Annotated in this window: 53 protein-coding genes and 9 pseudogenes (2 of these 62 cut by a window edge); 25 read left to right on the forward strand and 37 right to left on the reverse strand. The window is 68.0% G+C overall.

From position 1 onward, the window contains the following. A protein-coding gene (locus OG303_RS49300; RefSeq protein WP_405876651.1) for an SDR family oxidoreductase crosses the window boundary here: on the reverse strand, nt 1-222 show its 5' end (the start). Its footprint begins 699 nt before the window's first position; the window shows 222 of its 921 coding nt (coding positions 1-222); it begins with the start codon at nt 220-222; its stop codon lies beyond the left edge, outside the window. A 269-nt stretch (nt 223-491) separates the two neighbouring features. Continuing rightward, complete coding sequence (locus OG303_RS49305) at nt 492-971, reverse strand: MarR family winged helix-turn-helix transcriptional regulator (protein ID WP_405876653.1); 480 nt, start codon at nt 969-971, stop codon at nt 492-494. 237 nt (nt 972-1,208) lie between these two features. Between OG303_RS49305 and OG303_RS49310 the strand changes: the two are divergent. Further along, nucleotides 1,209-1,343 (forward strand): annotated as a pseudogene (locus OG303_RS49310) (IS5/IS1182 family transposase); the annotation flags it as partial. Nucleotides 1,344-1,353: 10 nt separating this feature from the next. Here OG303_RS49310 and OG303_RS49315 read toward each other — a convergent pair. From OG303_RS49315 to OG303_RS49340, 6 genes and pseudogenes are all read right to left on the reverse strand, one after another. Continuing rightward, complete coding sequence (locus OG303_RS49315; protein WP_329252382.1) at nt 1,354-1,773, reverse strand: hypothetical protein; 420 nt, start codon at nt 1,771-1,773, stop codon at nt 1,354-1,356. A gap of 297 nt (nt 1,774-2,070) precedes the next feature. Then, nucleotides 2,071-3,138, reverse strand: a complete 1,068-nt coding sequence (locus OG303_RS49320; protein WP_405876655.1) for a hypothetical protein — start codon at nt 3,136-3,138, stop codon at nt 2,071-2,073. Nucleotides 3,139-4,386: 1,248 nt separating this feature from the next. Then, entirely contained in the window at nt 4,387-4,734 is a 348-nt protein-coding gene (locus OG303_RS49325; RefSeq protein ID WP_405876657.1) for a helix-turn-helix domain-containing protein, read from the reverse strand. 4 nt (nt 4,735-4,738) lie between these two features. Beyond that, nucleotides 4,739-5,905 carry a tyrosine-type recombinase/integrase gene (locus tag OG303_RS49330; protein ID WP_405876659.1) on the reverse strand — a complete coding sequence of 389 codons (1,167 nt, stop codon included), beginning with the start codon at nt 5,903-5,905 and terminating at the stop codon, nt 4,739-4,741. 624 nt (nt 5,906-6,529) lie between these two features. Further along, nucleotides 6,530-6,958, reverse strand: a complete 429-nt coding sequence (locus tag OG303_RS49335) for a VOC family protein (protein ID WP_405876661.1) — start codon at nt 6,956-6,958, stop codon at nt 6,530-6,532. A 73-nt stretch (nt 6,959-7,031) separates the two neighbouring features. After that, nucleotides 7,032-7,304: pseudogene (locus OG303_RS49340) on the reverse strand (transposase); the annotation flags it as partial. Nucleotides 7,305-7,973: 669 nt separating this feature from the next. On the opposite strand from OG303_RS49340, the gene OG303_RS49345 reads away from it, so the two are divergent. Then, nucleotides 7,974-9,299 carry an MFS transporter gene (locus OG303_RS49345; protein WP_405876663.1) on the forward strand — a complete coding sequence of 442 codons (1,326 nt, stop codon included), beginning with the start codon at nt 7,974-7,976 and terminating at the stop codon, nt 9,297-9,299. Nucleotides 9,300-9,336: 37 nt separating this feature from the next. Here the strand turns inward: OG303_RS49345 and OG303_RS49350 are convergent, their stop codons facing one another. Continuing rightward, on the reverse strand, nt 9,337-9,477 hold the full coding sequence (locus OG303_RS49350) for a hypothetical protein (protein WP_405876665.1): 141 nt from the start codon (nt 9,475-9,477) through the stop codon (nt 9,337-9,339). 240 nt (nt 9,478-9,717) lie between these two features. On the opposite strand from OG303_RS49350, the gene OG303_RS49355 reads away from it, so the two are divergent. Then, on the forward strand, nt 9,718-10,545 hold the full coding sequence (locus OG303_RS49355) for a hypothetical protein (protein ID WP_405876667.1): 828 nt from the start codon (nt 9,718-9,720) through the stop codon (nt 10,543-10,545). Nucleotides 10,546-10,929: 384 nt separating this feature from the next. Here the strand turns inward: OG303_RS49355 and OG303_RS49360 are convergent, their stop codons facing one another. The 3 genes from OG303_RS49360 to OG303_RS49370 form a co-directional block, all read right to left on the reverse strand. Beyond that, a complete protein-coding gene (locus OG303_RS49360) occupies nt 10,930-11,775 on the reverse strand; it encodes an SDR family oxidoreductase (RefSeq protein WP_405876669.1) in 846 nt (281 codons plus the stop codon). Nucleotides 11,776-11,885: 110 nt separating this feature from the next. After that, nucleotides 11,886-12,653, reverse strand: a complete 768-nt coding sequence (locus OG303_RS49365) for an SDR family NAD(P)-dependent oxidoreductase (RefSeq protein ID WP_405876671.1) — start codon at nt 12,651-12,653, stop codon at nt 11,886-11,888. A 153-nt stretch (nt 12,654-12,806) separates the two neighbouring features. Beyond that, nucleotides 12,807-13,379 carry an ester cyclase gene (locus tag OG303_RS49370; protein ID WP_405876673.1) on the reverse strand — a complete coding sequence of 191 codons (573 nt, stop codon included), beginning with the start codon at nt 13,377-13,379 and terminating at the stop codon, nt 12,807-12,809. 215 nt (nt 13,380-13,594) lie between these two features. Here OG303_RS49370 and OG303_RS49375 point away from each other — a divergent pair, with 215 nt between their 5' ends. Beyond that, nucleotides 13,595-14,554 carry a helix-turn-helix domain-containing protein gene (locus OG303_RS49375; RefSeq protein WP_405876675.1) on the forward strand — a complete coding sequence of 320 codons (960 nt, stop codon included), beginning with the start codon at nt 13,595-13,597 and terminating at the stop codon, nt 14,552-14,554. Between the two features lie 256 nt (nt 14,555-14,810). After that, nucleotides 14,811-15,209: a GNAT family N-acetyltransferase gene (locus OG303_RS49380; RefSeq protein ID WP_405876677.1), complete on the forward strand. Its 399-nt coding sequence runs from the start codon at nt 14,811-14,813 to the stop codon at nt 15,207-15,209. A gap of 173 nt (nt 15,210-15,382) precedes the next feature. On the opposite strand, the gene OG303_RS49385 is transcribed toward OG303_RS49380, so the two are convergent. Further along, complete coding sequence (locus tag OG303_RS49385; protein WP_405876679.1) at nt 15,383-16,372, reverse strand: threonine/serine dehydratase; 990 nt, start codon at nt 16,370-16,372, stop codon at nt 15,383-15,385. 516 nt (nt 16,373-16,888) lie between these two features. Here OG303_RS49385 and OG303_RS49390 point away from each other — a divergent pair. Further along, entirely contained in the window at nt 16,889-17,209 is a 321-nt protein-coding gene (locus tag OG303_RS49390) for a hypothetical protein (RefSeq protein WP_405876681.1), read from the forward strand. A gap of 505 nt (nt 17,210-17,714) precedes the next feature. Next, nucleotides 17,715-18,866, forward strand: coding sequence for an MFS transporter (locus tag OG303_RS49395; protein WP_405877863.1), 1,152 nt, complete (start codon nt 17,715-17,717; stop codon nt 18,864-18,866). A gap of 25 nt (nt 18,867-18,891) precedes the next feature. Here the strand turns inward: OG303_RS49395 and OG303_RS49400 are convergent, their stop codons facing one another. Beyond that, nucleotides 18,892-19,296, reverse strand: coding sequence for an ArsR/SmtB family transcription factor (locus tag OG303_RS49400; protein WP_405876683.1), 405 nt, complete (start codon nt 19,294-19,296; stop codon nt 18,892-18,894). A 95-nt stretch (nt 19,297-19,391) separates the two neighbouring features. Between OG303_RS49400 and OG303_RS49405 the strand changes: the two genes are divergently transcribed. Then, nucleotides 19,392-21,395, forward strand: a complete 2,004-nt coding sequence (locus tag OG303_RS49405; protein ID WP_405876685.1) for a heavy metal translocating P-type ATPase — start codon at nt 19,392-19,394, stop codon at nt 21,393-21,395. A gap of 236 nt (nt 21,396-21,631) precedes the next feature. On the opposite strand, the gene OG303_RS49410 is transcribed toward OG303_RS49405, so the two are convergent. Continuing rightward, entirely contained in the window at nt 21,632-22,249 is a 618-nt protein-coding gene (locus tag OG303_RS49410; RefSeq protein WP_405876687.1) for a polyprenyl synthetase family protein, read from the reverse strand. Continuing rightward, nucleotides 22,138-22,455, reverse strand: a pseudogene (locus OG303_RS49415) (polyprenyl synthetase family protein); the annotation flags it as partial. The pseudogene OG303_RS49415 and the gene OG303_RS49410, both read right to left, overlap by 112 nt. 229 nt (nt 22,456-22,684) lie before the next feature. On the opposite strand from OG303_RS49415, the gene OG303_RS49420 reads away from it, so the two are divergent. Continuing rightward, nucleotides 22,685-22,933, forward strand: a complete 249-nt coding sequence (locus tag OG303_RS49420) for a transposase (protein ID WP_405876689.1) — start codon at nt 22,685-22,687, stop codon at nt 22,931-22,933. Between the two features lie 237 nt (nt 22,934-23,170). On the opposite strand, the gene OG303_RS49425 is transcribed toward OG303_RS49420, so the two are convergent. Together OG303_RS49425 and OG303_RS49430 are read right to left on the reverse strand one after the other, a co-directional pair. Beyond that, the gene (locus tag OG303_RS49425) at nt 23,171-23,965 is read right to left on the reverse strand and encodes a tetratricopeptide repeat protein (RefSeq protein WP_405876691.1); all 795 of its coding nucleotides are present in this window, start codon (nt 23,963-23,965) and stop codon (nt 23,171-23,173) included. A gap of 984 nt (nt 23,966-24,949) precedes the next feature. After that, the gene (locus tag OG303_RS49430) at nt 24,950-25,441 is read right to left on the reverse strand and encodes a glutaredoxin domain-containing protein (protein ID WP_405876693.1); all 492 of its coding nucleotides are present in this window, start codon (nt 25,439-25,441) and stop codon (nt 24,950-24,952) included. Between the two features lie 426 nt (nt 25,442-25,867). Here OG303_RS49430 and OG303_RS49435 point away from each other — a divergent pair, with 426 nt between their 5' ends. The 3 genes from OG303_RS49435 to OG303_RS49445 all read left to right on the forward strand — a co-directional run bounded on the left by OG303_RS49435 (nt 25,868) and on the right by OG303_RS49445 (nt 26,818). Next, nucleotides 25,868-26,023, forward strand: coding sequence for a hypothetical protein (locus tag OG303_RS49435; RefSeq protein ID WP_405876695.1), 156 nt, complete (start codon nt 25,868-25,870; stop codon nt 26,021-26,023). A gap of 127 nt (nt 26,024-26,150) precedes the next feature. Beyond that, nucleotides 26,151-26,591 carry a VOC family protein gene (locus OG303_RS49440; protein WP_405876697.1) on the forward strand — a complete coding sequence of 147 codons (441 nt, stop codon included), beginning with the start codon at nt 26,151-26,153 and terminating at the stop codon, nt 26,589-26,591. 17 nt (nt 26,592-26,608) lie between these two features. Further along, nucleotides 26,609-26,818, forward strand: coding sequence for a hypothetical protein (locus OG303_RS49445; RefSeq protein ID WP_405876699.1), 210 nt, complete (start codon nt 26,609-26,611; stop codon nt 26,816-26,818). Nucleotides 26,819-26,942: 124 nt separating this feature from the next. Here OG303_RS49445 and OG303_RS49450 read toward each other — a convergent pair whose 3' ends face one another. The 3 genes from OG303_RS49450 to OG303_RS49460 form a co-directional block, all read right to left on the reverse strand. After that, the gene (locus OG303_RS49450) at nt 26,943-28,166 is read right to left on the reverse strand and encodes an IS701 family transposase (RefSeq protein WP_405877865.1); all 1,224 of its coding nucleotides are present in this window, start codon (nt 28,164-28,166) and stop codon (nt 26,943-26,945) included. Between the two features lie 139 nt (nt 28,167-28,305). Then, the gene (locus tag OG303_RS49455) at nt 28,306-28,806 is read right to left on the reverse strand and encodes a GNAT family N-acetyltransferase (RefSeq protein ID WP_405876701.1); all 501 of its coding nucleotides are present in this window, start codon (nt 28,804-28,806) and stop codon (nt 28,306-28,308) included. Between the two features lie 183 nt (nt 28,807-28,989). Then, nucleotides 28,990-30,339, reverse strand: coding sequence for a DUF6236 family protein (locus OG303_RS49460; RefSeq protein ID WP_405876703.1), 1,350 nt, complete (start codon nt 30,337-30,339; stop codon nt 28,990-28,992). 140 nt (nt 30,340-30,479) lie between these two features. Here OG303_RS49460 and OG303_RS49465 point away from each other — a divergent pair, with 140 nt between their 5' ends. Continuing rightward, a complete protein-coding gene (locus tag OG303_RS49465) occupies nt 30,480-32,066 on the forward strand; it encodes an oxidoreductase (protein ID WP_405876705.1) in 1,587 nt (528 codons plus the stop codon). Between the two features lie 278 nt (nt 32,067-32,344). On the opposite strand, the gene OG303_RS49470 is transcribed toward OG303_RS49465, so the two are convergent. From OG303_RS49470 to OG303_RS49485, 4 genes and pseudogenes are all read right to left on the reverse strand, one after another. Continuing rightward, a complete protein-coding gene (locus tag OG303_RS49470; protein WP_405876707.1) occupies nt 32,345-33,055 on the reverse strand; it encodes a hypothetical protein in 711 nt (236 codons plus the stop codon). Nucleotides 33,056-33,248: 193 nt separating this feature from the next. Continuing rightward, a pseudogene (locus tag OG303_RS49475) lies at nt 33,249-33,619 on the reverse strand (transposase); the annotation flags it as partial. A gap of 280 nt (nt 33,620-33,899) precedes the next feature. Continuing rightward, nucleotides 33,900-34,523, reverse strand: coding sequence for an NAD(P)-binding domain-containing protein (locus OG303_RS49480; RefSeq protein ID WP_355776511.1), 624 nt, complete (start codon nt 34,521-34,523; stop codon nt 33,900-33,902). Nucleotides 34,524-34,877: 354 nt separating this feature from the next. Continuing rightward, on the reverse strand, nt 34,878-35,612 hold the full coding sequence (locus OG303_RS49485; RefSeq protein ID WP_382123931.1) for an SDR family NAD(P)-dependent oxidoreductase: 735 nt from the start codon (nt 35,610-35,612) through the stop codon (nt 34,878-34,880). Nucleotides 35,613-35,717: 105 nt separating this feature from the next. Here OG303_RS49485 and OG303_RS49490 point away from each other — a divergent pair, with 105 nt between their 5' ends. The 4 genes and pseudogenes from OG303_RS49490 (at nt 35,718) to OG303_RS49505 (ending at nt 38,032) form a co-directional block, all read left to right on the forward strand. Then, nucleotides 35,718-36,350, forward strand: a complete 633-nt coding sequence (locus OG303_RS49490; RefSeq protein ID WP_405876709.1) for a TetR/AcrR family transcriptional regulator — start codon at nt 35,718-35,720, stop codon at nt 36,348-36,350. A gap of 252 nt (nt 36,351-36,602) precedes the next feature. Next, nucleotides 36,603-36,905 (forward strand): transposase, encoded by a 303-nt coding sequence (locus tag OG303_RS49495; protein ID WP_405876711.1) that lies wholly within the window; start codon nt 36,603-36,605, stop codon nt 36,903-36,905. Beyond that, nucleotides 36,905-37,459, forward strand: a pseudogene (locus tag OG303_RS49500) (IS3 family transposase); the annotation flags it as partial. The gene OG303_RS49495 and the pseudogene OG303_RS49500, both read left to right, overlap by 1 nt. 51 nt (nt 37,460-37,510) lie before the next feature. Beyond that, nucleotides 37,511-38,032, forward strand: a complete 522-nt coding sequence (locus tag OG303_RS49505) for an NUDIX domain-containing protein (protein WP_405877867.1) — start codon at nt 37,511-37,513, stop codon at nt 38,030-38,032. Between the two features lie 842 nt (nt 38,033-38,874). On the opposite strand, the gene OG303_RS49510 is transcribed toward OG303_RS49505, so the two are convergent. Beyond that, the gene (locus tag OG303_RS49510; RefSeq protein ID WP_405876713.1) at nt 38,875-39,171 is read right to left on the reverse strand and encodes a hypothetical protein; all 297 of its coding nucleotides are present in this window, start codon (nt 39,169-39,171) and stop codon (nt 38,875-38,877) included. Nucleotides 39,172-39,259: 88 nt separating this feature from the next. Continuing rightward, nucleotides 39,260-39,358 (reverse strand): annotated as a pseudogene (locus tag OG303_RS49515) (IS5/IS1182 family transposase); the annotation flags it as partial. Nucleotides 39,359-39,469: 111 nt separating this feature from the next. Here OG303_RS49515 and OG303_RS49520 point away from each other — a divergent pair. After that, nucleotides 39,470-40,084, forward strand: coding sequence for a toll/interleukin-1 receptor domain-containing protein (locus OG303_RS49520; RefSeq protein ID WP_405876715.1), 615 nt, complete (start codon nt 39,470-39,472; stop codon nt 40,082-40,084). 662 nt (nt 40,085-40,746) lie between these two features. Next, nucleotides 40,747-41,481 carry a dienelactone hydrolase family protein gene (locus OG303_RS49525; RefSeq protein WP_405876717.1) on the forward strand — a complete coding sequence of 245 codons (735 nt, stop codon included), beginning with the start codon at nt 40,747-40,749 and terminating at the stop codon, nt 41,479-41,481. A 524-nt stretch (nt 41,482-42,005) separates the two neighbouring features. Here OG303_RS49525 and OG303_RS49530 read toward each other — a convergent pair. Next, nucleotides 42,006-42,317 carry a transposase gene (locus tag OG303_RS49530; protein WP_405876719.1) on the reverse strand — a complete coding sequence of 104 codons (312 nt, stop codon included), beginning with the start codon at nt 42,315-42,317 and terminating at the stop codon, nt 42,006-42,008. A 46-nt stretch (nt 42,318-42,363) separates the two neighbouring features. Here OG303_RS49530 and OG303_RS49535 point away from each other — a divergent pair, with 46 nt between their 5' ends. Continuing rightward, a complete protein-coding gene (locus OG303_RS49535; RefSeq protein WP_405876721.1) occupies nt 42,364-42,603 on the forward strand; it encodes a hypothetical protein in 240 nt (79 codons plus the stop codon). A 417-nt stretch (nt 42,604-43,020) separates the two neighbouring features. Here OG303_RS49535 and OG303_RS49540 read toward each other — a convergent pair whose 3' ends face one another. After that, on the reverse strand, nt 43,021-43,470 hold the full coding sequence (locus OG303_RS49540) for a helix-turn-helix domain-containing protein (RefSeq protein WP_405876723.1): 450 nt from the start codon (nt 43,468-43,470) through the stop codon (nt 43,021-43,023). Between the two features lie 85 nt (nt 43,471-43,555). Between OG303_RS49540 and OG303_RS49545 the strand changes: the two genes are divergently transcribed. Continuing rightward, complete coding sequence (locus OG303_RS49545) at nt 43,556-44,479, forward strand: AAA family ATPase (protein WP_405876725.1); 924 nt, start codon at nt 43,556-43,558, stop codon at nt 44,477-44,479. Nucleotides 44,480-44,850: 371 nt separating this feature from the next. Here OG303_RS49545 and OG303_RS49550 read toward each other — a convergent pair whose 3' ends face one another. Both OG303_RS49550 and OG303_RS49555 read right to left on the reverse strand, forming a co-directional pair. Continuing rightward, nucleotides 44,851-45,312: a hypothetical protein gene (locus OG303_RS49550; protein WP_405876727.1), complete on the reverse strand. Its 462-nt coding sequence runs from the start codon at nt 45,310-45,312 to the stop codon at nt 44,851-44,853. Nucleotides 45,313-45,529: 217 nt separating this feature from the next. Next, on the reverse strand, nt 45,530-46,861 hold the full coding sequence (locus OG303_RS49555; RefSeq protein WP_405876729.1) for a DUF4214 domain-containing protein: 1,332 nt from the start codon (nt 46,859-46,861) through the stop codon (nt 45,530-45,532). Between the two features lie 299 nt (nt 46,862-47,160). Between OG303_RS49555 and OG303_RS49560 the strand changes: the two genes are divergently transcribed. Both OG303_RS49560 and OG303_RS49565 read left to right on the forward strand, forming a co-directional pair. Beyond that, nucleotides 47,161-48,069 (forward strand): hypothetical protein, encoded by a 909-nt coding sequence (locus OG303_RS49560; RefSeq protein WP_405876731.1) that lies wholly within the window; start codon nt 47,161-47,163, stop codon nt 48,067-48,069. Nucleotides 48,070-48,335: 266 nt separating this feature from the next. Then, nucleotides 48,336-49,580: an MFS transporter gene (locus OG303_RS49565; RefSeq protein WP_405876733.1), complete on the forward strand. Its 1,245-nt coding sequence runs from the start codon at nt 48,336-48,338 to the stop codon at nt 49,578-49,580. 11 nt (nt 49,581-49,591) lie between these two features. Here the strand turns inward: OG303_RS49565 and OG303_RS49570 are convergent, their stop codons facing one another. From OG303_RS49570 to OG303_RS49580, 3 genes are all read right to left on the reverse strand, one after another. Continuing rightward, nucleotides 49,592-50,146 (reverse strand): transposase, encoded by a 555-nt coding sequence (locus OG303_RS49570; protein ID WP_405876735.1) that lies wholly within the window; start codon nt 50,144-50,146, stop codon nt 49,592-49,594. Next, on the reverse strand, nt 50,116-50,718 hold the full coding sequence (locus OG303_RS49575) for a helix-turn-helix domain-containing protein (RefSeq protein ID WP_405876737.1): 603 nt from the start codon (nt 50,716-50,718) through the stop codon (nt 50,116-50,118). The genes OG303_RS49570 and OG303_RS49575 overlap by 31 nt, the downstream gene beginning before the upstream one ends. A gap of 191 nt (nt 50,719-50,909) precedes the next feature. Then, on the reverse strand, nt 50,910-52,175 hold the full coding sequence (locus OG303_RS49580; protein ID WP_405876739.1) for an IS701 family transposase: 1,266 nt from the start codon (nt 52,173-52,175) through the stop codon (nt 50,910-50,912). Nucleotides 52,176-52,290: 115 nt separating this feature from the next. Here OG303_RS49580 and OG303_RS49585 point away from each other — a divergent pair. Both OG303_RS49585 and OG303_RS49590 read left to right on the forward strand, forming a co-directional pair. Next, nucleotides 52,291-52,447, forward strand: a pseudogene (locus tag OG303_RS49585) (IS630 family transposase); the annotation flags it as partial. Then, a pseudogene (locus tag OG303_RS49590) lies at nt 52,447-52,632 on the forward strand (methyltransferase); the annotation flags it as partial. The pseudogenes OG303_RS49585 and OG303_RS49590, both read left to right, overlap by 1 nt. 12 nt (nt 52,633-52,644) lie before the next feature. On the opposite strand, the gene OG303_RS49595 reads toward OG303_RS49590, so the two are convergent. From OG303_RS49595 to OG303_RS49605, 3 genes and pseudogenes are all read right to left on the reverse strand, one after another. After that, complete coding sequence (locus OG303_RS49595) at nt 52,645-53,430, reverse strand: hypothetical protein (protein WP_405876741.1); 786 nt, start codon at nt 53,428-53,430, stop codon at nt 52,645-52,647. A gap of 197 nt (nt 53,431-53,627) precedes the next feature. Beyond that, nucleotides 53,628-53,762 (reverse strand): annotated as a pseudogene (locus tag OG303_RS49600) (IS5/IS1182 family transposase); the annotation flags it as partial. Nucleotides 53,763-53,830: 68 nt separating this feature from the next. Beyond that, nucleotides 53,831-55,188, reverse strand: partial view of a hypothetical protein gene (locus OG303_RS49605; protein ID WP_405876743.1) — the 3' portion only. It continues 157 nt past the right edge of the window; only the last 1,358 of its 1,515 coding nucleotides appear in the window; the start codon falls outside the window, past its right edge — the gene reads right to left on this strand; it ends in the stop codon at nt 53,831-53,833.

The raw sequence follows: 55,188 nt of genomic DNA on the forward strand, positions 1-55,188 counted from the left end.
GTCGGCGCCGTTCATGGCGGCGACGAGCGAGCCGATGTCGAGCATGTCGCCGCGGGCGATCTGAACGCCCCGGCTTTCGAGCCGGCTGGCGTCGGTGGTCGGCCTCACCAGGGCGCGGACGTTCTTGCCGCGTGCAAGGAGTTCGTCGACGACCTTGCTCCCCAGGGAGCCGGTCGCCCCGACGACGAGGACAGGGAGGGCGGTTGAGTCGGTGGCAGGCATGGGAGTCTCACTTTCCATCAGGCTGGTGGGCGGTGGCTGCAGGCATAGGGGCCTGCGTGCCGGGCGGGGCCAGGGGAGGCGGGCCGTGGTGGCGCATCCGTAGCGCACCTCGCCGCCACGTGCCGCGTCCGGAACAGCCGGTGCGGGGTGGGTGACATGGCCTGTCTGGCGGTGGTCGCGCCGCATGCGGGACGGTGTGCACCCCAGTCCGCGTGCCCCTTTTTCATGTGTGGTGTGGCGTAGGCGGGTATGGGGTCCACACCGGGGAGTCAGGTGGACTCTTCCTCGGGCAGCGCGCGGTTGCTGATCGCCTCGGTGATGGCGTAGGCGGTCTCGACGAAGGACTCCGCCTGCTGCTCCGACACATTCCGGGCGGTGGTCTCCTCCAGGGCCTGCCACAGGGCCGTGATGGGCTCGCGCATCGCCCGGCCCTTGTCGGTGAGGTGGACCACCATGACGCGCCGGTCATGTGCGGCCGGCTCGCGGATGACCAGGCCGGCGTCCTGCATGCGACGCAGCGCCTTGGAGATGGTGGAGTGGTCCACGCCGAGGCATTCGAGCAGCTCGGACTGGGACTGGCCGTCCCGGTCAAAAAGGTGCATCAGCACCAGTTCCTGTCCGAGGTGCAGGTCCATCTCGCGCAGCAGGGCGGCGGCGTAGGCGCGGTGGGCGCGGGCGAGTTGGAAGATCGCGTAGCTCATCGGTCCTGCGTCAGCCGTCGTGGGGATGCGGGGTTCGGAGGTGGGCATGGTTCGGTTCCTCAGCCAGTGTGGGTGGGGTAGGCGGTGCAGTCGGCCGCTCCGCCGCCTTGGAGGCCGTGGGCGGGCGTGCTCAGCCGACGGTCAGGAGGCGCTTGCCCCTCTACGTGCCCGGCGTCGCTGGCCGGCTGGGCCGTGGCCGCTCGGTCGAGCGGGTAGGTGCTGACGGTGGTGACGAGCTGCCGGCTATGGGAGCTTGCGACTCAAGCTGCCCACTGTGCGGGGAGTCGGACGATCGCCTGGCTGCACGGCTTGCGCCGGCTGCGGATCCGCTGGGAACGACGCGACGACATCCACGAAGCCTTCCTCGGCTTCGCCGCCTGCCTCATCACTCACGCCGCGTCCAACCGCCCAGCTCCGTGAGACGGCTTTGTCAGGACTTCTTGAGCCAGCGTTGCAGCGCCTCGGGCACGTTCGTCGGATGTGAGCTGAAGCTCAACCGGATGTCGGGCTGGAGGTCGATGAGCACGTTGACGATCCGTTCGAACAGGACGGTGTACTCCGGGACGTTCTTGATGCCGCCGCCGATGAGCACCACCCCGAACGAGCGCCCGTCGAACAGTCGGCGCAGCTCGGCCTCAGCCTCGTCGGGGTCCAGGCTGACGTAGCCCTCCTCGCCGTCGATGCCTGTGGCCCGGAGCGCAGCCCAGTTGCGCTTCCTCATGGCGACCAGCTCTTCGAGCGTCGCAACCCCCGGCGGGAAATCGTCCGGCGAAAGCGCATCAGGGGTGATGCCGAGGGTCAGCACGCGTTGATTGATCGGAGGCTTCACTTGAGAGTTCTCGTGGGACATGGGGTCGCTCCTCCAAGGCAATATGGCCCCCTCTGACGGCGCACCCATGGGGTCTCATCAGGTCTGCGGGGGAAGTTCTAGAGAAAGTGTGGCTAGCCACATGAGTAACGTAGCAGCAATCGTGTGGCTAGCCAAGTATTCGCAGACTCGGGGCGGAGGTGGCCGCCTCGGCTCGCTTCGGGGTGCGTCGACCACTTTCATGGCCGACCAGGTGAACGAACGCGGCGACGCCAGGGTGTGCCGCAACGTCCCAGGTTGGAGCGCCCAAGCACCTCACATCCCTACAGCTCGTGCTGCTCAGGACATGATCGGGTCGCTCTGGCTGCGGTGCGGGTGCGCGGCGTGGATGTACTTCATGGCGGTGCGGGGAGAGAGACCGAAGAGGCGGATGAGGTGGAGGGGGTCGTCGGTGTGCTGGGCCTCGTTGAGGATGCGGTCCACACGCAGGCGGCCGGCCTGGTGGCCGTGGGCGCGCAGGGTCTTGTTGATCGCCTCGATCGACACCGGGGGCCGGGTGTCGTCGGTGGCGGTATGGGCGGTGACCAGCAGGTAGGGGCTGGTAGTGGCGGGCCAGCGTCGGTGGCGTTCGGCCAGCCACTGCCGTGCCAGGCGGTAGGTGAGTTCGTCCAGGTAGACGGTGTGGACGGGCTTGCCGGTGCGCCGCACGCGGAGGGTGGCGCGGCTCTGGTCGAGGTCGTCCAGCAGCAGATGGCGCTGGTCGTGGGTGCTCAGGGCATGCACGGCGGCGAGCACGAAGCTGAGCCGGTCGCGGGGGTTGGGGAGACGGTCGAGAGTTCCGCGTAGCATGTCGTCGGCCAGCGGTCGCGGCAGCACGACGGCGGTGGTCACGGAGATGGCGCGGGCCGGGTCGCGGAAGATGAGTTTCTCCCGTTTGAGGGCGCGGAACAGTGAGCGCAGGGCGGTGGCCCGGGACTTGGCGGCTTCTCCCTGGACCGGTTCGAGGGCCTGCTCGATGTGAGTACGGGTGACGGCCCGCAGATCGGTGACGCCGTCCTCGTACCAGGTGCGCAGCGGGGGCGCGGCCAGACGCAGGTAGGAGCAGACGGTCGACGGGGCGAGCGGCCAGCTTGGGCGTTGGGCCGTGCCGCACAGGACGTCGATCCACCGGTTGAGCGGGCCGCGGAACGGGGCGGGGGCGGTGTCGGCGAGGTGCCGGGCCCGGGCCAGAGCCGCATCCGAGCGCCGGTCGGGGGCGAGGCGTCCGCTCACGCGCAGGTAGTTGATGACGCAGGCGCCGTGGAAGTGCTTGCGGCGGGCGATCAGCCGCACGTCCTCCTGCGGCAGCGGGGCGTCGGCTCCGAGGTGGGCGAGCAGGACGCGCAGGGCGCGGATGCTCCCGCTCATGCGGCCGGTGTCCCAGCCGCGGCTCTTGATGTGGGTGAGGAACCCGTTCAGCAGGATCCGGGCGGCCGGGGTCAGGGCCGGTAGGTGTCGTTCGTGTCCACTCGCGCGGCAGGTGGAAGAGCTCCAGTTGGCCAGGCAGCGCGAGGTGTTCGGAAACAGGGCGGGCGGCCCGCGAGGCACGGATGGTTTCACGGCGCTTGCGCTGGAGACGGCGGCGCCCGTAGAGGCCGCCTTCCCTGCTGTGCGGAGCAAGAGGCCCGCCGAACCAGAGCTGGTCGCCGCCCTCCAGACGGATGCCGTCGAGGTCGTAGTCGGTCTCCGCGACGGTGAGTACGCAGCGCCGGCAGTGGTCGTCGCGCAACGGCAGCAGTCGGTCGCACCGGTGGCACGGGGCCATCTGGCGGTCGGCGCCCCAGTCCAGACAGGGCGCGCACCGCTGGTCCCGCTCGTTCGCCCAGGCCGGGCACTCGCGACAGCTGCCCAGGCCGGCGGACATCCAGGAGGGCACCAGCCGCGGCCGTGGCGGCGCGAGCAGCCCGGCCCGCTTCAGGGCCTCGTGCAGGGTCGGCGCCATCTGCGGGAGAACCGCGAGCGTCTCGGGGTGCACCAGGCGCTCATCCGGGGGCCGGGCGGCCAGCGCGAGCCGGGCGCCCTCCTCGGTGTGGAAGTGCCAGGTCTGCCCGACGCGGCGTTCGGCGGCCATCTCCTTCAGCACCGCCTGGACTTCGGGGAAGTCGGGGATTGCCCGGCCGCCGATGCGCTTGCCGTGGGCGCGGGTGAAGGTCCTGGGCCAGGGCGCGAACAGCCCGAGCTGGCCGGGGACTTCCTCCACGCACACCATGGGGTCGTCAAGGGCCGGTGGTACCCGGCCGCGGTCCCACGGCGCGAGTTTCTGCCGCGGGCCGGTGGCGGCGCGGTGGCGCAGCGGGTTGCTGTTCAGCGCCAGCCCCTCGATGCGCACGGCCAGTTGCAGCGGCCGTCCGGCGGGCAGGGCACGCCGTTCGAACTCGGCATGCATCCACGCCGGGTCCTGACCGAGCCGGACCGCGATCCGGCATCCTCGGCAGGTGCTGTCCGCGCCGACGATCCCCGGCCAGCCGCACCGGCGGCAGACGGCCTCCCGCAGCCCTCCCTTAGCCCTCTCGTAGCGGCCGCTGCGGCACTCGTAGCACAGGCCGGATCCCGTGATGGTGCCCCAGGTCGCGCACAGGTTGCACGAGCCAGGACTGTTCACCAGCGCCACCCTGCTCAGTTCGGCGGCAGGCGACGGACGGCGCCCTTGCCGCCGCTCTGCTTCGGCACCGGCCGCCCGCCGCTGCCGGCACCCGGGCTCTGGCCGACCGCCCGCTGCCCCTCCTGCTCCCCGGATTCGCTGCCGGCGAGCGGCTCGGCCTCCATCAGATCGGCGACCGTGCACTTCAGCGCGGCGCAGATCATGTCGAGATCGTCCAGCCTCACGGTCACCGGCCGGGCCGACCACAACGCGCACACCTTGCTCAGCGACGGGGTGAACCCGACCGCCTCGAACGCGGTCTTCAGGTCGCTGGGCCGCCAGATGTCCTGCCTGGCCGCCACCCAGCGCAGATTCCACTTCACGCCCTCACGTCTCCCCGCTCAGCCGGCGCACCGCGCGCCGGGACGACTCCAGACTGGCCCGCTCCGGGTCCCCCTTCGCGCTCGCCAGATAACCGACCGTCGTGGTCGGCCAGGTATGCCCCAGCAGCACTTGAATGTCCCAAAGCGGCATCCCCGACTCGTAGTTGTGCGTCGCGCAGGCGTGCCGCAGCAGATGCGGGAACAGCACTGTCACCGTGCCCTTCAGATGGGCGAGTGACGCGGCGCGCAGCGACCGGCGGAAGGTGTCGGCGCAGACCGGCGGCGCGACCGCTACCTCGGCACCCAGCGCGGCCGGCAGCCGTTCGGAAGGAAACAGCGGAGCGTACGGATCCAGCGCATCTTCCGGGAACAGGCCCCGGACCTCCTCGATGTACCACCACAGCAGTTCGCGGCCCTCCGCGAACATGAACGCCTCGCGCTCCCGCGGGCCCGACCCGCGTGCGCCCTTGCCCTTGACGAGGAAGCGGCCCCAATGGCCATTGTTCCAGTGCAGGTCGCCCAGCCTCACCAGACACAACTCGGTTGCCCGCACTCCGGAGATGCAAGCGGTCTTGGCCATCACGTAGTTGCGGACCGCGACCGGATACTTGCGCGCCGAGCCCAGTTCCTGGCGCCACGCGGCAAAGAACGCCGTCATCTCTGCGCGCGAGGGCGGGATCCGCAGCCCGAAGTCCCCGCGGTGCCGGGGCCGGTTGAACGCATCGACCGGTGACTCCACCACCGCCCCGAACCGCCGCCGGATCTCCCCGGCATACCGCTGTTCGAGGAACGCGAAGTACAGGTCGATGCCGGTGATCTTCTTGCGGACCGTGGTGTGACCGCGCTTGCCCGCCCCGGCGAAGTACTGATCCAGCTGCCGCGGTGACAGCTCCCAAGGCAGGACGTCGTAGAAGGTGCACACCTCGATCACCGGCCGCACCAGGCGGTTGAGCGTCGTCGGCGCCAGCCCCGCCACATCCCGCGCCCAGCAGTACTCCGCGAGCGTGTCCTGGTAGAGCGCCTGCTCTGCCTCCCGTGACGACGGGTGAACACCGCGGCGCTGAAGGGTCAGGACATCGGCCAGGCCTTCCTCCTGCCCGGGAGGCTGGCCTGGCGAGCCGCGCCCGCTGATCAGCGAGAAGCGGCGAGTATCGGAATCCGCCACGGACATGCAAATTACGCAAGCAGCTCCCGGAATCTGCGAGTTACTGGCAGAATTTCACCCTTTCGAGTGGACGTCACTCCCGATTCGCCAACCAGCATGAACAGGTCGAACGCCCGGTAGCCGGAGGCGGTCGAACCCGTCGGTACTCCAGTCTCACCGTCGCGGCCACGGCCTCCGCGCAGGTTCCCCACCCGGGCGGCGTCCTGGCCATCGAGCCGGCCGACGTCGCCGACTGGCTCGCCCTGCTCCTGGTGGAGGACCTGCATGGCATCGGTCCCCGCCACGCCGGCACCCTCGGCGCTATGGCGTCGACCGCGTCGGTGTGCTCGCCGCGCTCCCGCCGGCGACGGTCCAGCGGTTGCTCGGGGGAAGGCCGGCCGTACGGCCGTCGATCCGACGGCCCTCGCGATCGGAGCCCGCACCTGGCCTACCGCAATTCCACACCCCGGCCACTTTCGGGTAGCGGCACTCTTAGGTCCAAACCGTGGTCGGGGGCATCCGCATGACGGCCGTGACGTCTCCAGCCGTGTGGCTACTGGTAGCCGCTGACCAGCAGGGGGCGTCAGACGCTGCCGCGCCACTACACCGCTGTGCGGGACATGACCGAACGAGGGCCACGTTCGCAGTCCCTCAGTCGATACAGAACTCGTTGCCCTCGATGTCTTGCATCGGGATGCACGAATCATTGCCGTCATACAGCGTTCGCACATGTACCGCCCCGAGCGGGACCAGTCGTGCGCACTCGGCCTCAAGTGCGGCCAGGCGCTCTTTACCCACGAGTCCGGTGCCGACCCGCACGTCAAGATGCAGCCGGTTCTTGGCGGCCTTCCCTTCGGGGACGCGCTGAAAGTACAGTCGCGGGCCCACGCCTGAAGGGTCAATGCAGGCAAACCATGCGTCCTGCTGCTCAGGTGGCTGCGAGCGCTTGAAATCGTCCCAAGTGGCAAACCCGTCCGGTGGCGGCGGTACGACGTACCCCAACACCTCGCACCAGAAACGAGCGAGGCGCTCAGGTTCTGCGCAGTCGAAGGTGACTTGGAACTTCTTGATCGACATCATCTGGCCACCGTATTGGCGTGTGCTGCCAAACGAAACCCAAGGGTGTCATCGCGCGCAGGCCAAGCGTCTTGCGTCAGTCGTATTCCTGAAGGAGCGGCTTACCGGCCGCCACAGCCGCTTGCCGTCTTCGCTTTGTCCGCCCTCCGGGCGGCTCATGTCCCCTGTGATGGTGAAGCGGTGGGGAGTTCGTCTCGGGCGTCGCGGTCCGCCGCGTGTCCATGCTTCCTTCGGAGAGGTAGCGGCGGGCGAAGGCGGTCCATTCGTCGTGCATCTCGCTGAGCACGGCGGTCGTTAGCCGCAGGAGTGCGTCGGGGTTCGGGAAGACCTGCACCACGTCGATGCGTCGCACGGATACCAGCCGATACGCTTCTTCACCCTACGAGTGCAGCTTTTTTGACGACGAACAGGACTCTAGACAAGTCCCATCGTCCCAGGTCAGAGGCACTCCTCAGCTTCTTGAACACGCTTCGGACAGGCTCGTTCGTGAAAGCGTAGGGTAAGTAGAAGACAGGAAGGGGTGGACGGCGAGCCGGACTTCGCCTGTTGGCAGTGGTAGTTCGGCCGGGACGACCCTGCCCCGTCGAGGGCGCCGTCGGAATTCACTGATCAGCGCACATGAGCGCGGGTTTCCGCGGCAGATCCCACGCTCACGTTGATCGTTTCCCAGCCCGCTGTGACCCATCGGTGGATGGTCACGAGAACGGGAACGCTTGAGGCTGGTGTCGCTCCGAGATCCAGGTGGTCAGCAGATCTGTCTTCATCGGTGCAACTCGGTCAATTCCCTGTGCGAGTCCGCCCGTTGTGAACGGATCGTCGTTGCGGAGGGCCGGTGCCCGAGGTGACAATGCGTGGAGGTGCCGGGTGGTCATCCCGGCGAAGTGTTGGAGGCGCTGCTCGTGAACACCGCATCGCGGTGCGCCTCGCTGTGCGCGCCAGACGCTGACCACTTCGCTTCGCCCACCGGCTGACTTGCTTCGTTCGCGGTGGGCGCTTCCCCTCATGGGAGACCACCGCAGTGCCCGAAGACTTCTTGACGGGTGATCGCCGTCCTCTGACAACGGTTCTTGCCGCCAACCTCGTTTCGATCACTGGGAATTGCCTCACGTACATGGGCGTGCCGTGGTTCGTGCTGCAGAGCACGGGCAGTGCCGCCAAGGCCGGGATCGTCGCGTTCTGCACACTGCTGCCCGTGGTGCTCGCTGCGCTCGTCGGCGGTCCGGTCATCGACCGGATCGGGCGACGCCGGGTAAGTGTCGCCTCGGATCTCGCCTGCGGAGTCGCGGTTGCGGCGATCCCGCTGCTGCAGTTCGCCGGCATCCTGCACTTCTGGATGCTGTGCGTGCTGATGGCGGTGACAGGGCTGTGCCGTTCACCGGGTGAAACGGCCCGCGGCGTGCTGTTGCCCACGCTCGCCCAACGCGCCGGAATGCCGCTGACCAGGGCTGCCGGGTTGTACGACGGTGCGGCACGCTGTGCGGCGCTGACTGGATCGGCTCTCGGAGGTGTGCTGATCGCCGTACTCGGAGCCGAGAACGTCCTGTTGGTGGATGCCGCGACCTTCGCTGTGGCCGCGCCACTGTTCGCGTTCGGGGTGCGCGGTCTGTCCGAGGCACAGCCCCAGCGACAGGTCGAGCCGGCGTCGTTGCGTGCCTACCGCCGTGAACTCGCGGAAGGCTATCGCTTCCTGGCGGCCACGCCGCTGCTGCTGGACCTGTGCCTGCTGACGCTGGTCACCAGGGGCCTCGACCAGGGATGGAGCACCGTGCTCCTCCCCGTGCCTGCCCGTAAGGAGCTTGGTGGTTCCATCGATCTCGGTCTGCTGAACGCGGCGTTCGGGGTCTGTGCACTCACGGGGGCGCTGGTCTACGGGGCAGTGGGCGGCCGCTTTCGGCGGTGGCCCGTGTTCACGATCGCGTTTCTCATCGTGGGCCTGCCGCGCTTCGTGGTGGCCGCCTTCACCGACACCTTCGCGCCGCTGGCTGTGATCATGGCGGTTGAGGGTCTCGCCTGCGGTGTGCTCAACCCCATCGTGGCCACAGTGACGTATGAGACGGTGCCGGAGGAACTGCGCAGCCGCGTGCTGAGTGCGACAACAGCCTCGGTTCAGTTGGTCACTCCGCTGGGGGGGGGACTGGCTGCGGGCTTCCTCGTGGATTCGGTCCAACTGCCCTCCACGCTGCTGATGGTTGGAGGTGTGTATCTGCTCGCCACGCTGTGCCCAGTGATCTTCCCGGCCTGGAGAAAGATGGACAGTACCGGTTCTCCCCACGACAGGACGGAGGGTTCTCGCTGCCGCAGGGTTCGGGGGCGAAACGGGTGTACCGGTAGTTCGTTTCCCTGAAGCGCCTACTCCTGCTGCGCACGGTGGGCGATCCAGTTCAGTGGGCGAAGGTGACCGTGATGGGGACATCGGGGCAGCGGGCGAGCATCTCGGACAGGGCGGCTTCCTCACTCGGAGCGACGGACAGCCGGCAGCGGGTTTTGTCGGCCACCCAGTCGGTGACGTACTGAACGAACACCAAGGGGTAGTTCAACGCCGCAAGAACCACCCGGAACCCTCGGGTCCCGGCTCTATCCAAACCGCGGCGAGTGACTCCGCGTTTCCCTCCGCGTCAATATGATCTCTCGCTAACGCAAGCGTGATCACTCAGCGCGCGAAGCGAACTAGATAGTTGCCAATCTATTCATTCCGCTACAACGGACCATGGACGAGCGCTATCGTCCAACTCTCGCAATACGCATGAGGGGGACGAGTCGCCATGAGCGGTGGTTCTAGTGATGCGAACGGGAACTCGGGTGCGAACGGCACGCCAGTTCCGTGGTGGAGAAAGCCCACGGTCGTAGCAATAGCTTCGGGAGCGGTCGTAACTGCCATCGGGGGCTGGCTGCAACAAGGGGGCGTCAGTGCGATCTCATCGCTGTTCAGCGATGACGAGTCCAATAAGCCGGTGGTTCACGCCAAGACCAAGGATACCGACATGTGTGGCTACTGGCGTATCCACAAGGACGCCGTGGTTGTGGCGACTGACCTCAAAATGCGACTGGCCGGCCACCCCTCCCATCCGGCATATAGCAAGATCCTGGCTGATGGCCGCAAAGCCACAGGATCCGATCTCCTGACCGGAAGCACGGTTGAAGTCACCGTAGAGGGCACTAACGGCAAAGCCGTGATCTTAACCGGCTTAGACGTCCAGGTGACAAAACGAGAGCCCTTTAACGAAGACGTCATTAGCGTGGGTACCGGCTGTGGTGGCGGAGTAGAGGAGCGCTACTACAGTGTCGACCTGGATGAGCCTACACCTCACTTCAAGCTCAGCGAGACGGATGAGAACGGTCAGCCCATCGCGAAAGCCGTCGACTTCCCCTACAAGGTTTCAGCCAACGACCCCGAGGTGTTCATTCTTTCCGGCGGCGCGCTCAGGGGAGCCATCCATTGGAAAGCTGTTCTTCGCTGGGTAGCCGATGGTAAAGAGGGATCCTCCGAGATCAGCAACGGCGGCAAGCCGTTCCTCTCCTACCCGGTCGATGTGCCGAATTATTGGTTCGACACCAACGGGGACGAGCTGCACCTCTATCCGAGCGGTTAATGGCTGACCCGTTCAACATCGGGTTCGCCTCCCGCACAAGGGCTTGGATGCCCACGGACGGCTGATGCAAGGCCAGTTACGGGGCAACCTTTAGTCAGCCGAGGCACCGCCCGCAAGGTCCGTATCAGCACCGAGAGGTTCGCACGGCCCACCGAATGGTTCGCGCTGTCGACTTCGACTAGGGCCACCTTGTTCTCGAAGTCGTAGGTCGGGTTCATCGTGTGCGTCGCTCCAACCATCGGCCGGTGCCGCGCCGACCGGACAGGAAAGTGATTCCGTCACCGTTGTCCGGGGGCAGCGGGACCTGCGGTCGTCCGAGGGCTCGCACTCGTGCGGCCCACACTCCCTGCTGCGGTGCGAGCCCAAAGCCCGGGTCCGGGCGTGTCAGGCGCTGGTGTCGTCGTAGCCCAGGTTGCTGCCCAGTTCGCGGGAGGCTTCGGCCTGGGCGAGGAGATCACGGGCCTTGGCCTCGACTCCTTCGATGGCGTCGGCACCGGCGACGAAGCGCAGCAGGGGCTTGTCCTGGTCGGCGATGGTCAGCAGGGCGCGGGCGAGCTTGGCGGGGTCGCCGGTCTGCTGTCCGTTCATGCTCTTCCAGGCGGAGATGGTGGCGGTGGTGCGCTCGGCGTAGTCGTCGATGGTCGGCTCGGGCCAGGTGGTGGAGGCGTCCACGAGAAGCTCGGTTCGGAAGAAGCCGGGCTCCACGACCGTGGTGTGGATGTTGTACGGCTCGACGTCGTAGCGCAGCGATTCCATCCAGCCCTCCACACCGAACTTGGAGGCGGCGTACGCGACGCAGAACTCCTGGCCGATGATGCCGGCGGAGGAGGAGAGAGTGATGACGTGCCCGGCGCGCTGCTTGCGTAGGACGGGCAGGACGGCGCGGGTGACATTCATGGGGCCGAAGAGGTTGGTCTCGATCTGCTGGCGCATCTGCGCGGGCGTGATCTCCTCGAAGTAGCCGGCGAAGAAATTGCCGGCGTTGTTGATCAGGACGTCGATGCGGCCGAAGCGCTCGACGGCTGCCTGCGCGGCGGCCTCGGCGTCCTCCAGGCTGGTGACGTCAAGCTTGGTGACCAACAGGTTGTCCTGCGGCCCGCCCAGGGTCCTCTCCACCTCTTCGGGGCGGCGGCCGGTGGCGACAACCTGGTGGCCGGCGGCGAGGGCCTCGCGGACGATGTCCGTGCCCAGACCGCGTCCGGCACCGGTGACGAGAATGACCTTGCTCATGAGGGGTTTCCTTTTTCATGCGCCGTAGCCCGGCGCTCAGTGGGGTGTGGTGATGGCGTGTGGCTGTGGCGTCGCCGGAGGCCCGGACGGACGGCTGGTGACAGCCGGGGTCAGGCCTGGTCGGTGGGCATGATCCACAGTTCGCCGACGGAGGCGTGGCGGGGCCGGGTGACGATATAGGCGACGCCGTCGGCGATGTCGTCGGGGGCGAGGACCTCGGTCTGCTCATAGAAGGTGCCGATCGCTTCGCGGACCTCGGGCTTGTGGTCGTTGTGCGAGCCGAGCTCGGTGTCCACGCCGCCCGGCTCCAGGACGCCGACGCGGACGTGGCGCTGGGTGACCTCCTGGCGCAGGGACTCGGTGAAGCCGTTCACGCCGAACTTGGTGAGGTTGTAGACGCCGTATCCGTTCCAGGCGACCCGGCCGGCGATCGAGCTGATGTTGACGATGTCGGCGACCCGGCGCGGCCCGTCCTCCGCGGCCTTGAGCAGGTGCGGGAGGGCGGCGCGGGTGGTGTAGAGCAGGCCCTGGACGTTGACGGCGATCATGCGCTCCCATTCGTCGGCATCCGCACCGACGACGGGCCCCAGGAGCATCAGCCCGGCGTTGTTGACCAGGGTGTCCAGGCGTCCGAAGTGCTCCACCGTCCGCTGCACGGCCGCGTCGGCCTGGGCGCGGTCGGTGATGTCCGCTTCCACGACCAGCGCGGTGCCGCCCGCCTTCTCGAACTCGGCGGCGAGGTCGTTCAGTCGGTCCTTGCGGCGGGCCACCAGGGCGACGGAGGCGCCGTCCTCGGCGAGCCGGCGGGCGGTGGCGGCGCCGATGCCACTGCTCGCGCCGGTGACGAGCGCGACCGTGTCGGTCAGCTTTGTTGCCATGGGGGTGTCCTGTTCTTCCTTGGTTCTCTGGGTGTGCGGCGCAGGGCCGACGGGGACCCGTACGGGCCGAGCTGAGGGGCGCGGCGAGCGCCGGTCATCGTGTCGGCGTAGGGGTGGCTGCGGCGGAGGCGGGTGGAGTACGGCGCTCCGCTGCTATGCGGCGGAGGGTATGGCGCCCATCTGCTGAAGGATGCTGAGCATGTCGAGCTGGGCGCGCTCCTCGACGATCTTGCCGCGGGACAGGCGGTAGAACGCGAAGCTCTCCGCGTGGATCTTCTTGCCCGTGCCCTCGACTCCGGCGAAGGGTCCCTCGTGCGTGCCGGTCATGGTGTAGCGGATTGCCACGGTGTCGCCCTCGGCCCGCATGTCCTCCACCGTCCACTTGAGGTCGGGGAATGCCTTCATGTTCGCGGCGACGATGTCGAGATACGTCTCCCGGCCCTGCTGCGTCTGGCCGCCGAAGTGCATGACGATGTCCGGGCTGATGAACTTCCTCGCCAGCGCGGGATCGCCCGTGGGCAGGAACTCGCTGGTGAAGCGCTGCATGATGCGCTTGTTCAGCTGCGCGGTCCCGTGGTTCCACGAGACGGGCTCCGCCGTGACGCGAGTCGACGACCCGGAGACGGTGTTGCCGTCGGCCGCGTCCGCCGCACCCGATCCGAAGGCCGCGAGGCCGAGCATTCCCAGCGCCGTGACTACGACAGCAGGCTTGGTGTCTCGACGCATGATCCGTCCATCCGATTCCGATGATCGCAGCGCCGACGGCGCCGCAGAAGGGCTGGAGACCGGCGGCAGAAGCGCCGCCGTATCCGGGCCATTCACACCGCGGTGGGCGGTGCACCATCAACAGAACCGGTTGTCACGCGTGTGTGGGAGTCCCTGATGAGGGGGTCACTGAGAGGGACTCCCAGACAGCGTGAAGCATTCGTAGAGTGGAGCACATGGCAGGAAGAAACGACCCTTACGGCACTAACCCTGGCATTCAGGTCGATTTCCGCGCAGAGATCAGGGAATTCCTGGGCACGCGACGGGCCAGGGTCACCCCCGAGCAGGCTGGACTGCCCTCGTACGGCGGAGACCGTCGGCGGGTCACCGGGCTGCGCCGGGAGGAGGTAGCTCTCCTCGCGGGCATCTCCAGCGAGTACTACACCCGGCTGGAGCGCGGCAACGCCACCGGCGTCTCGGAGAGCGTCATTGACGGCATAGCCCAGGCACTGAGGCTTGACGAGGCCGAGCGAATCCACCTGCTCGACCTCCTGCGCGGCGCCGGCACGACCCGCCCCCCGCGACGCCGGCCGGCCCAGCAGCGCGTCAGGCCTGCGGTGCAGCGCGTCCTCGACTCGATGACCGGCACGCCCGCGTTCGTACTCAGCGGACGCCTGGACATCCTGGCCGCCAACGCCCTTGGGCGGGCGCTGTTCTCACTGGTCTACGCCGACCCGGCGCGCCCGCCGAACAACGCCCGGTTCGTCTTCCTCGACCCGCACGCACCCGAGTTCTTCCGCGACTGGGACGAGGTCGCGAACGACGTGGTCGCCATGTTGCGCGCCGAGGCCGGCCGCGACGCCTACGACCGGCGGCTGACGGACATGATCGGGGAACTGTCCACCCGCAGCGAGGACTTCCGTCGCCGCTGGGCCGCCCACAACGTCCGCATCCACACCACCGGCCTGAAGCGCTTCCACCACCCGGTCGTCGGCGATCTCGACCTGCCCTTTGAGACCTTCCCTCTCGGGGGCGACGCCAGCCAGAGCCTGCTCACCTACACCGCTGAGCCGGCGTCGCGTTCGCAGGACGCCCTGAACCTGCTGGCAAGTTGGGCCGCCACCACTGACGACATCGATGAGTTTGAGCCGGTCGACGACTCTGAGCCGGCTGAGTCGGCCGAGACCTCCGACTGACCGAAAAGCCGCAGTGTCTGCCCCCGGTGACGGCGGCGTGAGGGTCCCGACACAGCGCGGCCTGCTCGACCTCAGCAGAAGGTGCCGCCGTGTCTGCGAAGTGGCCGGCTTCGCTGTATGCCTTGGCCAGCATCTTGGGGGAGATCCTTAATGGTGGAGTCGGGTATGGGAACCCTCGGAATGCCTCTGTCTGAAAGGGGCGTAGGCCCCAGAAGAGGCAGGGACGGATCGGACCTCACGGCCTACGATGCGGCCCATGACGATCGCGTATGAGTGGCGCGGTGACTTCGACAATGCCGCCGTCAACGCGCTCCACGCGGATGCGTTCGGTCACGTTCAGGGGAACACCGATTGGCGGACACGAGTGCACCGTCACAGCCTCGGCTGGGTCTGCGCCCGGAAAGACGGCAGACTCGTAGGGTTTGGCAACGTCGCCTGGGACGGTGGCGTCCATGCCTTCGTTCTTGACACGATGGTCGCCCAGGACATGCGCAAGACCAGTGTTGGGACCGAACGCGTGACGACCGCAGCGCAAGGCGCCCGCGCCGCGGACTGTGAATGGCTCCATGTCGACTTTGAAGAGCATCTGCGCCCGTTCTACTTCGACGCGTGCGGCTTCAGGCCGACGGACGCGGGGCTCCTAGCCCTGCGCTAGATCACGCTTGCTCCGCAGTCGTCCGGCGGCTGACCTCGGCCGAGCGTCTGCGGTGCGGGTTGGTGTCGGTGTATTGGTGTTGGTCGTGTTCGCTTGTCGGGCATCTCGTTTGCTGTGACGGGTGTGAATTCCGGGTGTGTATCCGCTCTCGTGGGGGCGCAGGCCGCGCCTCTTCAGGGCATCAAGTTCTGTGGATGGCGGGCCGCGCTGACCCATTGGTGGTAGGCGTCTGTGTCGACGTTGCTGCCGCACACGATGGTGACGACGTGCCGGCCGGCGAAGCGGTCGCGGTTTTCGAGGATCGCGGCGATGCCGAGTGCGGCCGAGGGTTCGACGACGAGGCCGGCGTGGTCAAGGAGCATTCGCATACCGGCGATGATCGACGCCTCCTGGACCAGGACGGCGTCGTCAGCGACCAGGAGGAGGTCGTCCAGGACGGCCGGGATGGGACGACGGCCGGCGACGCCGTCAGCGATGGTGTTGGTCGAGTCGGTGGTGACGACACGTCGCCTGCGCCACGAGAGTGTCAGCGCGGGTGCGCCCAGTGGCTGGACGCAGATCACCTCGACTTCGGGTGCCAATGCCTTCACCACATGACCCACGCCGGTGGCCAGCGCCCCGCCGCCGAGGGCAATCAGGACGGTGTCGAACGACGGCGCAGGGTCCACCAGTTCCAGGCCGATGGTCGCCGCGCCCTCGCAGGTCTCGATGTCCAGGCTGTCTTCGACCAGCCGGATGCCGTCGTACCGTGCGATGGCCGCAGCTCGCTCGCGAGCCATCTCGTGGTCGCCGTCCACCAGCTCCAACCCGGCGTCCAATGCGCGGATGCGATCAAGCTTGGCCCGAGTCGCAAAGCGGGATGCCACGACGGTGACGTCGAGTCCCCGGCCGCGACCGGACCACGCGAGGGCTTGGCCAAGGTTGCCCGCGCTCGCACATACCACGGCTCGCGAGGCAGTGTCGGCGATCAGGCTCGCGACTACCTCGGTGCCGCGGGCCTTGAAGCTGCGGACCGGGTTCGCCGTCTCGAGCTTGATACTCACCGTGCACCCGAGGCCGGGCTCCAGCGCCTCGCAGCGGTACAGCGGAGTGTCGAGAAAGACCGGGTCGATTACCCGGCGAGCCGCCCGGATTCGAGCAGTGTCGAGACGCGTCTCTTGCACGACACAGCAGCGTAGCGCCACCGGCGCTGGCTCCATGAGCAACTGCCGGGAGTTGTAGATCGGTCACGATCCGTACAGCCCCCTCACGGAACTCCGGATCGAACTTCCGTCGCTTGTCCGCCATGACTCCCAACTTCCCCTGCAGTCACGGTCTTCACGCTACGAGGGGAGGGACAGGTGAGCTTGTTGATGCTCTGCGACAGTGGGGAACTTGCCCCACGGGATCGGGGCCATGACTGCAGGCTATGCCCGCCTTCGTCCTCTGGCTGCCGCTATGCCACCCGCCCCTTTGCGTCTGCGAGGGCGCGCTGGGCCCGTCCCCATCTAGGGGTGAGCGGTGTCGGTGCCACGGCCGGTGAGGCATTGCGGGGCGGACTGAGGCGGTAGCAGTGCCGGGGTCTGCCTCGGCGGCGGCCAGTTCGGTGAGACGGCCATACTCCACTGCCCAGGGTGAGCGCGCCCGGCGAGACGGACCCCTTGGGCATGTACGGCGGGTAGTTGCGCGATCCTGGATACATGGAGATCGAGATCCTGGTGGTGCCGGGCTGTCCGAACGAGAAGCCCGTGGCTGATCAGCTGCGGCGGGCACTCGACGATGTCGGGCTGAGCAGGGAGACGTTCACCACGCGCGTCATCGACGGTCAGGCCGAGGCCGAACAAGTCGGCTTCACCGGTTCCCCGACCGTCCTCATCGACGGCCGCGATCCGTTCGCCGAGCCCGGCCGCGTACCCGGACTGGCCTGCCGGGTGTACCGGACGCCGGGCGGCCTTGCCGGCGTCCCCGCCCTTCGCCAACTGCGACAGGCCCTCAAGGATGGGGGCGGCGCCAGGTCGTAGGCCCGCGCGGGTGTGATGATCAGTGCTCGCCGGAGAAGATCTCGCGTGCCTCCCGGAGGGCGTAGTAGACCAGCACGTAGCCGGCGGCGGGGTCGGCCCACCATCAGCCGGCCGCGGTATTGAAGACCAGCCCGAGCAGGACGGCAGCTGCCAGGATGCCGTCAATGAACGTGACACGGCTCTCTGTCTCCAGGACCCGGTTGTCCAGCGCCGAACTCGCCGGCGCCCGCGCCGCGCGCTCCGACCCAAGCCACTCCGCCGATACGGCCGGCCCGACTGCGTGCCGTGAAGGGATATCAGCCGTGAAGCACTGGTCCGCTGCCTTCCCCGGGTGTGCCTCCGACGCGATACGCGACCGGCTCGGCGCTCCCCAACGACTTACTGTCGGGCACCGTCCCGCCCCCGACTTCCGCACCGCGTACGGTGCGGGCGGCGACGGGGGGACGCAGTGACGGCCCCCGCCGGCGCCGTCCCCGCCGAAGCCCCCCCAGCGCCGTCGCGCCAGATGTGGCCGCTGTACGCGGCCGGGTTCACCACCGCGTTCGGCGCCCACGGCATCGCCGCCAACCTCGGGCAGGCCGGCGGGGACCTGACCGGGTCGCTGCTGTATCTGGGGCTGCTGCTGGCCCTGTACGACGGGGCCGAGGTCATCCTTAAGCCGGTCTTCGGCAGCCTCGCGGACAAGATCGGCGCCCGCCCCGTGATGATCGGCGGCCTTCTCGGCTTTGCGACCGCCTCGGCCGCGTACCTGATCGTGGACAGCCCGGGGTGGCTCTGGGCGGCACGGCTGGGCCAGGGAGCTGCCGCCTCGGCCTTCTCGCCGGCTGCCTCCGCTCTCGTCGCCCGCCTTAACCCGGCCGCCAAGCACGGCCGGGCGTTCGGCAGTTACGGCTTTTACAAGTCCATCGGTTACACGCTCGGCCCCCTTCTCGGCGGTGTCCTGGTGTGGGTCGGCGGGCTGCGGCTGCTCTTCGCGGTGCTGGCGGTGCTCGGCGCGGCCGTCGCGCTGTGGGTTCTGCTGGCCGTCCCTCACGTGCCGCCGCTGCCGCGCGCGCGTCAGACCGTCCTGGATCTGGCTCGTCGCCTGGCCGACGGCGCCTTCCTCAAGCCGACCGCCGCGCTGGCCGCCGCCACCGCCGGCCTCTCGGTCGGGGTGGGATTCCTGCCGGTGTCCGGAGCCGCTGCCGGATACGGGGCCCTGGCCACCGGGGCGGCCGTTTCGCTGCTGGCCGCCAGCGCCGCCCTCGTCCAGCCCCGGGCCGGACGTGCGCTCGATGCCGGACGCCTGAGCACGCGCACGGGCCTGTTCGCCGGGCTGCTCCTGGCCGCTGCCGGGCTGGCGGCCGCGATGCTTCCGGGGCTGACCGGCGTGCTGACTGCTGCCGTGGTCATCGGGGCGGGTACGGGGCTGATCACCCCGCTGGGCTTCGCGGCCCTGGCAGCATCCACCCCGGTCGAACGCCTCGGCCAGACCATGGGAGCCGCCGAACTCGGCCGCGAGCTCGGCGACGCGGGCGGTCCGTTGCTCGTGGCGGGCGTCGCCAGCGCACTTACCCTCACCAGCGGCTACGCCGCCCTCGCCCTAGTGGTCACCGCCGTGGCGGTGCCGTTCGCCCGGTACACGCGAGCAACCAAGGGTGCACCGGGGCGCGGGTGACCCACGTCGGGGCGGGACTGGGCGGTCAGCGGGTGGCGGCGGCCACCTTGGCCGCTGCCGGGATGTCGGCGTCGGCACGGGTGTCATGCAGGCCGAGCCGCAGGTGTTCCACGTGGTAGAGGGCCTGTTCGAGGAGTTCGGCGACGTGGTTGTCGTACAGGCTGTAGATGATGGAGCGGCCCCGGCGTTCGCCAGTGACCAGGCCGAGGTTGCGCAGCAGCCGCAGTTGGTGCGAACAGGCGGACTGCTCCATGCCCACCGCGTCGGCCAGTTCACCGGCCGCGCACGGCCCCTCCTGAAGGCGCGCGAGGATGTACAGCCGCGACGGCGTCGCCAGCGCCTGGAGAGTGGAGGCGACATCGGTAGCCCCCGCCGCATCCAGGCGCTCACGGGGGGTGGCAGCGGTTTTGTCGTCGACTCCATGGCCCATGGCGCCATCCTACCAATGACAAATGAAGAGCTATTCATTCATTCCTGTATGGTGGTGGTGCTGCCGTCCCCATGCCCGCGAAGGGTACCTTTGTCATGCCTTCCACCCTTATCGAACGCCCGGCCCCGCCCGCCGCCGCTTCGGCGCGCGACGCGGCCCCGAAGCGGCGGACCCGCGTGTTCGCGCTGGCCGAGGCCCGTTGGGCCATGGCTGCCCTGGTGGTGTTCCTGATCGCGCTGCCGCTCCAGCTGACCGGCGCCCCGGTATGGGCGTGGGGTCCGCTGTACGCGCTCACTTACATCACGGGCGGCTGGGAGCCGGGCTGGGAGGGCTTGAAAGCCCTCAAGGACAAGACGCTGGACGTGGATCTCCTGATGGTCGTTGCCGCCATCGGTGCGGCTTCGATCGGGCAGGTGATGGACGGCGCGCTGCTGATCGTCATCTTCGCCACCTCCGGCGCCCTGGAGGCGCTGGCCACCGCCCGCACCCAGGACGCGGTGCGCGGCCTCCTCGACCTTGCACCGGCCATCGCCACCCGCCTGGCCGACGACGGCCGCGAGGAGACAGTGGCCACCGCCGATCTGGCCGTCGGGGACACAATCCTCGTCCGCCCCGGCGAGCGGGTTGGCACCGACGGACGGGTCCTGGACGGGGCGAGCGAGGTCGACCAGGCCACCATCACCGGCGAGCCCCTGCCCGTGGCAAAGGAGACCGGTGACGAGGTCTTCGCCGGCACGTTGAACGGCACCGGCGCGCTGCGGGTCAAGGTTGAGCGGGACGCCTCCGACTCGGTGATTGCCCGGATCGTGGCCATGGTCGAGGAAGCCTCCGAGACCAAGGCCCCCACTCAGTTGTTCATCGAGAAGGTCGAACAGCGGTACAGCCTCGGCATGGTCGCTGCCACCCTGGCCGTCTTCGCGATCCCGCTGGGCTTCGGCGCCGATCTCACGAGCTCGCTGCTGCGCGCCATGACCTTCATGATCGTCGCCTCGCCGTGCGCCGTGGTGCTCGCCACGATGCCGCCGCTACTGTCCGCGATCGCGAATGCCGGACGCCACGGTGTCCTGGTCAAGTCTGCCGTCGTGATGGAGCGCCTCGGCCAGATCGACGCGGTCGCCTTGGACAAGACGGGCACCCTGACCGAAGGCACCCCCCGCGTCACCGACATCCGCCCCTTGACCGGCAGAAACCTCGACGAGGACAGGTTGCTGGCCCTGGCGGCGGCCGCCGAGCACCCCAGCGAACACCCCCTCGCGCGCGCCATCGTGGACGCCGCCCGCACCCGCGGCCTCGACATCCCCGAGACGCGGGACTTCAATTCCACCCCCGGCATCGGCGTGACCGCCACCGTCAACGGCGCCGCTATCGCCGTCGGTGGCCCGGCACGGCTCCTGGGCGGCGCCACCGACCCGCGCTCCGCCAGGACCGCGGCCCTCGCCGAGGAACTGGAGAACGACGGCCGCACCGCGGTCCTGGTCGAGCGCGACGGCATCCCGGTCGGCATCCTCGGCATCGCCGACCGCCTGCGCCAGGACGCCGCCGCCACCGTCACCGCCCTGAAGGCGCTCACCGGCAGCACCCCGATGCTGGTGACCGGCGACAACTCGCGCGCCGCCGCCCGCCTCGCCGCCGAGGTCGGCATCGTGGCCGACGACGTCCACGCCGGGCTCCTGCCGCAGGACAAGGTCGAGGTGGTACGCCGCCTGGAGGCCCACGGACGCAAGGTGCTGGTCATCGGCGACGGCGTCAACGACGCCCCGGCCCTGGCCGCCGCCCACACCGGCATCGCCATGGGCCGCGCCGGCTCCGACCTGGCCCTGGAAACCGCCGACGCGGTCATCGTGCGCGACGAACTCGCCACCGTCCCCAAGGTCGTTGCACTGTCCCGCGCGGCACGCCGCCTGGTCGTCCAGAACCTCGTCATCGCCGGTGTGTTCATCACCGGGCTGGTCGTCTGTGACCTGGTCGCCACCCTGCCGCTGCCGCTCGGCGTCCTCGGACACGAAGGCTCCACCGTCATCGTCGGCCTCAACGGCCTGCGCCTGCTGCGCGATGCGGCCTGGAAGCGCGCCAGCACCGAAGGGGGCAGCGTCCAGTGAGCAAGCGCACCCGCCGGGCCACCCCCACCGCGCAGGCGTCGACTACGTCGTCAAGGTGCCCGCCGGTCTTCCGGTGACGGGAGGCACGTCCAACGGCAGCCTCACGCTGACCGATGTCGGCACGGTCGACGTGCACACAAGCAACGGCGAGATCGCAGTGAACAGCGCGACGGGCCCGGTGAAGCTGCGCACGTCCAACGGCGACGTCAACGTCAAGGACGCCAAGGGCGGCGACATCAACACGCAGACGTCGCCGTGTGCTTGCCCTCGCGCAGATCCGTACCGCTTTCCGTGCCGCCGTCCGCCACCTCCATCACATCCTCCAGGTCATCCAGAAGCTGAAACGCCTCACCCAAGGGCCGCGCATAAGCCGAGCACGCCTCCAGCACGGTGCCGTCGGCACCGGCCAGGGCGGCCCCGGTCTGCATCGGCCGCTCCACGGTGTACTTGGTTGTCTTGAAGTGGATCACCTGCATCGCGTCGGCCATCGTGCCGATCCCCTCGCCGCTCGCGCACAGATCCAGGTACTGCCCTACGATCAGCTCGGTGCGCATCGCATCGAGCGCTGCGCGGGCCGCCCCGATGTCCGCAGCGTCCCCCAGCAGCTCCGCCGACCACGCCTCGCACAGGTCACCCAGCAAAATCGCTGCGCTCTCCCCGAACCACGTCTCGTGCCGTCGGCCGCCGGATACGGCGAACTGCCGGTGGGCGGTGGGACGGTCGTGCCGGCGTCGGAGCGGTCGATGACATCGTCGTGCAGCAGCGCGAACGTGTGGAACAGCTCGATGCCGGCAGCGGCGTGCAGCACCGAGACCGTGAGCGGCGCCCCGCTCACGGCGTACCAGCCGGTGCACAGATATAGAGGGCGCACGCGTTTGCCCCCCGCACCAAGGAAGTCCCGCAGCACGCGCAACGGATCGCTGAGGCACGCACCGTAGGAACCGTGCTCCTTGGCATCGATGAAGCGATCCAAGGCGTCATTCACTGCCTGTCGAACCCCGATCAGGTCGCAAGCCTCGGGGGGCACGGTCGTGGGGCGGGGAACAGCGTGATGGAGCATGAAGGTCCTCGGCGGTGTAGGTAGCGCAGACCGCCCAGGCGCGCGGTCATTTCAGTGCACGCTCCGCTAACGACCGTTGGACACCGACGTTTCGTGAGCCCGGCAGGAGTCCCACTCCTCTGCGCCCCGAAGACAGCTTTCCCTGCCGAAGCCTGGATGGGCTTGATCCGCTTTGGCGGACATCTGAGTTCAGGGGTTCTGCCCGGGGAGGATGTCCATCATGGAGAGCATGGGGAAGAAGAAGCCGCGCCCTCGCCGTTCGTTCACGCCGGAGTTCACAGCCGAGATCGTCGAGCTGTGCCGACGGGGTGACCGCTCGGTCGGTCAGATCGGCCGACGGGGTGACCGCTCGGTCGGTCAGATCGCCAAGGATTTCGTTCGAGATCCGGGCGGATCGGGGGTAACCACACCCGCAAGCCTCTGGCCCGTGAGCGGGAGGAATGCCTTCGGCTTGTGGATCTTGGGTTGCCGCCCGTGAACACCGCGACCACACCGCCGACCGCGAGCGCACCGCCGATTCCGTCGGCGGCCAGCTGCTGCCTCTTGGTGAGCGGTATCGCTTCCTCTGCCTCGGTCTGTTGCGTCTCCTCCTCGGACATGCGCGGATGATGGGTCAGCAGCCGTTCGGCACAGGGGAGTTGAGGCGGGTCAGTGGCGCTGTTGTGAGTCTCCAGCAGGTGATGGTGCCCGCCACTTGCCAGTGGGCTGAGCAGGCCTATGAGGATCCGGTGTCCGCGTCCGGGGTTTCGGGCGGAGGGTCGCTTGCGGTGATGTGGGTCAGCAATTCCTGCGCTTCGCGGATGCGTGGATGGGTGGGATGAAGGAACTGCTCGCATGTCTCCAAGGCCTGACGGGCGTTCGCCTTGGCTTCGTCGCGGCGGCCCAGACCGTGCAGGGTCGCGGCGAGGGCCATGGCCGGCTGTCCGCTCCCTGCGCGGGACGCGGGCGGCGTCGGCTGTTGGGACTCGGCGAGCGCCTCCTCGTACCGGCCCTGCCCGTTCAGGCTGCGTACCAGGAGACATCGCAAGGAGGCGGCTCTGTTCCCCGTCGCGCGGGCCAGATTGCCGCGCGCGACCGCTTCCGCCTCCGCGAACCGGCTCTGCCCGCACAGGGCTTCGGCCAGGCACGCCAGAGCGGACAGCTCGATGTCCGCGACATGGGTGAGATGCGCCAGCCGGGTCACCTCACGCAGGATGTCAGCGGCCTCGGACTCCACCTTCGCGTAGTGCTCCTCGCCGAGAAGTACGACCGCGCGGTTGACCCGCACCACCAGCAGAATGGTCCGATCGGCGCTGCTGTGCTGCAACTCGACAGCCAGCCGCTCCAGTTCGGGCAGTACGTGTTCCCTGCGCCCGTGCAGCACCGAGGCCGTGAGGGCGAAGGTCCTCGCCAGCCACACCGGCTCGGGACTTCGGTCCCACACGCGCCGCGGCCGCGCCGCGAGAGCCTGCGCCCGGGCCTCGACCTCTTCGTACTCGCCCGTGGCGAGCTGTTCCAGGAGACGACGCAAGACTGTCGCCTGCGCACGGGATATTCCACCCGCACTACGCCCGAGGAGGCCGATGTTCCTCTGTATGAACTCCACGTGGTGGGACCTTACGGGTCCGCCTCGGCCCGTGTCCTGTATGGCCCGGGCCCGCGCACGCCGGAACACCTGTCGTTGCAGGTCATGGCCGCGCTCTGCGAAGCTCCGGCAGGACCTCGCCGACATGGCATTCACGGCTTGATCAACTCACTCGTGTTGCAACAACCGCCTGAATCCACCTGGTCGGCCCGACCACGGCCTCGACCAGGGCCCGAGGCGGGTGGGTGCTCACCGGGTCATCCGCCGACGTCCCGCCGAGGGCTGTGCCAACACCGGTCTGTCGCATCACGGTCGGTGCCGTGGGCGAGCGGGCAGAAGGACACTGCAGACCTGCGGGTGCAGCCTGCGCATCGGGGCATCCGGCTGTGCGCAGGAGGGCATCGGCTCCCCGGGCCGTGCTGCGCACCGGCTGCACGCTGCCCCACTGCGCACCGTCCTTGCTCGGTTGCACAGCCCGATTGCGCAGGCTCGGCTGGGTGTTGCGCAGTCGGGCTGCGTCACCGCTGTGCACTCTGCCGGGGTGGTTTGGTGGGCTCGACTGCGGGCCCGGCCGCGGCGGCTGGAGGGCTGTGTCGTCGGATCGTGACCGATGGTCGGGGTGCGTGGCCGCCCGTGTGGTCGGGGTCGGTGGGTGAGGTGACGGCATGGAACGCACGTATGCCTCCGCACCCGTGGCCACCGGCCGTCCCACCCTGGTGGACACGGTGTGCTGCTGTGGCCATCATGTGCGGCTTGTGCCCAGGGCGGCGCGATGAGCGGTTTCGGAGCCGGCATCCGCCGCGGGGTGATGGCGGCCGATCAGTTCACGCAGATCGCCAACGGGTTGTTCCGCGACAGCCGCCGTCCCATGTCTGACCAGCGGAATCCGTACACGAGGTTCGGAAAGAGAACGACCTCTAAGCTTGTCTTTTAACCTCTGTGCGCTTGTGTCTGCGTGTGCCTCTCCATAGGGCGCGGTTTCTGATCACGCGGAAGGGGGAGCTGTTCGCGCACCCATCCGGGATCGGGGTTGGTGTGTGGCTGGCCCGTCACGACGACGGTCGGCACGGTCTCGTTGCCGTCGTTGGCTGCTCTCACCGCTGCGGCTCCTGCCGGGTCGCGCCAGATGTTGACCCAGTGCAACTGGCGGGCGCTGCGGCCCAGCCGGATGCGCAGTCGTATGCAGTACTTGCAGCCCGGCCGCCAGAAGACGACCGGTCGGCCGTCGACCGCGCTGCGGCGTTGTGCCTCCTGCGCACCGATCGACCTCGGGAAGATCAGGGGTGAGTTCACGCTGGCGAGCGCCAGGAACGCCAGCAGGAGTGCTGCGGCTGTGCCGGGGCTCCCCTTGAAGATCTGCCCAGCCGCGACAGCTGAGCCGCTGAGTACAAGCAGCATCGGCAAGGTCCAAGCGCGCATCATGGTGATGCAGGCTACCGATGAGTCGAAATGCTCCTCGAACTAGGCCGCTCACCTGGGCATTCGCCGGACAGGCGGACGGCCCCCGCATGAGCATGCGTTCCGTCACAGAACCGCACTCATACGAAGGCCGCAGGGGTGAGTCTGCTGCACCACGATGCCCGGCACGAGGCATTCGACTTCACGTCCCACTTTCGCGAGGACTTCTACGGATGCCTGACCCGGCGTCGGGACAGGTCGGCACCTGCACGTCAAGGTCGGGCGCGGAGGCGACCGCGGCGCGGAAGGCGGTCGACCGCTCGTCGATCAGTCGCAGCAGGTCAGGGAAGTCCAGAGTCTCTTGCACGCCGGATGTTTATCACCCTACTCCGGCGAACGGACAGCGATTTTCACCGCCTCCGCGGCGTACGACCCGGCACCGTGAGTTGATTGGGGAGGCGCCATGCTCAAGCGCGCACGCTGCGCATCGTCGAGGAAGCATTGGAAAGCGGGGACGGCACGCTGCGGCTGATCGTCTTCAGGACATCGGCCACCTGTGCCGCACGCACCCTCGGTGGTGGCGCCTGGCTCGCGGGTCTGCTGTAGCGGTGCTGAGGCGCGATCCAGATTTTCGGAGTTCGGCGGTCTGCGGATGTCGAGAGTCTGCCGCCGGCTTCGTCCCAGGGACGTCAGCGGCTACCACAGGCCGCGCGAGGAAGAAGGAGAAACCAGCATGGCGATTTTGCGGATGGACAATGTCGGCATCGTTGTCGAGGACATGGATGCCGCTATCGCGTTCTTCGTGGAACTCGGTATGGAGCTGGAGGGCCGGGCGGAGGTCGAGGGCCTTGTCGCCGACCAGTGCACCGGACTCGACGGAGTGCGCTGTGACATTGCGATGGTCCGGACCCCGGACGGTCACAGCCGGCTCGAGCTGGCGAAGTACCGCAGCCCCGCGGTGATCAGTGCCGGGCCGCGCAACCGGCCGCACAACATTCTGGGCACGCACCGCGTCATGTTCGCCGTCGACGACATCGAGGACACCGTTGCCCGGCTGCGCCCTCACGGTGCCGAACTCGTCGGGGAGATCGCCCGGTTCGAGGACAGCTATCTGCTCTGCTACCTCCGCGGCCCGGAGGGCATCATCGTCGGACTGGCCGAGCAACTGCGCTGAGAACGAGGAACCGGACGATGCAGCCCGACGAGTTCATCGAGGTTTTGAACCGCCCGATCAGCCAGGAGCTGCCGGCCCGTGACGTGATCCGCCTGGCCTACGTTGCCAAGGATGGAACCCCGCGCAACGTACCGATCGCCTTCACCTGGAACGGGTCGCACATCGTCCTGTGTGCGAGGAAGAACCCGCCCCAACTCCCGTGGCCACCCTCGCGCACAGGCTCCTGAAACGACGCCACCAGTAGGTGAGACACATCTGAGTGTCTGGAGAAGCCTTCCCGTCGGGTTCTCGGGGAGCGGGTTCCGGTGAGCGGCTGTGGACGCGAGATACTCCAGCTGTAGATCTTGATCTTCATGCCTGGGTGGCTTGTCGCTGGTAGTGGCTCGTCTGGGATCGGGCCTGATGGTGGCGTCGCCAGGTGGACCAGCGGAGTCGGTAGGCAGCGGTGTGGATGGGTTGGAAGACGAGGGTGATGAACGGGTGCTGGATCTCGTTGCAGGTGAGCGGTGTGAGGCCGTCCGGTGCAGGGTGGCGGGCCTGTTCGTTCGCGCGGACGATGGCGAGGAAGGCGTGCGCGAGTATGGCGAGTGCGACCCAGCGCGACCAGGACGCGTAGCGGCGGACCTGGTGCTCGTCCAGTCCGGCCAGGCCCTTTCCGGTCTGGAAGAACTCCTCTACTCGCCACCTTGATCCAGCGATGCGTACCAACTCGGTCATCGGCGCCGGAGTGGGCGAATAGCAGTGGTAGTGGGCCAGTTCGCCGGTGCTGCGGCTATGGCGGATCAGCAGTTGGCGGTTGCCCGGAGCGGGGTAGTCGAGGTCGATGACGGCCCAGTCGTAGAAGCGTTGGCCCTTGGCTCCGGTTCCGGCGGATAGCTTTTGCCAGGCTCTCTTGGGCACCTTCTTGGCCAGGGTGTCCGCGCGGAACTTCCCCGCGCCCGTGGTGGCTTCGTGCGAGCACGCCACTGCGAGGACGTAGCCGGTGCCGCGTTGCTCCAGTGCGGTCCGCAGCTTCGGGTTGCCGCCGTAGACCTCGTCGCCAGCCACCCACGCGGCCTGGTGGTCGGCGTTCAGGAACCGGGCGACCATGCGGGCGGCCAGCTCCGGCTTGGTGGCGAAGACTGTCTCCTCACCGAGTCCGGCGGCGCGGCAGCGGTCGGGGTCGGTGGTGCAGGAACGCGGAACGTACAGTTCCCGGTCCACCGCGGCGTGTCCGCCCCGTCCCGCGTAGACCAGATAGACGGCGACCTGGGCATTTTCGATTCTGCCTGCGGTGCCGGTGTACTGGCGCTGGACGCCGACCGTGTCGGTGCCCTTCTTCACGTCGCCGGCCTCGTCGACCACCAGCACCACTTGGTCGTCGTGGAGGTGCTCCACCACGTATCGGCGTACGTCGTCACGGACGGCGTCGGCGTCCCACTTGGGCCGCCCCAGCAGATGCTGGGTGGACTCCCCAGCCCACTCGGCGATGGTCCAGCAGTTCTTGCGCGGCAGGTCCGACAGCAGACCGAGCACCAATCGCCGGACCCGGCGTCGGGGCTCGACCCGCTTGAACCGGCCCGCGATCCGGCCTATCAGGCATTCGAACGCCTTTTGCCATCGAGCAGCGTCTACGCTGTGACCTGCGGCCACCGCATGATCTTCAGCCTTCACACACTGATGATCAATGGTGGCCGCAGCCATCCCACAACCGGTCCACCGGCAAGATCACGGTCTACGGCTGAAGTGCCAAGTCGCGCTGATACCAGGTGCCTGGCTTACCGCCGAGGCCGGCCGGGTCGGCCGGTCCGACCGGGACGAACCCGGCCTTGGTCAGCACCTTCTGGGACGCGGCATTGGCGTCGGCGGTGGCTGCCCGCAGTGTGCGCAGCCCGTGCCGCGCCGCCCCCAACCGGCACAGCTCTCGGACGGTCGCGGTCGCCACGCCGCGGCCGGCGACGTGCTGCGCGATCCGGTAGCCGAGGTTGGCAGTGCCGCCCTCGATGTCGTACAGGTTGAACCGGCCCAGAACCGAGCCGTCCTCGGCGACCAGCACGTAGAAGGCGCAGATGCCAGCCTCTTGCTCAGCCAGCAAGGCGCGGTGCCGGTCGGCGAACTGGTTGTAGAACTCGTCGCCTCGGTCGGAGACCGAGGCAGCGAAGTAGGCACGGTTCGCCAGCTCGAAGGCCAGGACCGCAGGGGCATGGCCAGCAGCCAGCTGCTTCAGCTCGGGCACCTGCGCAACTCTACCCAGACGGCGCGCCGAGGCCACCTGAGTTTCCATCAGCGGCAGACAGCCCCAAGACCATGGCACATCACGATCTACAGCTGGAGTAGAGAGTGGGCTCTGGTCCACTTCTTGTGGTCGCATGTGACCAAGCGCCAGAATGCCACCTCTTCTACAAGGGCATCGTCAGGCTCACGTGGGGAGGCGTGGCGGTGCAAGTCGTCGTGCGGCCGCGTGGACGCGTTCGGTGAGGCTGAGGGGTGCCAGGCCCGTCTGGAGTTGGTGCAGGTACGCCATGGGAGACGCGCCCAGTTCTTGTTCTCGCCGTCGTCGGTGTTGCAGCGCCGCGGCGCTGACTCCGATGGCGAACCCACCCAGACCGATGGCCGCAGACTGCTCGATGGACGGTTGCGTCGCCAGCACCGCGAGCGCGCTGGTCATCACTGGCGGTGCGGCCACCTGCACGTTGATTGCCCCCCACGCTGTCTCCATCCGCTGACCACGCATGGCCCGCTGGAGGTCCTCCAAGGCTGGCCGGATGCGGGTGTCGAAGCGCGTCTGCAAGTGGTCGAGCAGCACTTCTCGTTCCGTGATCCGGTCCAGTTGTGCGGCCTCCGTGACCATCACGTCGACCGCGTCCCTGAATCTGGCGCGCTCCCCGGCGTACCGGCGCTTGAATTGAATGATGCGGTCCACCGCAATGGCATCGAGGTCGCGCGGCAGCACGGCCGCCACCGAAAGGTTGACCAGAAGAGCCGCTCGCTCGTCGACCTCCAACTCAGGTGCGGACTGGCCTAGCACGCCAGCCACCAGGCGTCGCGCCGCACGTGCGGTTCCCGCGTGATCGAACACGTCCTCTGTCAACGGCACGGCACCGTACCCCGGTGCTGCCTGCGAACCCAGCAGAAGCATGTAGGCGTCGGCCAGAGTGGAATGCATCTGGATCCGACCGAGGCTTTCAGTCGACTGCGCGGCAAGCCCAAGGCCGGTGAGCCGTTCGATGAGCCAATCCGGCGCCTTCCAGGCCGCCAGGTCGTCCCGAAGGGCGGAGAGGCCCGGGGCGTCCGTCGGCAAGACCGAGTAACGCGACAGGTCGATGCTGTCCAGCGCTTGGAGAAGAAGTTCCGCGGCTTGCTGAACATCCCAAGGCTGAGGAACCACATCCCGGAGGAACTTGTCCTCGAACAGCTTGATCTCGGTGCGCGAGATGCTGGGGAGGGTATCGGTGTGCTGGGGGACGTGGAACCGGTAAAACCGGTCCCAGTAAAGCGCCGTCAATTTCAGCCAGCGCTCGTCCTCAAAGTGCACGTGCCGGTAGTACAAGCCGAACCAATCACTCATGCTCGCCCCCTGTGCCGCCCCGAGCCGAACGCACACGGCGTAGGCAGAGTAGCGCTCAGTTGCACTGCCGTACCCGAAGGACAGCACCGCGGAAACGGCCTGACGGCCCTCGTTTGGGTTCGGAGGCCCGCCACCGACGCAGAGAGGAACGGCAAGCGGGATCATCGCTGTTCGGGGCAGCTTGACCTGCTGAAGCAGCATGCGGCACCGGGTATCACGACTCCACAAGAAGGTTGCGTGAAGGGACATGCTCCGCGCTAGCGTGCCCATGGCTGCCTCGTCCGCGAGGTCGGCTGTCAGGTCTTGTCGTGGGTAGGTCCGCACCGGAATGATCGTCGATCATGCGTCTCGATGAACTTGGTGCTGCTGAACGCCAGTTGTGGAACTCCTTCACGCAGGGCATTGCCGTCGATGTCCGCGACGGCACGTCATCGGCTGAATTCACGGTACGGGCCCACGTCATCGAGGCGCTGTTGCTGGGTGCCGGTGCCGATCCCACCCCGGGTGACCGCCCGGCACTCCGCCTCACCGGCGCTCGCATCACAGGCAGTCTGGATCTGCGATTCGCCGAGATTGCCATGCCGGTTGTCCTGGCCGACTGCCGCTTCGACGAAGTACCCCTGCTACAAGGCGCCAGGCTCCGCGAATTGGCCCTCCCGGGAAGCTCTCTGCCAGGCCTTGCCGCCGACACCGCCCAGATCGACGGCCGACTGGTGCTGTCCCGATGCCACCTGTCTGGGCCCCTCATACTGAACCGCGCCGAGATCCACGGTGACCTGGACCTCCGCGACACCGTGATAGTGGCACCGAGGGCCGAGGCCATATCCGCGGTCCATGCGGCCATCGACGGTGACGCGCTGTGCAGCAACCTGGCTGTCCAGGGAGGATTCCGCGTATCCGGTGCCTCCGTCGACGGTGAGTTCGACCTGGAGGGCGCCTCCCTGAACAACCCCGGCGGCAACGCACTGGACGCCTACCATGTCCAGATCACCGAGGACTTCACCTTCCACCCGGGCTTCAGAGCCGAGGGGCGGATCATCCTGTCCGGTGCCACGGTCTCGGCCGCGATCGGCTTCTGCGGCGCCGTGCTGAACAACGCCGGCGACGTTGCGCTGGAGGCTGTCGACGTTCATGTCACCCGCAATTTCGACCTCGGTCGGGGCCTCGCCGTCAACGGCGGCATCAAACTTGACGGCAGCAACATCGGTACGCAGCTCAGCTTCCGCGACACCACGCTCACACATCCTGGCGAGACCGCCTTGTCCCTGCGGATGGCCCAAGCCCGGGAGACCGATCTGCGTACCCGGCGGCCGATCGATGGCACCGTCGACGCGCGCAACGCCCAACTGGGCACCCTGTACGACAACCCCGACACCTGGCCGGCAGATATCCGGCTGGCCGAGACCACTTACGACGCCCTCGCATCCCCCCTGGCAGCGGCCGAACGGCTCGACTGGCTCCGGCGCGGCACCGACGGCTACCTCCCGCAGCCGTACGAACAGCTCTCAGCCGCGTACCGGCGGCTCGGACACGAGGACGAAGCACGCACGGTGCTGCTGGCGAAGCAACGCCATCGGCGCGCTACGCTTCCTGCGCACATCCGCGTCTGGGGTCACATCCAGGACGCGACCGTCGGCTACGGCTACCGGCCTCTGCGCGCCGGTCTCTGGCTCATGGCTCTTCTCGCCTGTGGTGCGATCTTCTTCGCAGTCCATTGCCCCGCACCGCTCGATGCGGGAAAGGCACCGCCGTTCAATGCCGTCTTCTACACGCTCGACCTGCTGGTCCCCATCGTCACCTTCGGGCAGGAAGCGGCTTTCGCGCCACGAGGCATCGGTCAATGGCTCGCCTACGGGCTGACCGCTGCCGGCTGGGTCCTCGCCACTACCGTCACCGCTGGCATCTCACGGGCAATCAGCCGTCAGTGAGACGAAAACACCAGCTACGGCGGGACTCCGGCGTTCACGAGTGGCTGCGCCTCTCTCAACGAGTATCGTTTGTTGATGAGTTCGGATGTCACCCGAGGTCCTGTGAGCCGCTGAATATCGGTGAGTTTCGATGTCACTTGGACGCGTGGTCGGGGTGTCAGCAGGCCGTTGGAGAGCATTCTCCGGCGCGAAGCGCCGGCCGGGGGGTCAGAACGTTCGCGGTCACGGTGTCCCATGGGGATGATGGTCGTGAGGGGAGTTCGGGCGCCCGAGCCGACCTAGCCGTGCAGCCAGATCCGCAGTGGACCGACCGGCTCGAAGCCGTGGCGAACGGCGGCCGCCAGGTGCTCGCCGTGCTCGTAGCCGACCACCGGCAGGGTGGGGAACAGCCAGTGCACCGCGTCCAGCACGACTGGCCAGGCCGCGTCAGGGCCGCCGTCCAACGCGAAGACATTGGAGATTCCGACCACTTGGTCGCTGTGGCTCGCCACCGCGCCGGCGACCACCCGGCCGTCGGCGGAGCGTCCGGCGAGTACGAAGGTGGCTGGGTCGTCGAGCAGTTCGGGCCGGAAGAGGTCAGGGTTGCCGTTACCGTTGTCCCAGGCCAGTGCCCAGGCGTGCAGCGTGTCGGGGTCGCCCGCCACGTGCCAGGCGAGATCCGGCGTGGTGTCGGGCGCGCTCGCCGGACGGTGGATCCACTGCGCCTCGAACAGCACCCGGAAGCCAGCTCCCGTCAGGTCGAGGTCGGCGAAGCTGTCCTTGACGGAGGCGCCGGGCGCGCTGGTGTCGATCCGGGCTGCCAACGCGGCCGGGTCGGCGCCTGGCACCAGCGTCACCGCGTCGGGATAGAACAGCGGCGTGCGGGCTGGGGCGGCCCAGACCTGTGGCTCGAACGCGCCCGCCAGGCCGTGCGATCGGCTCATCACCGCGCACCACTCGGCGTTGTTGCGGGCCGCGGCCCGGACCAGGAACTGCTTGTGCACCGTCACGAGTGCGGATCATGGTCGGTCCGGTCCGGCTCGTCGAACGGTTTTCCAATGCCCGCAGGATGGACACTCCGCCCGAAGGCCCATAGGCCAGCTCCTGGGGAATGACGTGATCGTCCACGGTCAGACTGTGGCTGCTTGTTCGGCCCGGGCCCGGGTCTGCGCGAGTCGGTAGACATCCGATGCGCCTGATGCGTCAAGCAGCAGTGGGCATCTGGGTGGTCTGTGGGGAGGTGGCGAAGGCGGTTGCCTCGTCGAACGGGACCTGGTGTGACAGGCAGTGGTGGAGGCAGCCGAGCATTCGGTTGAAGAGGTTGCGCTGGGCCGCGGTGTGCCGTTCCCTGTAGCACGTCTGCGGTCGTAATGAGCCCGAGCGCCAGGTGACTTGGTGAGTGCGGAGAAGGCCCACACGTATCCGACGGCCGCAAGCCGCTGATTTTTGACCTTGCGAGCGAGCACCGCGCGGGTCTTGCCCGAGGCACGGGTCACCGGTACGGACCCGGCATGCGCTTTCAGCGAGGCTGCGTTAGCGAAGCGTGTGCGGTCGTCTCCCATCTCGGCGAGTAGGGGTAGGCGTGGCCGCAAGAACGACGCGGGCCGTTGCCGTGCACAGCCCTTCGCGCATATGAGAGACAGCGGCCAGCAAGTAGCCGCGCAGGTGGGCGGAGTTGGGTGCGGTTCGTTTCGAGTGAAGCTGGGGGTATGCAGCACATTGCATTGCGGGCTGTAGGGTGCTGATGACTGGTCGGTGGCGGGCCCTACGCCATGTCACCGCCAGCCCACGCACGATCGGTGACGTCGCCAAAGCAGCTCCAGGCTTCATCGCGAGTATCTCCTCCGGTGCAGCTCAGGCGGGAAGTTCGGTGACGCCGAGGGCGAAGTCCCAGCCCCCCACCCCGTGGCGGGCGAGGCCCATCGTGAGCACACCCGCTCCTTCCAGCCAGTGCGCCATTTCCAGGCCACCGGCGTCCATCGGGCGCATCCCGAGGCTCTTGATGAACGCCTCCACGCCCGCCTTGGCCTGCGCATTGTCGCCAGCGATGAAGACGTCGGGCCGGCCGTTCTCCAGGACATGACGGAAGACGGTGTTGAATCCCTTCACCACGCTGGCACCGGCCGGGGCCACCTTGGCGACTTCCTGCGCGATCGAAGTGACCTCGCGGTGGGCCAGACCGTCGAACGTGGAATTGAAGGGGTTGCTAATGTCGACGATGACCTTGCCCGCGAGGGCGTCTCCGTAGTGGGCGACGGCCGGAACGACGCCGTCGAACAACAGGGCCACGATGACGATGTCCCCGGCCGGGACGGCGCCCCACTCTCCCGTCGTGGCGCCGCCGCCGAGAGCCTTGGCCAGGTCAGCGGACTTGGAGTGATCGCGGCCCATGACCTCGACGGTGTTGCCGCCCGCTACCGCCAGCGCGCCGATGGTACGGGCCATGTTCCCAGTGCCGATGATGCTGATGCTGCTCATGAGGTGTGCTCTCTTCCTTGTTCTCGAACTTTCGCTTTGTTTCGTTTGTGTCGAGTCACCCAACTGGGTGAGCCGCAGAGCTCGGCGCTGGCGGAGGAGCCGGGGGTCCGACTGGATGCCGGCATCCAGTCGGACCCCCGGCTGATATTCCGCCGGTAGGTCGGGATGCGTGTACCTGCCCCTCGATGACCTGTTCCAAGGAGGTCACAGGCATGGGACGAGGGCATCCATGATCGTTACTCCCCGTTCGTGGGCAGTTCCCAGGGCTGCATGCCGAGGACATGCGCAGGGTGCCCCTGCATCTCGACGGCGGACGGCAGCGGGCGCCACCCTATGGTCACCTGGTGTGTCCGTTCAGATCACCGTGGTGCCGCCGTCGGTGGTCAGTTCCAGCCCGTTCACATAGCTTGAGTCGTCCGAGGCGAGGAACAGCGCGACCGTCGCGATCTCCTCGGGGCGGCCCATCTTGCCCCGCGGGATCAGGGACTCGAACTGCCGCTTCGTCTCCTCGTCGAACAACTCCTCCTGCTTGGCCGTGGCGACCTGGCCGGGGGTCAGCACGTTCACCCGGATCCGCCTGTCCCTCAGCTCGTTCAGCCACACACGGGCCCACGCCTGTTGCACGGCCTTGCTCCCCGCATAGACACTCCAGCCGGGGAAGCCCCTGAGCGAAGCGTTCGACCCGGTCATGAAGATCGAGCCACCGTCGTTGAGCAGCGGCAGCGCCTTTTGCACCGTGAACAGCGTGCCGCGCGCGTTCAGCCAGAACGCGCGATGGAACTGCTCCTCGGTGATCTCGCCGAGCTTGCCCTGCTCACCCATACCGGCACTCGCCCACAGCACGTCGATCGAGCCCTTATCGCGCCTGACCGTCTCGTACAAACGGTCCAGGTCGTCCAGGTCGGCCGCATCACCCTGCACGGCGGTCACGTTCCGGCCGATCACCTTGACGGCGTCATCCAGCGCCTCCTGCCGCCGGCCCGTGATGAAGACATGAGCCCCTTCCTCGGCGAACAGCTTCGCGCCGGCCAGTGCCATGCCAGTCGACCCGCCCGTGATCACCGCTACCTTGCCATCGAGCTTTCCCACGATCACTCCTTTGTACACCGAGCTGTGTACTTAAACGTATCCGGCGGTCAGCGGGAACGCAAGCTATGTACACCGAGCGGTACCGCACTGGGCTATGGTGGAGTCATGACGAAGCTGGAGAAGGGCCCCCAAGGCCGGCGCCGCGGCAGGGGTGCGCGCGAGCGCATCCTCAGCGCATCACAGCAACTGTTCCGCGCTCAGGGCATCAACCGCACCGGCATGGACCAACTCTGCGCAGTGGCCCAGGTCTCGAAGCGCACGGCCTACCAGCACTTCACCGGCAAGGACGACCTGGTCGCCGAATACCTGCGCCGATTCGATCCCGACATCATGGCCGGAGTGTTCGACCGCACCGACCTCACGCCCCGCGAACGACTCCTCGCCGCCTTCGAGGTCCCCGCATCCGGCCCAGAGGAGCTCACGCCCCTGTGCCCCTACATCGCGGCGACCGTCGAAATCCACGACCCCCAACATCCCGCGTCCCAATACGCACGCGACTACAAGCTCGCCATCGCCGCGCGGCTCGCTGAAACGGCCCGCGAAGCCGGCGCCACCAACCCCGAACAGCTCGGCGAACAACTGGCGCTGCTCCTCGATGGCGCCTCGGCCCGCACTCGAGTCCTCAACGCCGAATCCTTCCCCGCCGCCGCCGCCATCGCCGCCGTCCTCATCGACAACGCCCTCCCCGCGACAGACCGGGACCGGGGAAGCGAAAAGGGTGCGGTTCGTTTCGAGTGAAGCTGGGGTTGTGCAGCACATGGCATTGCGGGCTGCAGGGTGCTGATCTTTCGGAACAGCAAGGGGTTTGGGACGAAGGGGGCTGGTGCCGGGTGTGGCCGGTTGTCGACGAGGCCGACCGTGCGCGGTGGGCCTACACTCCTCCACCACCACGGTAGTGAACCGCTCCGGGTCTGATGGAGTGGTATGCCCCGGTTTTAATGGAGTCGGGTTGCTGGACAATTGACGATCCAGCAGCCTTCGGAGGCCGTGATGCCCCGCAGCTATCCGCCCGAGTTCCGCCGCAAGGTCCTCGATCTCGTCACATCCGGAAGGAAGGTCGCCGAGGTCGCCCAGCTCCTCGGCATCAGCGACCAGACGATCTACGTCTGGCGGCGCCAACACCTCATCGACACCGGACAGTTGCCCGGAACGAACAGCATCGACCAGTCCGAACTCGCTGTGGCCCGCAAACGTATCGCCGAACTGGAGGCCGAGTTGGCCATCCACCGGCGGGCTGCCGAACTGCTGGGTGAGGTGACGTCCCCAAAAGGCGGTTCGAAGCCATCCGCGTGATGGCCCGTGAGGACCTGCCGGTGCAACTGGCCTGCCGGGTGCTGCACGTCGCGGAGTCCGGTTACTACGCCTGGCGGGACCGGCCGCCATCGGACCGCCTGGTCAAGCACGCCTGGCTGACCGAGGCCATCGTGGGCATCCACACCGCCTCCCGCGGCACCTACGGCTCCCGCCGGGTACACGCCGAACTCGGCCTGGGCCTGCGCATCCATGTCAGCCACGGCACCGTGGAGCTGCTGATGCAGCGCGCCGGCCTGCACGGCCTGCCCGGCAACCGGCGCACCCGCGCCAAGCACGTGACGCCCTCCGTCGCCGATCTGGTGGAGCGGAACTTCACCCGTCATGCCCGGGACCAGTTATGGGTCACGGACATCACCGAGCATCCCACCTTTGAGGGCAAGGTGTACTGCACGGTCGTCCTGGACACGTTCTCGCGGCGTGTGGTGGGCTGGTCGATCGACGCCTCACCCACCGCGGCGCTGACCACCAACGCCCTGGCCATGGCCATCGGCAACCGCTCCCCGCGGCCGGGCGGCACCATCATCCACTCCGATCACGGAATGCAGTCCGAGCGGGTGTCAGTGGGTGCTGCGATCGTGTGCGTCATGGATGAACTCGTGGAACGCGTTGACGCGCAGGACCGTGTGCTGGGGGCAGTCAGTCGGCGGGACGCTGTTCGGGAGGGCTGGCTGCACCGGGTTGGCGTGGTGGTGTGCCGCGATAGGCAAGGTCGCTTTCTCGTCCATCGGCGTGCCGAGCAGTTGTCCCGTTTCCCAGGGCACTACGAACTCGGGGTTGGGGGCGCTGCGGGAGTCGGCGAGTCCTATGAGCAGGCGGCTGCCCGCGAGCTCAGTGAGGAGCTGGGAGTGCGGGCGGCGGTGTGCCTTCGGTTCAAGTTCCTCAACCGGGGTGGGCTCAGCCCTCACTGGCTTGGGGTGTGCGATGCCGTGCTTCCGGAGATCGTCGCCCCCGACCCGGGAGATGTGGCCTGGCACGGATGGCTGACCGAGTCCGAGCTGCGACGGGCTCTGCAGCAGTGGACCTTCACTCCTGATAGCCAGGAGATTTTCGATCGGTATCTCGCTTGTCGTGCTCACCCGGCGCTTTTGTCGGAACGGTGCTCATGAGCCGGGTCAGAGGGACGAAGGCGCTGCTCGTTCCGAGGTCCCGGGGGGTTGGGCCGGCGGGGTGGGGGTGTCCGCGAGGCGTTCGGCAAGGGCGGTGACCGCTTCGCGGTCTCCTTCGAGGGCTTCGCGCTCGTCATCTGTGAGGTCGAGTTGTTCGAGCATCTGGTCGATGCCGTCCTTGACGGCCAGGAGTTGACCGCGGGTGGAGTCTTTGGGGAGGTAGAACGGTCAGCGTGCGCAGGCCAGGCGGTGGGGGCACTTGGCGAAGAAGTCGTAGCTGCAGTAGCCCTCGCCCAGGTCGTAGTACTTCCAGGGCTGTTCGCCGCCAGCGGCGGCTTCGGTGAGGATGGACTCGCGGTCGATTAGGACCTGGATGGTACGGACGTTGCGGGCGCCCGATGGGCGGCCGCGATGGCCGAGACGGCTTCTCCCAGCGCGGTGCCGGACGGATCGGGCATCACCGGGTCGTCGGCGAGCGCGACCAGGGCGACGGTGAAGTACCGGCGAACCTCCTCGGACCGCCCGCGGAAGCGACGGACCCAGCCGCGGACCGTGCCCTCAGCCCGGCTCAGATGAGTAAAAGGGTGCCGGGGAGGACCAAAGCTCGTTGCTCTGGCATGGGCATAGTTGAGCAGCTGACGCCGGACGGACTGTGGGAGATCTTCCAGGACGTGGCACTTGAGCCGCCCGCCCGTACCAGCCGGATGTCGAGGTCCAGGCGCTTGAGGACTCCTAGCAGAATGAGCCGACTTGAAGACTGCCCGACAGGTGGTTTGCGTGCGCGTCGGGATGCGTAACGAGGGCGTGTGGTGGCCCCCCAAGCGCCGGTCACGCCCTCCTGTTCAGGACGTGCGCTCGCGCCTCTCAACGTCGTCCTGCGTGAGCGCCAGGTTCGGCTCGTCGGGGTTCCACCGGTACTGCAAGTCCTCGTTCTTCAGCAGTACGCCCGCCTCGGCCATCCGGTCGAGGACGTCGACGAGCATCTCACCGAGCGGGTAACCGTCCGTCCAGAACATCCGCTTGACCCCGCCGAACGACTGGTCACCCGGAAACACCCCAAGGATCTTCCCGAGCTCGAAGCCTGCCCCGTCGTAGTCGGTCCAGTCGGCCAAGACGTCCCGTAGTCCGCCCACCGCCATGGCGCCTCTCCCTTCTTGGGATCCTCATCGTGTCGGGGACCGGTCGATCGTAGCGGCCCTATCGGAGGTCTTCAGGCGTCGCCAGCAGATGATCGCGCAGCCGAGGGCGCTGCCAGACCCCCGCCTCGTTCCAGTCCCGCCGCCGCCAGCAGGTCATCCCCGAGCCGAAGCCCAGCTCTGCGGCAAGAACTCGCACCGAATCCAGCGCGGGTCACAACTCCCTGACGGCGGTCGGCGAACTGGTCCGGTGTTCGAAAAGCGCACGCCATGGCGTGCCCCCGTGGCGCACCATGAGCTCATGCGCACCCGACTTTCGTACCAGCAACAGGACGAGCGACCGGCTTCCTTGCTAGCGGCCGCGCTGAGGCGTGTCGGGGCCGACCTCGTACTCGACGCGTGGACGACGGGCCCGGACGAGTCCCCTACGTCCCGCAGTATGGCGAACCCCTGCGCCGATACGGACGACGCCGTCGTCGTCCTGTGGTCGGCCGCCGCCGGAAGCGTGTGGGGCGAGGCCCTGGCGGAATCCGGCCTGCCGAGCGGGCTCACCGGCACCGGGGAGGTCCGCCTCGTGCCTGTGCGCCTCGACGACACGCCGCTGCCGCCCTCCCTGGGCAGCCTGCGCCACGTACGCCTAGCGGGGGGCACGTACCGTATGACAGACGCGGCGGCGGCCATGATCGTGCACATCGGTTCAACCGGCGGTCCCGCGCCCGCCGTTCGGGGCAACGTCTCCGAAAACGTCTTGGTCATCAGCGACTTCGGCCGCCTGGGCCTTTTCGCGGCCTGTCCGCAGTGCGGCGTGAGCAGTGACCGGCTGCGCCCGTACACGACCGTCGAGCACGTCAGCGACCGGGCCCTGCGCCTGGTCATCTGCGGCGCGTGCGGCTGGCAGGACGCCTGCGACATCTGACTCCGCTGAACAGGAAGACCTCTGACGCGCCCCGTACGCGCTCCAACTCCACCTGTTTGACGGTGCCTTGGGTCTTCTTCGTTGGTCTGCTCGCCTCGACTGGGGGCGGGCTCCGGTGTGGTGTGTTGCCAACGGCCGAGGGGGACGGCAGTGGACGGTGCACGACGGCATACGCGTGATCTTGATGTCATCGGACGGACTTCCGCGCTGGTCGGTTTCCTGCGGGAGGTGGTCCGCAGCAGTCATCAGCAGCTATGTGATGACCGTGCTCGTCCGCGGCTGTAGCTGGCGCAGTTGCCGGAGGGTGTGAAACGGACGGCTCACTGCCGTGGGCCTCTTCTGGTGCTGGAGCACGTGCCGCAGACGGCGCCGCCGGTGCTGTCAGGGGTCTTGGAGGGGTGGATCGATCCGCAGATCATTCTTGCGAACAGGGCTGTGGGTTGGGGGCACTGGTATCGATCCTGTCCGGTGGGCTACGTTAAGCGGCGATGTCTACCGGGACGGCATTGCGCCACACACGGATTGGTGACCCGGCGCTCCTCTGAGCGCCGTACGGGCCGGTGCGGCCCCGCTGTTGGATCGAGGATCTGGCGCTGCTGCGCGGGCTCCGCCTCCTGTCGTGTTGATCACAGCTCGATACGTCAACCACGACAGGAGAACTCATGCCGATCAAGATGCTGCACATTCCCACCGCGGACGGCCAGGCCGACGCTTTCGCCGCCTTCCCCGACCGTGGCGAGCGGCACCCAGGGGTGCTGATGTACGCGGATGGCTTCGGTATCCGGCCCGTGCTGCGGGAGATGGCCCGCGAACTGGCCAGCCACGGGTATTACGTGCTCGTCCCCAACTTCTTCTACCGGCACGGCCCGGCACCGGTGATCGAGCTCCCCGAGTACATCGGAGAAGAGGTCCGGCCCGCGGTCTTCGCGCAGCTGATGCCCTTGATCAAGGCGCACACCGCCGAACGTGTCCTGCGCGACGCCGACGCCTACCTCAGGTTCCTCACCACCCAACCCGAGGTCGCCGCCGGACCGGTCGCGGTGACCGGCTACTGCATAGGCGGCCTCCTGGCGATGCGCACCGCCGCGGCCCACCCCGGCCAGGTGGCCGGCGTCGCCGCATTCCACGGCCCCGTAGGCGCGGACGGGCCCAACGCCCTCACCGAGATCACCGCCCAGGTCCACTTCGGCCATGCCGAGAGCGACTTGACGCCCGAAGGCCTGGGCGAGCTCAACCAGGCCTTGGACGCGGCGAAGGTCGACTACACCTCCGAGATCTACCCTGGCACCATCCACGGCTTCACCATGTCCGACACCGACGCCTTCAACCCCGCCGCACTGCAGCACCATTGGGACCGCCTGCTGCCCCTCCTCGACCGCACCCTGGCCAACAGCTGAGGCTCCGGCTCGGAAACCCAACCCGAAGTACACGGCTCCGGAGTCCTAGCGGTGTTTCGAGGCCGCTGTGAGGGCGGGCGCAGCCCGCCCTCACAGTCTGTGTCTGACGCCGAGATGACAGTTCCCGACTTCGGGAAGCCTGTTGGTGTGGTGGTGAAAGCGCGGTGGGAAGCACTGGGGGAGTGGTTGGAGCCGCGACGGTGCGCGCCGTGGAGCTCGTGCGGACGGCGCACCTGATATCCGAGGAGAGCCACGGGTTGCTTGAAGACAGCTGTCGCCTGCGGCGTCACCCTGCCCGGGCGGTAGAGGACCATCACCGGCCCTGCTGCGACAGTGATTCGGGGCATGGCTGAGCGGTCAGGCAGCTTCTGGCATCACATAGCCGTGGGCGGCGTCGCGGCGTTTGGCGGGACGGTTCGTTCGGCGGGTGAGGCGTCTGCTCATCAAGGTAATGGCCGCCCAGGTGAACAGTGATTCGCTCATTTCGGGGAGACGTTCGTGGTCGCGGCAGTGCCGGCGGGCCCTCATGATGCATGACCAGGAGCGTTCAACTGCCCAGCGGCGCAGGAGGACGATGAAGCCTTTGGTGTTCGGTGGGCGGCGTACCGTCTTGATGGTGATGTCGAAGACTTCTTCGCCCAGGGGATGAGCTGGTTCTTGGCGTAGGCGGAGTCGGCCCTGACGATGGCGATCTCCGGGTGCAGGAACGCGAGGTGGAACAGCAACTCCCGGGCGACCAGGGAGTCCTGGGCGTCGGCAGGGGTGACCATGACCAGCAGGACAAGGCTGCGATGCTCGCAGATCAGCTGCCGCTTCCGGCCGTTGATCAATCTCAACGAGTGGCCTGGGGCCGTGTCAGTGGCTCCTGTTGGGGTCCGCGCCGTGACCTCATCCGATCATTTGCTCGCATTGATCCGGGACACCCCCGGCATCGCTGACCTGCTGCATTCGTCCTTCGAGTTCGGGATCTTCCGCAACGACCACGGTGAGGCGGTCCGAGCGGCCTCGGGTGCCGCGCTGGAGGCCATCGCTGGTGACTGGGCCGGCGGAACCCTCTTTCTGTGCCATGACGAGGACGGGCGGCGACCCGTGGTTTTTGCAAGCTCTGGCGGGACGCAGTGACCAGCACCGAACCGGGCCACGTGGTGGTGACCGAGTCGGGCGATGAGTACGAGTCTCTCTTCGGGACGTTCCTGCCCACTGACAACCCGGGCTGGCTTCTCTGAACTAGGGAGTTGATGTCTCACCGGTGTCCGTCGGGGCGTGTGTGGTTGTTTCCCGCCGTGTGCGCGCTGCAACTTCGCCAGCCTGGGCTGAGTCCTCGCAGCCACACAGTGCACCGGTGAACCAGCCGACGCTTTTTGGCCGGGTGGAGGCGGTGGTTTCGTCTGCCGACGATGGTGGTCCGTCGGGTGAGGCTGTCGATGCGCCAGTTCGCGGCTGCCCTTCGCGGCAGTGTGGCCGGCCCGTAGTGCTCCTTCGGGCGGGTTGCGGTAGAGGTCGCATACGTCCGCGATGCGCTCCCAGAAGTTGGGGGTGTCACGGCGGGTGAGCCAACCGCGTACCCGGTGCGGCTTGAGGTCCAGGCCTGCCAGGATCCGGCCAACCTGGGAGGCGGAGATAGCGGCGAAACCGGCGCTGGCGACCTTTGCGGCGATCGTCCGGTGTGACCGGCCGCTTCCGGGTGCGGGGGTGCGGGGGTGCGCTGATGGCTGTGGCTGCGATCGTCAGCGCCACCTGTGGTCCGTGGGTCTTGGGGCGACCCGAGCGGGACGCGTCCTTCAGTCCTTCCGGGCCCTGGGCGGCGAACCGGCCGTGCCATTTGCGGACCGTGTTCACGTGAACCGCCAGTTCCCGCGCGATGGCTCCGATGCTCAGACCGTCGGCCGCTGCCAGGACGATCCGCGCCATCAGGACCGCCCTGACCTGTTCCTTGAGCGAGACCGCCGTGCGAATCAGGCGCCCGCGCGCCGTCTCGTCCAGTTCCATCGCGACCGCCCTGCCCATCCCCAGCGCACCCACCCGCCCTCTCCAGCGCGATGATCATGGCTTGTCCGGGGAGTGGCCATGCAGGATGGACCTCGTGCCGAAGAACCCGCCCGAGTCCATGCAGCACCACCTGCGCCTGCGTCTGGGCGCACACGCCAAGGGGCACTGGCCCCAGCTCACCGGCGTCCAGGTGCGCTTCCGTTCCGGATTCGCCTACGTGGCGGGCGAGTTGCCGGGCGAGGATCAACCGCTGCCGCTGTGTCGTCTGCGCTTCACCGGCGTCCTGCACACCTGGGGCTTCGCGCTCTATCTCGCCAGCAGCGGCAAGTATGAGGACAACTTCCTGCCCACCGGACTTCCCTCCGGCTCACCCGAACAGGCCCTGGACTGCGCCTGCGGCCTCTACCTCGACCGGTCCCGCACGGTGACCGACGCTCCCGTGTCCGCCGACGACGCGCTGATCCGGGTGCCGGTGGGACTCGTCGTCCTCGTCGGGCCACCGGCCTCGGGCAAAACCAGTTTCGTTCGGGCACTGATCGAGCGGCGGCAGATCGATGCCGAAACCGTGGTGTCCAGCGACGAGATCCGCGCGGAGCTTTTCGGCGTCCCGCCCGCCGAAACGGACGTCGATGTGGTGGACGCACGCGTCTTCGAGGAACGCGACCGCAGGATCGTTGCCAGGCTCGCCGCCGGACGAAGCGCGGTCGCCGAATCGACGAACGTCACCCCGCAGGCCCGCGCACGACTCCTCGCCATCGCCAGGCGCTTCAACGCCCCGGTGACCATGCTGCGATTCACCCCGGACATGACCAACCTCCTGCAGCAGCACGGCGAGCGGGGGCGCCCAGATGTCACTGCAGAGGATGTCCGCGCCTACGCCGCGACCATGATGCGGGACGCCACCACCGACCAACTGCGCTCGGAAGGCGCAGCAGCCGTCCACGACGTCCCCGGACGCCGACAAAGGGTCACACCCGCCGAAGCCGCCGAACGCTTTTCCTTCCGCTAACTGAGACATCGAGCGAGACTTGGCGAACGGGGCTTGTGGCTGACCAGGTGGCGCAGCCCTGCCGCACCGGCGGCAGACGGAAACGAGAGACCGTCCTCAAACCGAAGCCCTCACGCTTTGGTGACGACACGGACCTTCCGGGCCGAAATGCCCGGAATGCTGAGACCTGCCTACGGTCTCGGCAACGGGATCAGGCCGCCCCAGAAGACGGACCGTCCGCCGAGGTTGAACCCCTGGGCGCCCTGGAAGTCGGATCCCGGGCCGTTGGTGTAGTTGACCGTACGGGAGTCCTGCCACAGCCCTCATACATGCTTGTCGAAGACTCTGGTGCGCAGTCGGCGGGGGAGATTGGCGACATGGGTGGGGAACAGTTAGGACCCGAGTTCCAGTACGAGTACGTCCGCACCCCGGTTGCCGAGCTGGTCAGCGAGGATCCCGCCGCCGAAGCCGGAGCCCACGACGATGACGTCATAGATGTGGCTTTCGTCGTACTCGGGTTGGACGAGGGCCCGTTGCACCCGGCCGGATTCCGCGCCCACCGTCCCCTCGGCAGCGAAGGTGACCTCGACGTCGGTGTAACGGTGCGTTGCGCCGGGCGCCGTCGCCACGATGAGGTTGGGTCCTGCCATCCAGGTGGTGCGGTCCAGTACGAGCTTGAACTCCAGCTGGTCCTCGTAGTCGCGCTCGTCGAGAGTGAAGACCCACTGCCCGTCCGAGAACCAGCCAGGAAGTCCGCATTCCAGTTCTTCGAGGTACGAAGGGCGACCACATGCCCGGGCGCGGCCGCCCCGGTCTCCAAGACAACGGTGAACACGGGCGCCCCCCGGACTCAACGGTCACTATGCGTATCGACCTGGGAACCAGGCAAGCAGGAGATGGCCAGGACCTCCAGCCTCATCCCGAGCGGAGCGCTTCTTACGGCCCTGGGCGCCGGCACTCACGGTCTGCCCGTGAGGCCGGCGTACAAGAGGTCACGATGGGCGGGAATACGGGACCATCGGCCTGGTAAAACGGCGAAAGAGTGGAGACCGATGTTCCGCGTTGCTCCGCCTACCACCAGCTTTCGACGGCGGTCTGGTATTCGGGTGAAGCGACGAATCCGATCACGGCGTCCTGTTGGTTGAGGCCGCGCATCAACTGGTCGGTCCAGTCCTGCCATCCCGCGGCATCCGGCTGGCGGCGCAGCAAGCGCTGGTAGAGATCGCGGCTGTAGTTGCGGCAGTATTCCTCGGACAGCACGAAGCCACGTACGACCTCGAAGCGCTGCATGCCATCCCGCATGCGCTGACGCCAGAAGTCGAAGCCCACGGCGTCTGGCGGACGGCCGAGCAATCGGCGGTAGAGCGAATCGATGAACCCGTCGTCCGCCGGGTACTTGCCCCGGTACTCGGCGCTGTCGAGGAACGCGACGATCGCCGACTGGCGTCCCATGCCCTGCTGCAACTGGGTGCGCCAGCCCGCCAGGCCGGCATCGTCCGGTGCCCGGTCCAGCAGCGCGAAGTACAGATCCGTGGCGATCTGCCCGGAGTGCTCCTCCGAGTAGCAGAATCCCCGCGCCACATCCTGCGGGCTCGCCCCTGAGAAGAGGCCGCGTACCCAGCCGTTGAGTCCCCCCTCGTCGAAGCGGCGTCCGAGTATGTCGCGGTAGAGCGACGCGACCCAAATGTGGCGCCGGTAGATCGAGCGGATTCCTGCGCGGTCGTCCGCCGCGGGGACCGACGGTGTCGGATAGAAGGGGTTCATCGTCGAACTCGGCACCGAGGTGTGCGCCAGGCCCAACGAGTGGCCGAATTCGTGCACCATGACCGTCAGCAGGTCGAATCCTTGGGCGGCGAATCCCTCCTGCCACGTCTCGTCCTCGTCGAAATGCGCGTCTCCGGCCAGCGCCCCGGCATTCGGCGGGGGAAAGAACGCATGTGCGAGAACGCCTCCGGCCCCGTCGAACGGGAAATTGTCTCCGTGTGCTCGCGCACCGAATCGAATTTCTACGTCGGGTTCCTCATTGGTCTCTCGGAACACCAACGGAACCACCGATGCCCAGCGATCCCAGGCCGCTGCTATTAGGCCGCGTTGCCGCTCGGGGGTCAAGTCGGGGGAGAGATTGTTGATGCGGTAGGTGATGATCGCGTGATCCCATACCGTGCCGAAGGCAACGAAGGTGCCGATGCCGGCCTCAAGGGCACCCTGCCGGTCAGGGAACCCGCAGCGCGGTCGTTCGAACACTTTCTCTGTCTCGGCGTCGACTGCCCCGGTGGCCGGCAGTAGGGCCATGGCCTGGCAGGCCCGGACGGCCGCCGGGCCCTGGGGAGAGTCGAGGGCGACTTCGTCCGGGAGGTAGCCGAACTGCCGCAGATAATCGAGTGCACGTTTGTCGTCGGGCATGATGGTCACTTCTCCCTGGTTCACGCCTCTGGGTTTCGCAGCATCCTGCGGAGAGCGGACGTTGGCCAGCCCCGGGGAGTGGGAATCCCGTATCCCACTTTTGGCCGTCGATGCGGGATCATTCAGGCCGGCCGTCAGGGAAGATTCATTTCTTGTTACCGCAGGAATCAAGAGTGCGTTGAACGAGCAGCCGCGTCTGTCTTCACTACGTTTTATGACGGGTTGACCGGAAGCTGCTGGAGCGGGATGCTCCCCGCGACCGCGCTCCGCGGCGGGAAATCGGAAGGGAGATTTCCGCTATGGAATTCAACGCGAACTCCATCACGTTCATCTATGTGCATGGTGCTGGCAACAAACCGGCGGAGCCTGACCTCAAGCGGGCTTGGGACGAGGACTTGTTCGAGCGGGACATGGGAGATCGCACCCGGATGGTCCACTACGCCGACCTGCTGCATGACCGCCCGGTCACCATTGCTGCCGATGCATGTAGCGCGAGCGGTGCGCTGGGGGCACTCGTGTCCGACGCGTTCGCCGGTACCGCACTCCTCGAGGACGCAGAGGCGCGCGAGACGTTCGGCAAGATGGCCCCGGACGGGCAGGAGTTCGCCCTCTCCCTGACGATCAGCATGGCTGCCCGCGCCGCGAGTCCGATGGGCCTCGCCCCGACCGCGGGTGCCCGCCCAGCCGCTGGCGTCGCCGAGCTGCTGCCGTTGCCCGCCCCGCTGCGGCGCTTCCTGTTGCGGCAGTTGCTGCGCCACCTCATTCCGGACGCCAACGGGTACTTCTTCACCAGCGCCCGGGACAGGATCAGGGACCGGCTGCGAACGGTCCTCGACGCTGTGAACGGCCCTGTCGCGGTGGTCAGCCACAGCCTGGGGACTGTCGTTGCCTACGAGGTGCTCAGCGAGGCCGACTTCGCCCACAAGGAGGTCCCGCTGTTCGTCACGCTGGGCTCGCCCCTGGGCTACACCGAGATCCAGGACGTCATCACTCGGCCCCTGCGGATTCCCGCCCCGGTACGGTTGTGGACGAACTTCGCCGACCCGCTCGATGTCGTCACGCTGGACACCACCTTGGCCGACGACTTCAGGGGCGCGGCGAAGGTGATCGCCGACTTCGTAGTGGACAACCCCTCGCCGAACAACCATGCGTCCTGCGGCTATCTGCGATCCCGCCACGTGCGTGACGCTGTGACCGCGGCAGGGTGACGATCCACGACCGCAGGGATCGGGAGACTCTTTTCTGCCTCCTCTTCGCTGGCCAGGTCAGGAGTCCATAACTGCCAGCCCTTCCTCTATCCTTGACGAGGTCATCAACTACCGCATGACATCTGCCCGGTGACGGAGTCGGCGTGGGGTGCGCGTCCCCGCTCCACGTCACCAATGGACGGCTTCAGGCGCAGCCATGGGTCGGCACATCCGGACGCCGACGACCTCGTGTGGCGTGTCCCGCCGGGCGGCGAAAGGGATGCGTCGTGCCTTCGGCGTCGGCGAACTACCGCACCCTGCTGCGCACTTCGGGTGCCGCGGCCTTCTTCCTTCCCGCCGCTGTCGGGCGTCTGGGCATCGCCATGACGGGCATCGGCATCGTCTGGCTGGTGCACGCACGCACCGGGTCGTATGCCGCCGCGGGTCTCGTCACCGGCGCCTTCGCTGTCGCGGACGCCGTCGCCGGGCCCCAAATCGGGCGCCTTGTCGACCGGTTCGGGCAGGCACGGGTGCTTCCCTGCGCGCTGGTCGCACATGCTGGGGCCGTGGCGCTGCTGCTCGCCGGCGCCGTTCCGGACCTCGTCGCCGGTGTGCTCGTCGGGGCGACGCTGCCCCAGCTTTCTGCCTTGTCCGCCGCTCGCTGGTCTGCCCTGCTGTCCGGCGAACGGGCTGCCGCGCTGCCCACTGCCTTCGCTCTGGAGGCCCTCGCCAACGGCGTGTCCTATCTGGCTGGCCCGGCCCTGGTGAGCGTCCTCGGTGCGGCGGGACGCCCGGGCGCCGGGGTGCTGCTCGCCGCCGCGCTCGTCGTCGGCGGCGGGCTCGCCCTCGCCGCCCAGCGCCGCACCATGCCGCCCCTCACCGGCCACGCCGAACGCCGGCACGCCGGACGCGCCTTGCTCCGCTTCGCATTCCTGCGGCAGGTTGCGCTCGGCCTCGCGCTCGGGGTGTTCTTCGGCGCGATGCAGGTGTCCGTCGCTGCGTACGCCGTCGGACGCGGCACGCCGGATGCGGCAGCCCTGCTCTACTTCGCTTCCAACTGCACCAATCTGGCGGGTGGTTGGGCCTACGGAGCATGGCGCCACGGCGGCTCACCCCGGCGCCGCCAGGCAGCAGCCGCCGCCTGCCTCACCCTCGCGAGCCTCCCGCTGACCTTCCTCGACGCGCCCCTCGCGGTCGCCGCCACCCTCGCCCTGACCGGACTCGCCGTGCCGGTCCTCCTGATCCTCGCCTCCGTCCTCACCGAGTCGTCGGTCCCGCGCGCCGTCCTCACCCAGGCGTTCACCTGGGGCAACTCCGCAAGCGCGGCAGGAATAGCGGGCGCTGCGGCGGTCGCGGGGCGGGTGGTGGACACGGGCGGTGCGCACGCCGGCTTCGGTGTGGCGGCGGGGGCCGCGGTGATGATGACGGTCCTGGCGCTTGGCGGTCTGCGGGACTCATCACCGGACACGCCGAAATCGTCCGCGCCCGCGGACACCACGGCGCCGACCCGCCGGGGCGGTTCAGGCTGCTAGTGCTGGATTCCTCATTGGATGTACACATATCGGCGTCGCAGTTGGCGGGTGGGCGGGGCTGGTCTGCCCCAGATCCATGGTCTGGCGCGGGCGTTGAGTTGGTCGGTGGCGACGCGGGTGGCGTGGGTGATGTGGTCGCGGTCGCCGAAGGAGCGTCCGGCCAGGGCGGTCTTGCGGAAAATGCGCCACCAGCCTTCTTGGAGGTTGAGCCAGCAGGCGCCGACCGGGATGAAGACGTGCTTGATGCGTGGGTGGTCCTCAAGCCAGGTGCGGGTGGACACGCTGTTGTGCGAGGACAGGTTGTCCGTGATCACGTAGATGTCTCCGGCGGGGTTGGCGTCCTCGACCAGTTGAAGGAACTGCTGGTAGAAGGCGCTGTTGCGGGAGGTGGCGGTCAGTGTGATCGCTTGCCCGTCCCGGGCTCGCAGGGCACCGTAGACCCAGGTCTTCTCCGGTCCGCGGGAGTAGTCGATCTCGTTCTTGATGCGGTGTCCGTCCGGCGACCAGCCCGGTGCCGGCGGGAAAGTGCGTGGGATCACCGGGCCGAGCTCGTCGGCGCAGACCACCGTCGCGCCGTCGGGCGGGCTGGTGTAGAGCTCGACGATCCGCGTCCTTTTCCCTCGAAGCCTGGGTCCTTCGACCGGGTCCAGGAGCGGGTGCGGCGCCAGCGCACCCCCTCGGCCAGCAGGATCCTGCGCACCTGGGAACGGCCCACCTGGATGCCCAGCTCCCGGGCGGTGGCGGCCAGTGCGTCCAGGGTCCACTCCGCCGGTCCGGCCTCGTCGGGCGCCCACATGTCGTTCGACGGCTGGACCTCGAGCCGGCCGGGCGGGGTCTGTTTGACCAGGCCGATGATCCGGGAGCGTTCAGCCTCGGTGATCCTTCGTTTGCGGCCCTGCCCGCCCAGATCCTCCAGCCCCTCCAGCCCGGAGCGGTTGAAGCGGTGCAGCCACCGGCGCACCGTCTTCTGACTGCACCTCAGCTCGTCGGCGATCTGCGGGACCAGCCACCCTTCCCAGCTCAGTTCCACCATCCGGCACCGCTCCACCACAACCTTCGGCGCTTTTCTGGCCGCAGCCAGACGGTGGACCACCGCTTGCTCGCCCTCGTCACGGCCCGGCCGTGCCCGTAACACCATCGGCCAGCACCCGCCCCCGAGTACCCGCAACTGCCCCGCTACCAGCCGCTATACCCACCGAAAGCGGAATCCAGCACTAGTAGGGCTTGGTCAGGTCCGTATGGGTGTGGGTATGTCGCGGTGGCAGGTGGGGCAGGCGCCGGTCCAGAGGGCGAGGAGTGTCTGTAGCTCGCGGACGACCTGGTAGAGGCTCAGGCCGGCGCCGCGTCTTTTGGGGGCCGGGCCAGTCGTTGCAGGGTGCAGAAGGCGTGCGCGACGGAGACGAGGGTGACGTGGTGGTGCCATCCGTTCCAGGTCCGGCCTTCGAAGTGGGCAAGTCCCAGGGCCTGTTTCATCTCCCGGTAGTCGTGCTCGATGCGCCAGCGGAGTTTGGCGAGGCGGACCAGTGTGGTCAACGGCATGCCGGAGGGCAGGTCGGACAGCCAGTACTGCACCGGCTCGCTCTCGCCGGCAGGCCACTCGGCCAGCAGCCAGCACACGGGCAGTTCCGGGCCGTCGGTGGCCTGGCGGACCTCGCGTCCGGCAGGCCGGATACGCAGGGCCACGAAGCGGGAGTACATCCGCTTGCGGCCCGAGCGGCCGGTGCCGGGCCGGGAGCCCTCCCGCCACTGCACCGGCCTGGCCGCCTTCCGGCCCGCCGCGATGACCAGCTCCTTCACCGACTGCGGCTTGTCGGGATACTTCGCCACCGGCGGACGTCCGGACCCCGAGTACGGTTCGGCCACCAAAACCGCGTCGGCGGGCTGGGCTGACAGCGTGGTGGAGATCCCCACCACGTAGTTCAGGCCGCGGGCCTGCAGTCCGTGACGGAAGGCGGCAGCGTCGCCGTATCCGGCGTCCGCGATGGCCAGCGGCACTTCGAGTCCCCAGGAGCGGGTCTCATCGAGCATGTCCAGGGCCAGCTGCCACTTCTCCACATGCCCGACATCGTCCGGGATGCCGCAGGCGCTGCGGCGGGCGATCTTGAGAGCATCGGCCTTCGGCGCGGCGGGATCCCAGCTCTGGGGCACAAATAGCCGCCAGTTGACCGCCGCCGATGCGTGGTCGGAGGCGAGGTGGAGCGAGACGCCGATCTGGCAGTTGGTGACCTTGCCCGCGGTGCCGGTGTATTGCCGCGACACGCACGCCGAGGCCGTCCCGTCCTTGAGGAACCCGGTGTCGTCGAAGACCAGGGCGTCCGGCCCGATCGCCTCCTCCATCCGCCAGGCGAGCTGTGCCCGGATATGCGCCGGGTCCCAGGGGCTGGTGGTGATGAAGTTGGCCAGTGCCTGACGATTGCCGTCCTCCCCGAGCCGGGCAGCCATCGGCTCGACCGACTTACGCTGCCCGTCGGTCAGCAGCCCCCGCAGATAGACCTGCCCCCACCGGCGCTGATCCTTGCGCGCAAACGGCTCGAACACCTCCGCCGCGAATGTCTCCAACTCACCACGCACCGCAGCAATCTCGTCCGGAGTCACACACTCTCAACGCCAAACCGGGCCGCCAAGACACGCATCACCACAACCGACCTGACCAAGCCCTACTAGCGCCCTGACCACATAGGTTCACCGGGTTGACGGTTTCGGCGGTTGGATCGGCCGCGAGGCGTTACCGTGCCTGCTCGCCCGCCGCGGCATCACCTTCCAGCCCACCAAGACCTGGAAGGGGTCACCCGGACCGCAACGCCAAGCTCGACCGCATCGAGTACGTCCTGGCGCGCTTCCCCGACCGCGTCTTCGCGTTCGACGAGTCGTGGTCGACAACGTCGTACGGCAGGGCCAGGTCGCCGACGCCCGCAGCACCTCGCCGGACGTGGTGGGCAGCCGGGCCGTGATCGAACTGATCGGCAGCCACGCGAGGTTGACCGGCACGGCGCTGCAGACGGTGGGCAGCAAGGGCCACGACGGCTTCGCGCTGGCGCGCGTGCTGGCGTAGCCCCCCGGCCGCTCAGCTCTTCGGGGTGAGGTCGAAGGCGGGGTAGGACGGCGTGGACAGCCCGAAGCCGGACGACGGGTAGCCGGACGGTGCGGGGGATGCCGTGGGGATGCCGTTGTCGTCGCAGAGCTGGGGCGCGGACGGCGCGAACACGTGGTAATCGACCACGCGCTTGGTCGGGAAGGTGACGCCGTCGCCGACGATCGTGTTGCCCGTGCTGATCTTGGTCGGCAGTTCGCGGCTCTTGAGCGGTGCGCCGACGTAGATCGCCTCCAGGAAGCCGTCGCAGGGGCTGGCCTTGGCCGAGGCGAAGCCCTTCGGCGGCTTCACGTCGTGGACCTTGCGGCCGTCGATGTGCAGTTCGGTGCGCTTGAGGGACTGCAGGGCGTAGTCGTAGTTCACCTCCCTCGAAAGCGGGTCGGCGGCCGAAGTGGCGCTGGACGGCCGGTAGTTGACGCGCCAGTACTGGACCTGGACGGTCACCCGGTCGCACAGGGGCCCGTCGAAGCCGGGCATGGACTTGGGGAACCGGACCTCTCCCGGGCCCAGGGCGGGCGTGCCGACCTGCCCCCAGTCGACCCAGTCCACCGCCTTCGCCGTACTCCACTTCGCGTTCGGATGGCAGCCGGCCGCGTTCGTGGGGTAGATGTCCGACGGTTTGACCGCAGGGGTGGGCGAGGCCGTCGAAGGGGTGGTGGCCGGGGCCGCCGCGGTCGTCGTCGCGGAGGGGTTGGAAGCGGCGTCGTCACCGCCCCCGCCGGAACAGCCGGCGGCCGCCAGCACCGTCGCAACGATCATGGCCGCACGAACCCGTCTGTGCGCAGTGGTCATCCCGCTTTCCCCCCGTCCACCCGATGGACAATCATGCTCCCAGGTGAAGTTGCCCGTCGGCCATGACGGAAAACTCACGTTTCGCGCGGTTCGAAGCGGGCGGCGGGTCCTCAGAGAGCGTTTTCTTCCGATGTTTCGTCCGGAGATGCGGCTTTGATGAGGCATTAGAGCCCTCGCCAGATCGGGGTGGATTCTCTGGTGAGTCGGCGGGCCATCAGGGCGATCATCGCAAGGTAGATCATGGCGGCAGAGCGGGGCGGGAGGGCTTCGTAGTCGCGGGCCAGGCGGCGGTGGTACACACCACCGCCGGCTCTCCGTAGAAGACGGGCAATGCACCCTGCACTGGTTCTGACACCCGGACGACGTGTCAGTTCCCACCGCGGGACCGTCGGGAGAGCGCTAGGGCCATACCACCAGCCAGCAGCAGCGCGCCGGCCGCCCAGGCGATCCAGCCGCCGCCGAATCCGGTGTCGGCCAGCGGTCCGGACCCTGCGGAAGGGCCGCCCGAAACGGAGCCGGACGCTCCGGCCGCGGAGCCGCCCTGCGCCAGCCGCAGGGTCAGCGCCGCGCTGTCGTTGGAGGCGTCGGGGTCGAGCCCCTTCATGACCTCCAGCGTGCGGACCTGGCCCGTGGAGACGGTCGGGGTACGGGGGCCGATAGCGACGGTGAACGACAGGACGTGTCTGTCCCCCGGGGCGGGGTCGCCGAAGTAGCACTGGTAGGAGGACCGGCCCATCCGGGGGCCGGGGTCCGACCCGTCGTCCGTGGGCGGCGGCTGGCAGTTGTCCGGGATCTTCGTGGCCTTCGTGCCCGGCGGCAGCTTGACGAGGACCGGGAGGAAGGCGTCGTCGTCGAGGAGGTCCTCCACCACCGCCGGCCCCCGGTCGATCACCGTGGCGTGCAGCGTGGCGTGACCGCCGCGCCGCCCGGTGACGGTGTCCCCGGTGACGGCGAAGTCGGCGTGGTTGACGCTGTTGACGTAGGTGGTGAAGTACGGGTCGATGTTCCCATCGGACGGCATCGCGCCCCTCGGGACCAGGGTCAGCGGGGTCCCGGGGCCGTTCGCCGGGGCGGCGCTGGTCAGCGGGGTGAATTCGTAGAAGATCTTGTCGCGCAGGGCTTCGTCGCCGACCTTGACGCGCAGCGGCGACGACAACGCGTACTGCTGGCCGGGCTCCACCGGGGTGGGGAAGTCGCACAGGGTCTCGCGCACGATGTGCCCCCCGCGGTCGCTCGCGGGCACGTCGCGGCAGTTGGCCCAGGAGCCCTGGAGGTGCAGCCCGGCGGTGGTGTCGATCCGCAGCTCCACCCCCTTGGCCGCCGGGAGTTGGCCGTTGTTCCACACGTCGAGCGGGAAGGTCAGCGTGTCGCCCGGCACCTGGTGCAGCTGCTCGGCGGACGCGCTCACCTTCAGCTGCGTCGCGCCGTTGGTCAGGGTGAGGTGGTCGCCGGTGACGGTGGCGTCCGACGCCGTGCCGGAGACGGTCACGGTGCCGCTGCTGCCGACAGCCGCACCGGGCTTCGGCACCAGCGTGATGGCGTGGAAGTCCGAGGTGGCGGACGCCATGTCCAGCGTGCAGAGGTTGCCCTTGCAGTGCTCCGACGGTGCCGGCTCGGCGAAGTCGGCCACACCGGACAGGTCGACGGTCAGGTGGACGTGGTGTGCCGTGCCCCCGCCGGCCACCTTCCACCGGTAGGACAGGTTCACGCTCGCCGGCTCCGTCC

Source organism: Streptomyces sp. NBC_00005, assembly GCF_045160215.1.
GTDB lineage: Bacteria > Actinomycetota > Actinomycetes > Streptomycetales > Streptomycetaceae > Streptomyces.

Coding starts and splice junctions, on each gene's coding strand:
- OG303_RS49305 (WP_405876653.1), bottom strand. CDS start 971: ATGCCCACCTCCGAACCCCGCATCCCCACGACGGCTGACGCAGGACCG.
- OG303_RS49315 (WP_329252382.1), bottom strand. CDS start 1,773: ATGTCCCACGAGAACTCTCAAGTGAAGCCTCCGATCAATCAACGCGTG.
- OG303_RS49320 (WP_405876655.1), bottom strand. CDS start 3,138: ATGAGCGGGAGCATCCGCGCCCTGCGCGTCCTGCTCGCCCACCTCGGA.
- OG303_RS49330 (WP_405876659.1), bottom strand. CDS start 5,905: ATGTCCGTGGCGGATTCCGATACTCGCCGCTTCTCGCTGATCAGCGGG.
- OG303_RS49335 (WP_405876661.1), bottom strand. CDS start 6,958: ATGATGTCGATCAAGAAGTTCCAAGTCACCTTCGACTGCGCAGAACCT.
- OG303_RS49355 (WP_405876667.1), top strand. CDS start 9,718: ATGAGCGGTGGTTCTAGTGATGCGAACGGGAACTCGGGTGCGAACGGC.
- OG303_RS49360 (WP_405876669.1), bottom strand. CDS start 11,775: ATGAGCAAGGTCATTCTCGTCACCGGTGCCGGACGCGGTCTGGGCACG.
- OG303_RS49365 (WP_405876671.1), bottom strand. CDS start 12,653: ATGGCAACAAAGCTGACCGACACGGTCGCGCTCGTCACCGGCGCGAGC.
- OG303_RS49370 (WP_405876673.1), bottom strand. CDS start 13,379: ATGCGTCGAGACACCAAGCCTGCTGTCGTAGTCACGGCGCTGGGAATG.
- OG303_RS49375 (WP_405876675.1), top strand. CDS start 13,595: ATGGCAGGAAGAAACGACCCTTACGGCACTAACCCTGGCATTCAGGTC.
- OG303_RS49380 (WP_405876677.1), top strand. CDS start 14,811: ATGACGATCGCGTATGAGTGGCGCGGTGACTTCGACAATGCCGCCGTC.
- OG303_RS49390 (WP_405876681.1), top strand. CDS start 16,889: ATGGAGATCGAGATCCTGGTGGTGCCGGGCTGTCCGAACGAGAAGCCC.
- OG303_RS49395 (WP_405877863.1), top strand. CDS start 17,715: ATGTGGCCGCTGTACGCGGCCGGGTTCACCACCGCGTTCGGCGCCCAC.
- OG303_RS49400 (WP_405876683.1), bottom strand. CDS start 19,296: ATGGGCCATGGAGTCGACGACAAAACCGCTGCCACCCCCCGTGAGCGC.
- OG303_RS49405 (WP_405876685.1), top strand. CDS start 19,392: ATGCCTTCCACCCTTATCGAACGCCCGGCCCCGCCCGCCGCCGCTTCG.
- OG303_RS49420 (WP_405876689.1), top strand. CDS start 22,685: ATGGGGAAGAAGAAGCCGCGCCCTCGCCGTTCGTTCACGCCGGAGTTC.
- OG303_RS49430 (WP_405876693.1), bottom strand. CDS start 25,441: ATGATGCGCGCTTGGACCTTGCCGATGCTGCTTGTACTCAGCGGCTCA.
- OG303_RS49440 (WP_405876697.1), top strand. CDS start 26,151: ATGGCGATTTTGCGGATGGACAATGTCGGCATCGTTGTCGAGGACATG.
- OG303_RS49445 (WP_405876699.1), top strand. CDS start 26,609: ATGCAGCCCGACGAGTTCATCGAGGTTTTGAACCGCCCGATCAGCCAG.
- OG303_RS49460 (WP_405876703.1), bottom strand. CDS start 30,339: ATGCTGCTTCAGCAGGTCAAGCTGCCCCGAACAGCGATGATCCCGCTT.
- OG303_RS49465 (WP_405876705.1), top strand. CDS start 30,480: ATGCGTCTCGATGAACTTGGTGCTGCTGAACGCCAGTTGTGGAACTCC.
- OG303_RS49480 (WP_355776511.1), bottom strand. CDS start 34,523: ATGAGCAGCATCAGCATCATCGGCACTGGGAACATGGCCCGTACCATC.
- OG303_RS49490 (WP_405876709.1), top strand. CDS start 35,718: ATGACGAAGCTGGAGAAGGGCCCCCAAGGCCGGCGCCGCGGCAGGGGT.
- OG303_RS49495 (WP_405876711.1), top strand. CDS start 36,603: ATGCCCCGCAGCTATCCGCCCGAGTTCCGCCGCAAGGTCCTCGATCTC.
- OG303_RS49505 (WP_405877867.1), top strand. CDS start 37,511: ATGGATGAACTCGTGGAACGCGTTGACGCGCAGGACCGTGTGCTGGGG.
- OG303_RS49510 (WP_405876713.1), bottom strand. CDS start 39,171: ATGGCGGTGGGCGGACTACGGGACGTCTTGGCCGACTGGACCGACTAC.
- OG303_RS49520 (WP_405876715.1), top strand. CDS start 39,470: ATGCGCACCCGACTTTCGTACCAGCAACAGGACGAGCGACCGGCTTCC.
- OG303_RS49525 (WP_405876717.1), top strand. CDS start 40,747: ATGCCGATCAAGATGCTGCACATTCCCACCGCGGACGGCCAGGCCGAC.
- OG303_RS49540 (WP_405876723.1), bottom strand. CDS start 43,470: ATGGAACTGGACGAGACGGCGCGCGGGCGCCTGATTCGCACGGCGGTC.
- OG303_RS49545 (WP_405876725.1), top strand. CDS start 43,556: ATGGACCTCGTGCCGAAGAACCCGCCCGAGTCCATGCAGCACCACCTG.
- OG303_RS49555 (WP_405876729.1), bottom strand. CDS start 46,861: ATGCCCGACGACAAACGTGCACTCGATTATCTGCGGCAGTTCGGCTAC.
- OG303_RS49560 (WP_405876731.1), top strand. CDS start 47,161: ATGGAATTCAACGCGAACTCCATCACGTTCATCTATGTGCATGGTGCT.
- OG303_RS49575 (WP_405876737.1), bottom strand. CDS start 50,718: ATGGTGTTACGGGCACGGCCGGGCCGTGACGAGGGCGAGCAAGCGGTG.
- OG303_RS49595 (WP_405876741.1), bottom strand. CDS start 53,430: ATGATCGTTGCGACGGTGCTGGCGGCCGCCGGCTGTTCCGGCGGGGGC.